Annotated in this window: 54 protein-coding genes and 1 pseudogene (1 of these 55 running past the window's edge); 21 read left to right on the forward strand and 34 right to left on the reverse strand. The window is 61.1% G+C overall.

The window, feature by feature from the left end; genetic code table 11:
• The first annotated feature begins 25 nt into the window (after window positions 1–25).
• From IPM16_00645 to IPM16_00690, 10 genes are all read left to right on the forward strand, one after another.
• On the forward strand, window positions 26–865 hold the full coding sequence (locus tag IPM16_00645; protein MBK9121616.1) for a sugar ABC transporter permease: 840 nt from the start codon (window positions 26–28) through the stop codon (window positions 863–865).
• Window positions 866–869: 4 nt separating this feature from the next.
• Window positions 870–1,811: a carbohydrate ABC transporter permease gene (locus IPM16_00650; protein ID MBK9121617.1), complete on the forward strand. Its 942-nt coding sequence runs from the start codon at window positions 870–872 to the stop codon at window positions 1,809–1,811.
• 663 nt (window positions 1,812–2,474) lie between these two features.
• The gene (locus IPM16_00655) at window positions 2,475–4,283 is read left to right on the forward strand and encodes an ABC transporter substrate-binding protein (GenBank protein MBK9121618.1); all 1,809 of its coding nucleotides are present in this window, start codon (window positions 2,475–2,477) and stop codon (window positions 4,281–4,283) included.
• A gap of 129 nt (window positions 4,284–4,412) precedes the next feature.
• Window positions 4,413–5,417, forward strand: coding sequence for an ABC transporter permease (locus tag IPM16_00660; GenBank protein ID MBK9121619.1), 1,005 nt, complete (start codon window positions 4,413–4,415; stop codon window positions 5,415–5,417).
• Window positions 5,418–5,431: 14 nt separating this feature from the next.
• Window positions 5,432–6,685: an ABC transporter permease gene (locus tag IPM16_00665; protein MBK9121620.1), complete on the forward strand. Its 1,254-nt coding sequence runs from the start codon at window positions 5,432–5,434 to the stop codon at window positions 6,683–6,685.
• An 8-nt stretch (window positions 6,686–6,693) separates the two neighbouring features.
• A complete protein-coding gene (locus tag IPM16_00670) occupies window positions 6,694–7,707 on the forward strand; it encodes an ABC transporter ATP-binding protein (protein ID MBK9121621.1) in 1,014 nt (337 codons plus the stop codon).
• Window positions 7,694–8,503, forward strand: coding sequence for an ABC transporter ATP-binding protein (locus IPM16_00675; GenBank protein MBK9121622.1), 810 nt, complete (start codon window positions 7,694–7,696; stop codon window positions 8,501–8,503). The genes IPM16_00670 and IPM16_00675 overlap by 14 nt, the downstream gene beginning before the upstream one ends.
• Before the next feature lie 361 nt (window positions 8,504–8,864).
• Window positions 8,865–9,695 (forward strand): PPC domain-containing protein, encoded by an 831-nt coding sequence (locus tag IPM16_00680; protein MBK9121623.1) that lies wholly within the window; start codon window positions 8,865–8,867, stop codon window positions 9,693–9,695.
• Window positions 9,696–9,729: 34 nt separating this feature from the next.
• Window positions 9,730–10,362, forward strand: a complete 633-nt coding sequence (locus tag IPM16_00685; protein MBK9121624.1) for a hypothetical protein — start codon at window positions 9,730–9,732, stop codon at window positions 10,360–10,362.
• A 24-nt stretch (window positions 10,363–10,386) separates the two neighbouring features.
• Entirely contained in the window at window positions 10,387–12,513 is a 2,127-nt protein-coding gene (locus IPM16_00690) for a hypothetical protein (GenBank protein ID MBK9121625.1), read from the forward strand.
• Between the two features lie 84 nt (window positions 12,514–12,597).
• On the opposite strand, the gene IPM16_00695 is transcribed toward IPM16_00690, so the two are convergent.
• The 8 genes from IPM16_00695 to IPM16_00730 form a co-directional block, all read right to left on the reverse strand.
• Window positions 12,598–13,428 (reverse strand): ABC transporter permease, encoded by an 831-nt coding sequence (locus IPM16_00695; GenBank protein ID MBK9121626.1) that lies wholly within the window; start codon window positions 13,426–13,428, stop codon window positions 12,598–12,600.
• Window positions 13,418–14,386: an ABC transporter ATP-binding protein gene (locus IPM16_00700; protein MBK9121627.1), complete on the reverse strand. Its 969-nt coding sequence runs from the start codon at window positions 14,384–14,386 to the stop codon at window positions 13,418–13,420. Before IPM16_00700 ends, IPM16_00695 begins: the two co-directional genes overlap by 11 nt.
• A gap of 58 nt (window positions 14,387–14,444) precedes the next feature.
• A complete protein-coding gene (locus IPM16_00705) occupies window positions 14,445–14,690 on the reverse strand; it encodes a hypothetical protein (GenBank protein MBK9121628.1) in 246 nt (81 codons plus the stop codon).
• 219 nt (window positions 14,691–14,909) lie between these two features.
• Window positions 14,910–15,938: an alpha/beta hydrolase gene (locus IPM16_00710; GenBank protein ID MBK9121629.1), complete on the reverse strand. Its 1,029-nt coding sequence runs from the start codon at window positions 15,936–15,938 to the stop codon at window positions 14,910–14,912.
• A 2-nt stretch (window positions 15,939–15,940) separates the two neighbouring features.
• Window positions 15,941–17,116 carry an alpha/beta hydrolase gene (locus IPM16_00715; protein ID MBK9121630.1) on the reverse strand — a complete coding sequence of 392 codons (1,176 nt, stop codon included), beginning with the start codon at window positions 17,114–17,116 and terminating at the stop codon, window positions 15,941–15,943.
• A 117-nt stretch (window positions 17,117–17,233) separates the two neighbouring features.
• Window positions 17,234–18,277: a hypothetical protein gene (locus IPM16_00720; GenBank protein MBK9121631.1), complete on the reverse strand. Its 1,044-nt coding sequence runs from the start codon at window positions 18,275–18,277 to the stop codon at window positions 17,234–17,236.
• 30 nt (window positions 18,278–18,307) lie between these two features.
• Window positions 18,308–18,709, reverse strand: a complete 402-nt coding sequence (locus IPM16_00725; protein MBK9121632.1) for an RDD family protein — start codon at window positions 18,707–18,709, stop codon at window positions 18,308–18,310.
• A gap of 138 nt (window positions 18,710–18,847) precedes the next feature.
• Window positions 18,848–19,888, reverse strand: a complete 1,041-nt coding sequence (locus IPM16_00730; GenBank protein MBK9121633.1) for an alpha/beta hydrolase — start codon at window positions 19,886–19,888, stop codon at window positions 18,848–18,850.
• Window positions 19,889–20,059: 171 nt separating this feature from the next.
• Here IPM16_00730 and IPM16_00735 point away from each other — a divergent pair, with 171 nt between their 5' ends.
• On the forward strand, window positions 20,060–22,741 hold the full coding sequence (locus tag IPM16_00735; GenBank protein ID MBK9121634.1) for a hypothetical protein: 2,682 nt from the start codon (window positions 20,060–20,062) through the stop codon (window positions 22,739–22,741).
• A gap of 312 nt (window positions 22,742–23,053) precedes the next feature.
• Window positions 23,054–25,576 (forward strand): hypothetical protein, encoded by a 2,523-nt coding sequence (locus IPM16_00740; GenBank protein MBK9121635.1) that lies wholly within the window; start codon window positions 23,054–23,056, stop codon window positions 25,574–25,576.
• Window positions 25,577–25,603: 27 nt separating this feature from the next.
• On the opposite strand, the gene IPM16_00745 is transcribed toward IPM16_00740, so the two are convergent.
• Window positions 25,604–28,282, reverse strand: a complete 2,679-nt coding sequence (locus tag IPM16_00745) for a DUF5110 domain-containing protein (GenBank protein ID MBK9121636.1) — start codon at window positions 28,280–28,282, stop codon at window positions 25,604–25,606.
• A gap of 373 nt (window positions 28,283–28,655) precedes the next feature.
• Here IPM16_00745 and IPM16_00750 point away from each other — a divergent pair, with 373 nt between their 5' ends.
• The 5 genes from IPM16_00750 (at window position 28,656) to IPM16_00770 (ending at window position 35,221) form a co-directional block, all read left to right on the forward strand.
• Window positions 28,656–29,990, forward strand: a complete 1,335-nt coding sequence (locus IPM16_00750) for an extracellular solute-binding protein (GenBank protein MBK9121637.1) — start codon at window positions 28,656–28,658, stop codon at window positions 29,988–29,990.
• Window positions 29,991–30,129: 139 nt separating this feature from the next.
• Complete coding sequence (locus tag IPM16_00755) at window positions 30,130–31,083, forward strand: sugar ABC transporter permease (GenBank protein MBK9121638.1); 954 nt, start codon at window positions 30,130–30,132, stop codon at window positions 31,081–31,083.
• A gap of 13 nt (window positions 31,084–31,096) precedes the next feature.
• The gene (locus IPM16_00760; protein ID MBK9121639.1) at window positions 31,097–32,686 is read left to right on the forward strand and encodes an ABC transporter permease subunit; all 1,590 of its coding nucleotides are present in this window, start codon (window positions 31,097–31,099) and stop codon (window positions 32,684–32,686) included.
• Window positions 32,687–32,717: 31 nt separating this feature from the next.
• Window positions 32,718–33,797: an ABC transporter ATP-binding protein gene (locus IPM16_00765; protein ID MBK9121640.1), complete on the forward strand. Its 1,080-nt coding sequence runs from the start codon at window positions 32,718–32,720 to the stop codon at window positions 33,795–33,797.
• 5 nt (window positions 33,798–33,802) lie between these two features.
• Entirely contained in the window at window positions 33,803–35,221 is a 1,419-nt protein-coding gene (locus tag IPM16_00770; GenBank protein ID MBK9121641.1) for a glycerophosphodiester phosphodiesterase, read from the forward strand.
• A 35-nt stretch (window positions 35,222–35,256) separates the two neighbouring features.
• Here the strand turns inward: IPM16_00770 and IPM16_00775 are convergent, their stop codons facing one another.
• From IPM16_00775 to IPM16_00830, 12 genes are all read right to left on the reverse strand, one after another.
• Window positions 35,257–36,273 carry a LacI family DNA-binding transcriptional regulator gene (locus tag IPM16_00775; protein ID MBK9121642.1) on the reverse strand — a complete coding sequence of 339 codons (1,017 nt, stop codon included), beginning with the start codon at window positions 36,271–36,273 and terminating at the stop codon, window positions 35,257–35,259.
• 153 nt (window positions 36,274–36,426) lie between these two features.
• Window positions 36,427–37,416 carry a sugar ABC transporter permease YjfF gene (yjfF, locus tag IPM16_00780; protein ID MBK9121643.1) on the reverse strand — a complete coding sequence of 330 codons (990 nt, stop codon included), beginning with the start codon at window positions 37,414–37,416 and terminating at the stop codon, window positions 36,427–36,429.
• Window positions 37,413–38,435: an ABC transporter permease gene (locus IPM16_00785; protein MBK9121644.1), complete on the reverse strand. Its 1,023-nt coding sequence runs from the start codon at window positions 38,433–38,435 to the stop codon at window positions 37,413–37,415. The genes yjfF and IPM16_00785 overlap by 4 nt, the downstream gene beginning before the upstream one ends.
• A 102-nt stretch (window positions 38,436–38,537) precedes the next feature.
• Window positions 38,538–40,058: a sugar ABC transporter ATP-binding protein gene (locus IPM16_00790; GenBank protein ID MBK9121645.1), complete on the reverse strand. Its 1,521-nt coding sequence runs from the start codon at window positions 40,056–40,058 to the stop codon at window positions 38,538–38,540.
• A 133-nt stretch (window positions 40,059–40,191) separates the two neighbouring features.
• On the reverse strand, window positions 40,192–41,109 hold the full coding sequence (locus IPM16_00795) for an ABC transporter substrate-binding protein (protein MBK9121646.1): 918 nt from the start codon (window positions 41,107–41,109) through the stop codon (window positions 40,192–40,194).
• A 364-nt stretch (window positions 41,110–41,473) separates the two neighbouring features.
• The gene (locus tag IPM16_00800; GenBank protein ID MBK9121647.1) at window positions 41,474–42,244 is read right to left on the reverse strand and encodes an SDR family oxidoreductase; all 771 of its coding nucleotides are present in this window, start codon (window positions 42,242–42,244) and stop codon (window positions 41,474–41,476) included.
• The gene (locus IPM16_00805) at window positions 42,241–43,116 is read right to left on the reverse strand and encodes a dihydrodipicolinate synthase family protein (protein MBK9121648.1); all 876 of its coding nucleotides are present in this window, start codon (window positions 43,114–43,116) and stop codon (window positions 42,241–42,243) included. The genes IPM16_00800 and IPM16_00805 overlap by 4 nt, the downstream gene beginning before the upstream one ends.
• Before the next feature lie 26 nt (window positions 43,117–43,142).
• Window positions 43,143–43,982, reverse strand: coding sequence for a carbohydrate ABC transporter permease (locus IPM16_00810; protein ID MBK9121649.1), 840 nt, complete (start codon window positions 43,980–43,982; stop codon window positions 43,143–43,145).
• A 2-nt stretch (window positions 43,983–43,984) separates the two neighbouring features.
• On the reverse strand, window positions 43,985–44,917 hold the full coding sequence (locus tag IPM16_00815; GenBank protein MBK9121650.1) for a sugar ABC transporter permease: 933 nt from the start codon (window positions 44,915–44,917) through the stop codon (window positions 43,985–43,987).
• A gap of 86 nt (window positions 44,918–45,003) precedes the next feature.
• Window positions 45,004–46,293, reverse strand: a complete 1,290-nt coding sequence (locus IPM16_00820) for an ABC transporter substrate-binding protein (GenBank protein ID MBK9121651.1) — start codon at window positions 46,291–46,293, stop codon at window positions 45,004–45,006.
• A 100-nt stretch (window positions 46,294–46,393) separates the two neighbouring features.
• Complete coding sequence (locus tag IPM16_00825; protein ID MBK9121652.1) at window positions 46,394–47,290, reverse strand: dihydrodipicolinate synthase family protein; 897 nt, start codon at window positions 47,288–47,290, stop codon at window positions 46,394–46,396.
• A complete protein-coding gene (locus tag IPM16_00830; GenBank protein MBK9121653.1) occupies window positions 47,287–48,102 on the reverse strand; it encodes an exo-alpha-sialidase in 816 nt (271 codons plus the stop codon). The genes IPM16_00825 and IPM16_00830 overlap by 4 nt, the downstream gene beginning before the upstream one ends.
• 191 nt (window positions 48,103–48,293) lie before the next feature.
• Between IPM16_00830 and IPM16_00835 the strand changes: the two genes are divergently transcribed.
• Window positions 48,294–48,449 carry a hypothetical protein gene (locus IPM16_00835; GenBank protein MBK9121654.1) on the forward strand — a complete coding sequence of 52 codons (156 nt, stop codon included), beginning with the start codon at window positions 48,294–48,296 and terminating at the stop codon, window positions 48,447–48,449.
• 102 nt (window positions 48,450–48,551) lie between these two features.
• On the opposite strand, the gene IPM16_00840 is transcribed toward IPM16_00835, so the two are convergent.
• Entirely contained in the window at window positions 48,552–49,037 is a 486-nt protein-coding gene (locus IPM16_00840) for a helix-turn-helix domain-containing protein (protein MBK9121655.1), read from the reverse strand.
• A 268-nt stretch (window positions 49,038–49,305) separates the two neighbouring features.
• Here IPM16_00840 and IPM16_00845 point away from each other — a divergent pair, with 268 nt between their 5' ends.
• Genes IPM16_00845 through IPM16_00855 form a run of 3 tightly spaced genes read left to right on the forward strand, consistent with a single transcriptional unit; the run spans window position 49,306 to window position 50,913 of the window.
• Window positions 49,306–50,271 (forward strand): hypothetical protein, encoded by a 966-nt coding sequence (locus tag IPM16_00845; GenBank protein ID MBK9121656.1) that lies wholly within the window; start codon window positions 49,306–49,308, stop codon window positions 50,269–50,271.
• On the forward strand, window positions 50,198–50,452 hold the full coding sequence (locus IPM16_00850; protein MBK9121657.1) for a rhodanese-like domain-containing protein: 255 nt from the start codon (window positions 50,198–50,200) through the stop codon (window positions 50,450–50,452). Before IPM16_00845 ends, IPM16_00850 begins: the two co-directional genes overlap by 74 nt.
• Window positions 50,449–50,913 (forward strand): hypothetical protein, encoded by a 465-nt coding sequence (locus IPM16_00855; GenBank protein MBK9121658.1) that lies wholly within the window; start codon window positions 50,449–50,451, stop codon window positions 50,911–50,913. The genes IPM16_00850 and IPM16_00855 overlap by 4 nt, the downstream gene beginning before the upstream one ends.
• Window positions 50,914–51,073: 160 nt before the next feature.
• Here the strand turns inward: IPM16_00855 and IPM16_00860 are convergent, their stop codons facing one another.
• The 12 genes and pseudogenes from IPM16_00860 to IPM16_00915 form a co-directional block, all read right to left on the reverse strand.
• The gene (locus IPM16_00860) at window positions 51,074–51,631 is read right to left on the reverse strand and encodes a hypothetical protein (GenBank protein MBK9121659.1); all 558 of its coding nucleotides are present in this window, start codon (window positions 51,629–51,631) and stop codon (window positions 51,074–51,076) included.
• A gap of 265 nt (window positions 51,632–51,896) precedes the next feature.
• On the reverse strand, window positions 51,897–52,274 hold the full coding sequence (locus tag IPM16_00865; protein MBK9121660.1) for a hypothetical protein: 378 nt from the start codon (window positions 52,272–52,274) through the stop codon (window positions 51,897–51,899).
• 139 nt (window positions 52,275–52,413) lie between these two features.
• Window positions 52,414–52,581: a Rieske 2Fe-2S domain-containing protein gene (locus tag IPM16_00870; protein ID MBK9121661.1), complete on the reverse strand. Its 168-nt coding sequence runs from the start codon at window positions 52,579–52,581 to the stop codon at window positions 52,414–52,416.
• Window positions 52,517–52,840 carry a hypothetical protein gene (locus IPM16_00875; GenBank protein ID MBK9121662.1) on the reverse strand — a complete coding sequence of 108 codons (324 nt, stop codon included), beginning with the start codon at window positions 52,838–52,840 and terminating at the stop codon, window positions 52,517–52,519. Before IPM16_00875 ends, IPM16_00870 begins: the two co-directional genes overlap by 65 nt.
• Window positions 52,837–54,108, reverse strand: a complete 1,272-nt coding sequence (locus tag IPM16_00880; protein ID MBK9121663.1) for a hypothetical protein — start codon at window positions 54,106–54,108, stop codon at window positions 52,837–52,839. Before IPM16_00880 ends, IPM16_00875 begins: the two co-directional genes overlap by 4 nt.
• Window positions 54,105–55,139, reverse strand: coding sequence for a cytochrome b N-terminal domain-containing protein (locus IPM16_00885; GenBank protein MBK9121664.1), 1,035 nt, complete (start codon window positions 55,137–55,139; stop codon window positions 54,105–54,107). Before IPM16_00885 ends, IPM16_00880 begins: the two co-directional genes overlap by 4 nt.
• Before the next feature lies 1 nt (window position 55,140).
• Window positions 55,141–55,587 (reverse strand): hypothetical protein, encoded by a 447-nt coding sequence (locus tag IPM16_00890; protein ID MBK9121665.1) that lies wholly within the window; start codon window positions 55,585–55,587, stop codon window positions 55,141–55,143.
• A complete protein-coding gene (gene nrfD, locus IPM16_00895; GenBank protein ID MBK9121666.1) occupies window positions 55,571–56,014 on the reverse strand; it encodes a polysulfide reductase NrfD in 444 nt (147 codons plus the stop codon). Before nrfD (IPM16_00895) ends, IPM16_00890 begins: the two co-directional genes overlap by 17 nt.
• Complete coding sequence (nrfD, locus tag IPM16_00900; GenBank protein MBK9121667.1) at window positions 55,971–56,231, reverse strand: polysulfide reductase NrfD; 261 nt, start codon at window positions 56,229–56,231, stop codon at window positions 55,971–55,973. Before nrfD (IPM16_00900) ends, nrfD (IPM16_00895) begins: the two co-directional genes overlap by 44 nt.
• Window positions 56,222–56,404, reverse strand: a complete 183-nt coding sequence (locus IPM16_00905) for a hypothetical protein (GenBank protein ID MBK9121668.1) — start codon at window positions 56,402–56,404, stop codon at window positions 56,222–56,224. Before IPM16_00905 ends, nrfD (IPM16_00900) begins: the two co-directional genes overlap by 10 nt.
• Entirely contained in the window at window positions 56,401–56,898 is a 498-nt protein-coding gene (locus tag IPM16_00910) for a hypothetical protein (GenBank protein MBK9121669.1), read from the reverse strand. Before IPM16_00910 ends, IPM16_00905 begins: the two co-directional genes overlap by 4 nt.
• A 39-nt stretch (window positions 56,899–56,937) precedes the next feature.
• Window positions 56,938–57,671 (reverse strand): annotated as a pseudogene (locus tag IPM16_00915) (molybdopterin-dependent oxidoreductase); it runs 1,441 nt beyond the window's last position.

A 57,671-nucleotide genomic window follows, 5' to 3' on the forward strand; every position in this document is an offset into this window, starting at 1 on the left:
GCTCCGGCGTGAGATCAACCTGCGCATGCGCGAAGCCCTGACCGGCTATGGCTTCGTCCTGATCTGGGTCGTAGGCTTTCTGTTCTTTACGCTGATTCCGCTCGTCGAGACCGCGCGCTACAGCGTCAACAGGGTCACGGTAACAGCTAGTGCAATCAATTTGGATTTCGTGGAGTGGGCAAACTACAGCCGCGCCCTCTTCACCGACCCCAACTTCGTCGAACTGCTGATCGGCTACACGATCGAGACTCTCGTCTCGGTACCGATCGTGCTGATCTTTGCGATGATCATCGCGATGTTCTTGAACCTGAAGTTCAAGCTCAAGGGCATTTTCCGCGTGATCTTCTTCCTGCCGATCGTCATCACGAGCGGGCCGGTCATCCGCGAGCTGACGGCACAGGGCGCCGCGTCCGCGCCGGGGATCAGCACCATTCCGGCCGTTGTCGATTTCTTGGCGACGCTTCCGCGTGCGCTGCGTAGTCCGGTCGAGTATCTGTTGACCTCGTTCGTCCTGATCCTCTGGTTCTCGGGCGTTCAGATCATGATCTACCTCGCCAGCCTGCAGAAGATCGACCGCAGCGTTTATGAGGCGGCGGCGATCGACGGGGCGTCGAGTTGGGAAACGTTCTGGAAGATCATTCTGCCGTCGCTGTCGACGGCGACCGTGGTGAACGCTGTGTACACCATCGTCACCCTTTCGCACTTCTCCGAGAACAAGGTGATTCAATACATCTACAGCCAGACGTACAGCGTTCAAGGCGGTCTGGGCTATGCCAGCGCTATGGCGTTCATCTACTTCGCAGTGATGATCGTGCTGCTGGCGGTCGTCTATCTGTTCTTGATGCAGCGCGCGAAGAGGAGCTGAGGCCATGCAACACGTCCTCCGAAATCCTGTGGTCGAGCGCGTGAGCGGGCTGCTGTTCGGCAACCGTGCGCACCGTGGCTGGATCTTCAGCCTCGCCCTCTACGTACTGCTGATTGCCATCGGGTTCGTCTACCTGCAGCCGCTGCTGTTCATGTTCATCACCAGCATCAAAAGCCCCGACGACCTGCTCAACCCGATGGTGCAGTGGGTGCCAACGGAGCTGTTCCTCGGCAACTACGAAAAAGCCATTCTGGTGCTGAACTACTCGCAAACGCTGCTGTCGTCGCTTCTGATCAGCGTGATCCCGTCGCTGCTGCAAACGGCCGTCGCGTCGGTCATCGGCTATGGGCTGGCGCGGTATCGCTTCCGCGGCAAGCGCTTGATCTTCCTGTTCCTGCTTGCCACGTTCATCATCCCACCCCAGAACACCGTGATCCCGCAAATGCTCGCGTACCGCGATCTGGGGCTGCTCGGCAACCCGCTTGCGCTCATCCTTCCGGCTGTCATGGGGCAGGGGTTCCGGAGCGCGATCTTCATCCTGATCTTCTATCAGGGATTTATCTCGCTGCCCAAAGTCCTCGAGGAGTCCGCCCGCCTTGACGGGGCGTCGGACCTACGCATCTTCCTGACCGTCGCCGTTCCGTCCGCGCTGCCGTCGTACATTGTCGCGTTCATCTTCTCTACAGTCTGGTACTGGAATGAGACGTTTCTCACCGTCATCTTTCTCGAAGGCGGTGTGACCACGCTGCCCATGCAGCTGTCGCGCTTCACGCAGGCCTACGAGAACCTTTACCCGCCCGGCACCGTCAACATCTTCGACCGGCTGAACGAAGCCGTGAAGATGAGCGGCACGTTCCTCAACATCCTGCCGCTGCTGGTGATGTACTTCGTATTACAGCGCTGGTTCGTCGAGTCGGTCGAAATGACGGGGATCACGGGCGAGTGACGCTGCGCGCCCGGCGGCATGTCAGCATGCCCGTCACACAGCCTGACGCGGCTGATAGCTCAACAGCGTGATGTCTTCCCGGCGAATGATGCCGCGCGCGGCATCGGACGGCACGCAATCCAGATCGGTTTGACGCACGGACGCGACTCCATGCTCGATGGCCGTTAGCTCACCATCGCGACATGACGTAATGCACCTTTTTGTTAAACAACCGTCAGGTTTCTGGGAACGCTCCCAGAATTTCTTGACGCGGGAAAAACTATTGGATATGCTCTGCTTCAAAGGTAGTTAAAGTGAATTACTGCTATGGATTCTCAGCGAGAAATGTCTCATCGTTCACAGCCCCTTGAAAAGCCTGCAGCCCGTTCCGAAGAGCCTCCATCCGGCCGTGCGCGTCTGAACCCTAGACCCGCGGCGCAGAGCGGTCGCCGCAGCCAATCGACTTCCCCTGAACACAGCGGATTAGAGTACGACATGCAGATGCATGATATGGGTGTCGTGCCCGGCGTTAGCCGAGCTTATACGCGTTTGCGCTAAGAAAGGGAGGCAGTCTACCGACAAGATACCTGTTCTACGGCCTTCGCGGCGTACCGTCGCACCGTATGTCTGCGTGGTTTCAGTATCTGTTCGATGGTGTGAACTACTGAATCAGGAGAAAGTGCAATGAAATTCTCGCGTTTTGCAGTCGTTGGTTTGCTGCTCGTCTTGTTGATGGCGATCTCCGTCGCTCCGGTAGTCGCTCAGGAGACGCTGCCCCGTAACGAAACGCTGTACTTCAACGGTCAGCAGTGGGGTCCTGTCACCGGCTGGAATCCGTACTCGAACAGCAACAACAACGCGATGGCGATTGCCCAGCAGGACAACGCCCGCGTCATCATGTTCGAGACGCCCTATCTGTACAACATGCTGGACGGTCAGGTCTATCCGCTCCTTGCTGACGGACCGTACTCGTGGAACGAAGACCGCACCGAACTCACCTTTAAGCTCAAGCCGGCCGCGCGCTGGAGCGACGACACGCCGCTGACCGCGCACGACGTTGCTTACACGTGGGCCACCCACGTCAAGTACAACACGCCGACCGGCGCTGGCAACATCGACTACATCGCAGACGTTGTCGCCGTTGATGACTACACGGTCACCGTCAAGGCCAAGCTGAATGACGAAGGCGCAGCGGTCAATCCGTTGATCGTTCAGGCCTATGTCAGCACCAACTATGTGATCCAGAAGGCGTGGACCGAGACGTTGGAAGCTCGTGCGAACGGCGACGCCGTCGCTCTGTTGGCGGACACGGCCGAAGATGTCGTCTACTCTGGGCCGTACCATGGCTACTTCTGGGACGACTCGAAGGTCATCTACATCCGTGACGACAACTACTGGGGGCAGGATGCCAGCATGTGGGGCAAGCTGCCGGTTCCGAAGTACCTTGCTCACAACATCTTCACCGACAACGCCGCCGGTACCTTGGCGCTGCAGTCCGGTGAAGTTGATGTCAGCCAGCAGTTCAACTCTAACGTTCAGGATCTATGGTTGGTCGAAGGCTTGCCCATCTCCACCTACCTGCCCGATGCCCCTTACGGCATTGGCGCCAGCCTCCCGACCGCGTTCTTCAACCTGAACGCGCACGGGTTGGACAATGTGGCGGTGCGCAAGGCGATCGCCATCGCAGTCGACTACCCCACCATCATCGCCAACGCAATGACCAACCAGTCGGCAACGTTTGACCAGGTCCCGCGTTCGTTGATGAACCCGACCCCCGGCGAACAGGCGATGTACGACCGTGCGGCCGTCGCTGACCTGCAGTGGGCCGGTAACGACATCGAAGGCGCCAAGGCGCTGCTCGACGAAGCGGGTATCGTGGATACCGACGGCGACGGCTGGCGTGAGCTGGACGGCCAGCCCCTGCGCTATGTCGCGACCTGCCCGAACGGCTGGTCCGACTGGCAGGCGGCCATCGAAGTAGTCGCGGCCGCCGGCGCGCAAATCGGCATCGACATTACCACCAACTATCCGGAATGGTCGGTCTACCAGACGGTTGTGACCAAGTCAGACGAGCCACTGCCTGAAGGCTATGAGATCTTCATGATGTGGAGCGATGGCGCTGGCCCGACCCAGCCGTGGAGCCGCGTCCGCAAGCTGCTAAGCTCGGAATTCAACGGCATGGCGAGCAACTGGAACGGCAACTGGGGCGGTTACGCCAATCCTGAGGCCGATGCTCTGATCCAGGCCATCCCGACGATCACCGACGAAGCTCAGCTCAAGGAAATGTACACGGAACTCGTTCGCATCTACTTGACTGATGTGCCGTCCTTCACGCTCATGTACCGGCCGCAGTCGTTCCATACGGTCAACGAAAGCGTCTGGACCAACTTCCCGTATGACGGCGATGGAACCAATCCACCGGTTCCGCCGCTCGATATGACGGATGGTTGGGCTATCGCCGGTCTGTATAATCTGGAACTGGTCAATCCGTAAAACGGTTCCGCGAAGTCTGGTGGCAGTCACTTCGACATGTCGGCTATAGTCACGGGTAGTGTTGCGTGACTTAGCAGGCGAGGTGGCTGCCACTACTTTGTTTCCCGTGCAGAGCATGAGGAGTTCGGGGTGAAGGGGTATCGAAATTACTTCGCAAAAAAGCTGGTTTGGTTCCTTGTGACACTCGTTGTCGCGTTCCTGCTGAACTTCACCCTGCCGCGCCTTATGCCGGGCGACCCGGTGGCCGCCATCGTGTCTCGAGCAGCGCAAGGCATGTCCAACGCCACAGGTGTGCAGGCGATTTACGATCAGTACACCGAGCTATTTGGCACAGACAAGCCGATCCCGCAGCAGCTTGTCATCTATCTGGGGAACGTGCTGCGGGGCGATTTCGGCTACTCGATCAGTCAGTACCCGCGCACCGTTGCGGACGTCATAGGATCGTCGATTTGGTGGACGGTCATGCTGCAGCTGCCGGCCATTCTGGTCGGCTGGATTCTGGGAAACGTGCTGGGCGCGCTGGCCGCGTACATTCGGAAGGGTTTTGACAAGGTTCTTCTTCCTGCCAGCCTTTTCCTGAGCAACTTGCCTGCCTTCGGCATGGCGGTAATCTTGCTGGTGATTTTCGGCGTCAGCTTGCGCTGGTTCCCCACATCAGGCGGCTATGACTATGCTATGGTTCCCAGCGTGAGTTGGGAATTCTTTGTGTCGGTTTTTCGTCACTACCAATTGCCGTTCTGGTCAATCGTGTTGATCACGATTGGCGGGCAGGCGATTGGCATGCGCTCGATGGCGATCTACGAGTTGAACGCCGATTACGTTAAGTACGCGCGCTTCTTGGGGATCAAAGACAGCAAGATTATCCGCTACGTGTTCCGCAACGCGATGCTGCCGCAGGTGACCGGGCTGGCGCTCTCGATCGGCACGATGGTCAGCGGCGCATTGGTGGCCGAAATCATCTTCAGCTATCCCGGCCTCGGCAATACCATCCTCACGGCCGTGCGAGGCGGTGACTATCCGCTGATTTCGTTGGCGACGCTGATCATCACCTGGATGGTGTTGTTGGCGTTTTTCGGTCTGGAGATTGTCTACGGCCTGATTGATCCGCGCATCAGAGCGGCACAGTCGGAATAGAACGAGATACGAACATGCGATACATGCTTGGGCAAATATTCGGGTCAGGGCGGTTTCGGATCGGGTTTTCGATTTTCACTTTTATCCTACTGACCGTTCTGATTTACCCGCTGTTCGTCACCGATCCGCCGCTGAAGACGGTGAGCAGGGGGACGTTCCTCTCCCCCGGGATCTACGTGAACGTGTACGACAGCATGGGCTTTTCCCCCCTCTATACACTGCTTCTGGATGGGGATGTCGAGCGGCGGATCGCGTCGAAGCTGAGTGAAGACGATCGCACGGCGATGCAGGAGTGGTTGGTAAAGGCGGGCTTATCCGAAGACGCGATCGATACGCAGGATACGGCCGCGTTGCTGGATCTGTGGAATGCCAACTTTGACCCCGGTATCCGGCTTCCCGGGATGACGAATGCCGACCGCAACTACTACATCCGGCTCAACGCAGGCCTGCAGGGCTTGCTTGCCACCGAGGGTGCGATTGTCGCCTTGCCGAACCCTGAAACCGGGACCCTCGACGAGCAGTCCGTGATCGACCAGACCAACTACGTAAACATCAACGAAGTGCCGAATACCCGCCTGCTGCCGCTGGGGACGGACAACTTTGGGCGTGACGTGCTCACGCAGTTGGTGGCGGCAACCGGCGTCTCCCTGACGATCGGCCTCGTGGCGGGCACTGTTGCGACCCTCATCGGCTTGATCCTGGGTCTGTTCTCGGGTTTCTTGGGCGGGATGATTGACGATGTGATCATGTTCATCACGAACCTGTTCACGGTCATCCCGAGTTTTGTCCTGCTGATTCTTATCTCCTTCAGTATTGGTCAGGAGAGCCGCGGCGCGCTCACGATCGCAGTGGTTATCGGTCTGACGTCGTGGGTGTGGACCACGAGAGCCGTGCGCGCGCAGGTGATTTCCCTGCGCAACCGCGATCACGTCAACCTATCGCGGTTGTCCGGCCATTCCACCGTCTACATCTTGATGGCCGACATTCTCCCCTACATTGCCTCCTACGTCGTCATGGCGTTCATCCTGCAAATCTCGTCGGGTATTCTGGCCGAGGCCGGCCTGTCGATCCTCGGACTGGGACCCCGGACCACAGAAGTGCCGACGCTCGGGTTGATGATGCAGTGGAGCATGATCTATCAAGCACCTTATCTTGGCAAATGGTGGGCGTACTTCCCCGTGATCCTCGTCATCGCGTTGATCACTTTCTCGATGACCTTGATGAACACCGGCCTTGACCGCGTGTTTAATCCCACACTGAGGGACTAGCAGATACGATGTCGAGTCCGATACTGGAAGTCAACGAGCTGACGACGCGGTACATCACGCGTTTTCGGGAGAGCATCTACGCCGTCGACCATGTGTCTCTGAAAGTTGGGGACGGAAAGTCGTTGGGAATTGCCGGCGAGTCGGGCTGTGGCAAGTCCACGCTGGCGTTGAGCCTGATCGGCTACTACTTTCCGCCGCTGCACTATACCAGTGGCGAAATCATCATCGACGGGCGCAACATCACAGGGATGGATCCCGACGAAGTGCGGAAGAAGATCTTAGGACGTGAGATCTCGTACATTCCGCAGGCCGCGATGAATGCGCTCAACCCGACGCAGCGGGTAATCCACTTCATCGAGGACGTCATCCTCGCGCACCATCCGGGGACGCCCAAGAGCGAGATCTACGATCGCGCTCGCGAACGCTTCGAGCTGTTGGGGCTTCCGGCATCGGTGCTGCAGAAATACCCCGTCGAACTGTCAGGCGGCATGAAGCAGCGCACCGTAATTGCCACGTCGGTCATCCTTTCGCCGAAGGTACTGATCGCCGATGAACCGTCATCCGCGCTGGACGTGACATCTCAGAAGATGGTCATCAAGATGATCCTCGACCTGATGGACAAGGGCATCATCAAGTCGTTGGTCTTCATTACGCACGAGCTTCCGCTGCTTTACAACGTCACCGATGACATCATGGTGATGTACGCGGGGCAAGTGGTTGAAATCGGCAGTGCCGACCAGACCGTGTTCGATCCGATCCATCCGTACACGCGGGCGCTGATGGGCTCGATTATCGTGCCGGAAAAAGGACTGCGCGACGTCAAGCTGACTGCTATCCCGGGCACGCCGCCCAACTTGAAGAACCCGCCGTCGGGCTGCCGGTTTGCGGATCGCTGCAAATACGTGAGGCCAGAATGCCGGGCGGCGTCGATCGATCTGCAAGAGATTGGTGACGGCCGGGCCTATCGCTGTATCATTCCCGAACAAGAATTGAGAAAGATGTACGAGCATGAAAAGCGATGAGATTATTCTGAGCGGCAAAGGGGTTACCAAGATCTACGGATTTGGGCCCAACAGAACAGTTGCCGTTGACCATGTCGATTTCAACTTCAAGAAGGGTGAAGTCATCTCGATCGTCGGCGAGTCGGGCAGTGGCAAGACGACGCTCGCCAAGATGCTGCTCGGGTTGACCAACATTACCGAAGGCGCGATTTACTTCGAGGGCAAGCTGCGGGACATCCGCACGCACCGCCAGAAGCGCGAGTACTGGAAGAATTGTCAAGCGATCTTTCAGGACCCGTTCGCTTCGTACAACATTTTCCGCAAGATCGACGCCGTCCTACTCGACTGCATTCGGCTGCGCGATGGCCGCAATCGCACCAAAGACGAGAAGGTCGAGATGATGCGAGAGGCGTGCCGGTTCGTCAACCTGAAGTGGGAGGAGCTGACGAACAAGTACCCGTTCGAGCTGTCCGGCGGGCAGCAGCAGCGTCTGATGATCGCCCGGATCTTCCTGCTCAGGCCGAAGATCCTACTCGCGGACGAGCCCACGTCCATGATTGACGCGTGCTCGCGTGCGACCATTCTTGATATGTTGATGGACCTGCGCAGCGAAATCGGCATGACGCCGATCTTCATCACGCATGACATCGGGTTGGCTTACTACGTGTCCGACACCGTTTACATCATGGAGCACGGTCGCTTCGTAGAAAGCGGATCGGCGGACGATGTGATCCTGCGGCCGAAGGAAGCCTATACCAAACGCCTGCTCGACGATGTGCCCAAACTCCATGAGGAGTGGGATCTATCGACGGTGTGAGGTCGACCCGCAGCGCTCCAGACTGATATCAGGCCCGTGGCGCGCTGGACATCCCGTTGGCCAAGCGTCTGCTCGACACGGTCATCCCCCTGCAAGCGCAATACGTCGACGCGCGACTTCATTAGGTCGCGCAGTCTATTCTGCTTGTCGTACCCCACACGGTGACGGCGATGCGCCGGTCTTGCGATGCGTCCACAGGATCGTGTCGATGGTACGTAGGCGGCGGTCCAAACCGTGATACGATAAGAGTGATTGTGAAAGTGTGCGCAATCGGGCGCGACAGCCATACGCCTTCATTTTCCGCTGTCACCACTTAACAACCCCATACGCGGAGCTGCCTCACACAGATTGAGGTGAAGATATGAGATACAGGCCCTTAGTACGCTTGATGCGGCATGTGCTGATCGCGGGGCTGATCTTGGCGTTTCTGACGCTTCCGCTTTCTTCCGGTGCATACGCACAAATCGGCGGCACAATTGGGTACGGCAGCTTGCTCCTCGGCAACGTCGTACGCCCCGATCAGCCGCTGACCTACAGTTTTAGCGGCGCTGCCGGCGACTCGGTTCAGATCGTCGTGCGGAATTGGACCGGGACCATCGATCCCCAACTTGAACTGGTTATGCCGGACGGCGTGACCACGGTCTCGCGGCTGAACAACCCCTTCTCTGGCGATCCGCTGGAGGCGGCGCTGGCGCTTTTCCTGCCGCAGACGGGCACGTATTCGCTGCGGGTCGGTGGCGAACACAGTACGACCGGCGAGTTTATCCTCAGGCTGCAAGGGCATGCCGCGACCGACGCGACTGCGCTGCTCTACGGCCAGCCCATCGATGTAGTCATTCCTGTCAACCCGCAGCAGCAAGTCTACGCGTTCGAGACACAGGCCTGTCCTACAATTCTGACGCTGACGAACCTCGCCGACGGGTTCCCGTTTACGTTCCCGTTCTTCGCTGTGGTGCGCGACGATCAAGGAACGCAGATCGCCCACTTCTACGGCGGCGATGCCGTCGAGGACCGATTGATCGTACCCGGTGCTAACGGGTCGCTACGAAATCACGATTGCTTCCGCCGATCCCGACGTTTCGGGCAGCGTGCGGTTGTCGGTGAGCTGTGCCGATCAAGCCCCGGCCTGTGTCGGCGATGGCGGCGGCGGCGGGCAGGCGATGCAAGCCTGTCAGCCGTGCTTCTCCAATGATTTCGGCGGAGAGCCGTGCGACGACTTTGTCGTCATGGTCGAACGGTCGGGTGGGACGGCGGTCTTCACGTGGACGCCGGTCGAAGGCGCGGAGTGGTACATCTTCAGCGTCGTCGATGCGTCCGGTGGCCTGGTGATGGACTCGCCCCGGCTGATCGAAGGCGCGACGACGCATACATACATCTTCAATCCGGCAGACCTACCGCGCGGCCCGTTTACAGCCTTCGTCTCCGCGGGGACAGAAGAAGACGACCCGGACTATGTGTGCGTAGCGGAAGTGCCGGTGAGCTTCGATGGCGACGTGACCGATACGTGTGACGGAATCACGGTGGGGGCCGATATCGTCCCCGGCGCGGCGCGTGTTGTCGTCGTGCATTGGACTGCCGCACCCAGCGCGCAAACGTACCTGCTTCACGTCTACGGCGTTGCGGAGGATGGCGGTTTGGTTGGGATTCGCGTGCTGACGGTACCGGGCGACGCCACCACCTATCATCTCGCTGATGTCTTCCCGGCCGAGTACCACCAGTACACCGTGCGTGTCGGCGCTTATTCCGAGGCGAGCGGCGGCGGTGCTTTCGGCGATATGCCGCAAGGATACCTGTGCGATGGCGATGTGTCCTTCGCCTTCGAGCCGCTCGGACCCGTCGAATGGGGGCCTGCGGAGTAGCACCGCAGCGAGAGGAAGTGCGAGATGAAACGAGGATACGATACTCAAGCCAGACTGCGCCTGTTTCAAGTCATTGTCGTCATCGTGATCTTCTCGATCCTGACGAGTGCGAGCATTCCGATCTCGGCCCAAAGCGGTGGCGCGTTGAGCTACGGATCACGGGTCTACGGCACGGTCTCAAGCGCTGCGCCGCGTGTGACTTACCGGTTTTCAGGGCAGCAGGGCGACGCTGTCGCCATAGCGGCAGTTTCGTGGACGGGAACGCTCGACATCCGGCTTGACGTGGTCGCGCCGGACGGCACCGTCGTCAACATCAGCACGCAAGACACGGCACTGTCCGAGCCGCTTGACGCGGCGCTCTCTGTCGTTCTGCCCGAGTCGGGCGTGTACGTGCTGCGCTTGAGCGGTGACGGTGGAACCGAGGGCGATTTCCTGCTGACCATCGCCGGGCGCGCAGCCGTCACGGCGGCACCGCTCGCATACGGTCAAGCAGTCGATGTCACCGTGGCGCCCGGCGCTTCGCCCCAATACTTCGCGTTTGAGGCTGAACACTGCCCGACGACGCTGATCGTCACCGATCAGCAGGGGCAGCGTGCGACCTTTCCCGCTGCGGTGAAGGTGCAAGACCAGCGCGGCCAGCCTGTCGCGTTCGTGCGCGTCGGTCAGACGCTCGAAGACCGCGTGACCGTCGAGGCAGACAGCGGCCGCTATGAGGTCGAGGTCGGCCCGGCCGACGACCCGGTAAGTGGTGCCCTGCGCTTGATTGTGACGTGCTCAGGCGATGCGCCGGGCTGCCCGACCGGGTCAGTTGCTACGGCCGGCGGTACCTGTGAACCCTGCCCGAGCCTCGACGAGTGGATGGACGGCAGTGGCTGTCCGGATCTCGGCTTGCAGGTCGAGTCTGACGATGCCGAAGGCGTGAGCATCACGGCGACGTGGACCCCGATGGACGGCGCCGACGGCTATGTTGTGTATGTGACCGGCACACCGTGGGGCGGTGGTGAAGTCTATCTCACCCACACCGAATGGGTGCCGGGCAATCCGCCGCAGCTCACGTGGGTTCTGCCGGAAGCAGGCTATGCAGGATTCACATTTAAGCTGCAGGCGCTTATGGACGGCGTCGTGATCTGTACCGACGAAGCGACGGTCGGGCTTCCTGCTCAACAGTTCGTGTGCCCGGAGATCGGCCTCGAAGCGACGATGGTCGACCCGGTAGAACGCATCATGCGCGCAAGCTGGACCGCTGTGGACTGGGTCGACGGTTATCAGCTTACCGTTTACGCAACGGATGCGGGCGGCGTCGAGACGGAGCAGTACACGTCTGCGACGATCCCGAATGACGTGACTACGATTGAGTTCCGGCTGCCCGACGGTTATGCGAGCTTCCGGTTCGTGCTGCGGCTGGTCGGTTCGCCGCTGCCGTGCGAGTACGAGCTGGTCGCGGTTCAGCAGAGCGGGCCTCCGTGCGCCGTCCGAACAGACCGTACGGATGTAGCGGTACGGGTGGGTCCGGGGCTGCTGCGCGGCCACTTTATGTTCTTGCCGCCGGGTGTCGAATACGTCGTGATCGGACAGGCGGCGGACGAGACAGGGATGTTGTGGTGGCAGTTGGACAAGACGCAGTTCGCCGGACACGAAGCTGTGATCAGCCTGTGGGTCGCTCAGGACGACGTCGAGGAACTTGGCGTGTGTACGCAGATCCCGCAAGCGGAAATTCCGCCGGTCATCCCTGAGCCGGAGGAGCCGCCCGAAGGCGCATGGGGACCATGCGGCTCATGTGACACCTGCGGTCATCCGGCAAACGAGTGCGTCACGTCGCCCGAGGGCCTGTGCTTGTGGGACCCGGCGACCTGCCGGCCGAACGAACCTGCGCCGGGCGACGACGACGATGTGCCCGTGTGCTATAGCGTCTCGGTGGCGATCGACATGGGGAACTGTTTTGGCGGCGGTTCGGTCAGCCTTGATACGCCACCGAACTGCGGGCAAGGTGGCTATATGCCGGGAACTTCAATCCAGGCGCACGCGACCGCGAACGATCAAAAGTGCGAGGTCAAGTCGTGGAGCGGCTGTCATGCGGGCGGCGCCACAGGGCCGACCGTCACGTTCACGCCGACTCACAGCTGCACGTTGGTGGCGCATATGGGGTACTGAGTCACTTGCGCCACACTATAGATCAGCGGGGAGTGCGTCAGGCGCGATCCCCGCTGATCGACGTGTCGGCTGTCATTGTGCCGCTTAGAACTCCTCGCGGCGGAAGCGCCAGATCGCTAGGGCAACAAGGCCGACGGTGAGTACAGCCGTCGCGATCACAGGCGCGAACGTCGTCAGAGGCTGACCACTCATCGCCTGAATGACGCTGGGTTGATCCGCACCCGCCGGGAAGATCAGACCCCACGGTGAGAACGACACCAGCACCGGGAAGTTGCCGATCAGGAACTGCGCGCTGAACAAGATCACGATCGGAATGGCGATCACCGCGCCGCGGTCGCGGAAGAACGTCCCCAGCGCCAAGGTCAGGGCGGTGTAGAACAACAGATGCAGCGCAAGCAGTGCAACGCCGAACACGAACGGACCAACCGGCAGCGAGTGTCCTCGCAGCGCGAACAGCGCGTAAGTTACGGCCCACTGGATCACCGTGGTGATTACGACCAGCGCGAACGCATTGGCCGTGAACTTGGCGACAATGAACGCCGTGCGCGACACCGGCTTCGACAGGATCCACGCCGCTGTCCCGCTCTTCTTCTCATCGATGATCGAGCCTTGCATCACGATGATGGCGCCGATCACGGTGAACAGGCCGGCCATGATGACAAGGTTGAACAGAGCGCTCTGAACCGCAAAGTCTGCCGAGATCTCCGACTGTTCCGCAACCTCTCCATCCGGGCCAAGCGTCGGCGTCGCCAGCATCATGGCGCCGATGCCGTTGATCACAGCCAGCCAAATGAGGACATTGATCCACCAGCGGCGAGTTCGCCACCACTCGCGGTGTTCGCGGCGCAGCACGTTGGCGAAGCCGGTGCGCCAGCCGCTTTCTTCGACGGGTTGGAATGCGACGTTAGCGGACATGCTGTTCTTCTCCGATCATGCTCATGAACACTTCCTCGAGGTCGTACTTCTTGCGGCCAAACTCGGTGACGGTCAGCGCTGGATCGTCCAGCACGAGCCGCAGCAGGTTGGATTCGGCGGCGGCTTCGTCATTCACGGCGACCTGCCACGTGGTATGGCCATTGTGGTTGGGCACGACATTGAGTGATGCCACCCACGGCTGGCTTGAGACGCGCGCGCTGTGTACGCCGTCCACATGACCCTTCAGCCCAAGCGTATAGACCACACCCTCGTTGCCGGCGAGCAGTGTCTCGACCGGCGCCTGCGCGATCAGTTGACCCTGCTTCAGGATGGCGACCGTGTCGCTGACACGTTGAACGTCGCTCAGGATGTGGGTCGAGTAGAAAATGGTGGTGTGTTTGCGCAGACGCTCCATGACCTCCAGCACATCATGGCGGCCCATCGGGTCGAGCGAGGCGGCCGGCTCGTCGAGGATCAGCAGGTCGGGGTAGTTGATCTGCGCCTGCGCGATACCGAGCCGCTGGCGCTCGCCGCCCGAGAAGCCGCGGATCGGTCGATCTGCCTTGGTGGACAGGCCGACTAATTCGAGCGTCTCTTCGATGCGGTCTTCGATCGCGGATTGCGGACCGGCGTAGAAGAAGCGGGCGGTGAACCGCAGGGTCTGGCGCGCGGTCATGCCTTCGTAGTAACGCGGGTCTTGCGCCAGATAACCGACGCGTTTGCGGATTTCCGTGCTTTCGGTGACGATGTCTTGACCGAACACGCGCCCGCTGCCGCCGGTCGGCTGTGCCAGCCCCAATAGAAGCTTGATGGTGGTCGTCTTGCCTGCGCCGTTGGGCCCGAGGAAGCCAAAGATGGAGTTCTTGGCGACCTTCAGGTTCAACGACTGCACGGCGTTGACGCCCTTGAACGTCTTGGTCAGATTCTGAGTTTCGATAACGAGCGTACTGTCGTTCATGATTGATTTGGCCTCCCTAGGCGGTTGTCTCCGGCGAAATTGGTGTGGTTGGTCGTCCTCATGGTCCCCCGTTGCTGTTATCCGCTCCGCTGTCGCGAGCGTCGGCGGTCGGATTGACCGATACCAGCGGTACCCCCATATCGCGCAGGCGGTTCAAGACCCCGTGGAGGGCGGCTTGATCGGGAAGTTTGCCGGCGAGGACGGTGTTTCCACCCGCCTCGTGATGGACGACAAGCCCGTTCAGCCAATCCGACCACGTCTCGTCCAGATGCCCGCGGATGCGAATCTCGTAGTGCTGGGCCATACGCTTAACCTTTCGACTTGCTGAACGTGGATCTCGGAGTCTGCGTGCGTTTGGTTGATCTGTTTATTGGCCGCTGCGGCTGCCTGTCGAGGCTTCGCTGCGGGTATTGCATACTGCTCAATGTAAACGGTTTGCGGGTTGATGCGGGGTATCCAAAGGGCGTATTTCGGGGGTTGATTGTTGGAGGGGTAGTCGATCGGCCACCCCTCCAAGCCCAAGTTACTGCACCAGCGGCTCCCCCGACCGCACGGCCCCGACCACTGCATCGATCGCCTCGCTGACCTGCGCCGCATACCGTTTGTCGGTCAGCAAGGTATTGTGGCCGGCGCCTTCGATCTCCTCATACACGGTGTTGCTTGACAGCGCCGCGAGTTCCACTTGCAGCGCGCGCTCCGTGTCGCGGGAGGGACCTTCCGGGTAGGTCAGGGCCACCAGCACAGCTAAGGGTAGGTCGTTGAGCGCACCGGAATCGCGGCCTTGCGCGAGGGTCGCCTCGAAGGCGTCCAGATCGGCGCGCTGGCTGTCCCAGTACTGATTGGTGCCCATCTCCGCTTTGAGCGCCGCGTTGTCCGACTCAGGCAGGCTGAAGCTGCTCCCGCCGGCCACCAAGCGCATCAGGCCGACGCGGGCGGCGACACTGCTGATCGACGCCATCGCCTGCATGGTTTGGATCGATTCCCCCTGACGCTCAAACGTATCGGGATGCGTGGCGTCGATCAGGACCAAGCCGGCTACCTCGTCCGGGTACTGGCGCTGGTAGACGCGGCTGAAAAGACCGCCCAGCGAGTGGCCGGCCAGCACATAGGGCGGCTCAATTCCAGCGGCGGCCAACAGCCCATGCAATTCGGCGGCACGGTGCAGCGCATCGCGGGGTTCTGGTCTGGCATCGCTGTAGCCATAACCGGCGCGGTCAAACGCGCAGACGCGGGTTGTTTGCGCGACTTCGGCCTGCACCCACGCCGAAAGCCCCACGGCGCCAGCGTCAAGCACGACCGTCGGGCTGCCTTCGCCTGTGCAGTACAAGTGCATCGGGTAGCCGCCCACATCATAGAGCTGGCCGCGTGGCGCGAAGGCACGCCGGTCCGCCTCTGTAGCCGCTACCTGATAGACTGCGCCCAGCACCATGAGCGCCAGCAGGACGATGCCGAACCATTTGGCCAAACGGCCGACAAGCGCGAGGCAGCCCCGCCTGTGCTGTTCACGCTGCCCGGTAGAGGCGCGTCCTTGGATCGATGATACGGTTGTCATGTTCAACCTCCTCTGCGGATTACGGGCTGATGCTCGGCTTGAATCGCTTGCTGAACCGAGGCCAGCGGTTGACCGGTCTGCGCGGCGAGAATGACCTGACGGATGGACTGGCTGACCTGTGCGGCGTACTCGCTTCTGGCCACCAACGACTCGTGTGTTGCGCCCTCGACAATGCGACGGGCACTGTTCGAGGAAAGGTCCATCAACTCGTCTTGCAAGCGGGTAAGTTCATCGCCGAACAGAGGCTGTTCGCTGACACCCAACACCATGACCGGCAGGTCGCCGAGCGGCTTTGCGGTGTTGATTTGTGGCCGGCTGTGGTCGTTCCACGCGGCGGCCTGCTGCGACTCCGTCACCCAGCAGCTGCGGAGCGCAGTGTGCGCGACGATGGGCGCAGCGATGTCCGGCGGCATACCGGACGTGATCAACTTGGCCGCGCCTTTGACCACACGGCCGTAACCGAACCGGCAGAGCTCGCCCTGAAACCGCATCATGCGCGCCAGAATCCGATCGGCGTTCGGGATGGGCATGTGCTTCCACTGATCCGGGTGTGAGGCATCGACCAGTACAAGCCCGACGACCTCGTTCGGGTACAGATCGGCAAAGACCCGAACGACCAGCCCGCCGAAGGACCAGCCTGCCAACACATAAGGCCCGGTGATCCCCGCGCTGGACAAGGCGGCGCGAAGCTCGCGCGCACAGGTCTGAGCGTCGCGGCGGCTGGGGCTGGTATCGCTCCAGCCGAACCCGGCCCGGTCATACGCAACAACGCGCGTATCTTGGGCCAGTTCGGTCTGCGCCCAGTGCCAGTTCAGCGCGAAGGCTGCCATGCCGCCTTCGAGAATGACAGTCGGCTTGCCGGTGTCTTCACCCATGACCAACAGATGAAGATTGAAGCCTCCGGCATCGGCGAGGACGCCGGGGCGTGCATGCGCGCGGCGATCGCGGCGCACGGCGTAGGCCTGATACAGACCGCCGATCACCGCCGCACCGGCGATGAGGGCGCCGATGATCAGCATGACGACCCGCACCCACGCGAACGCAATCGCGGCGAGGACGACGACGACGAGCAGAGCGATACCGATAACCGGGAGCAGCTTAGCGATCTTGGCGATGCGTTTCGCCTCTGTATTGCGCGGTGACTCAGTGGCCGGGTTCAGAGTTGTTGAGGGCTGCATGTCGAGGTCCTCCATCGTTGTGAGTTAGATAGGGTGACGCAGTGGATCGAGAGATCGCGGGCATAGGGTCGGTCATCATGCAGGACGGGACCGACCCTCGTTGGACAAGCTAGAACGTCAGGACACTGGAACCTCGACATAGCGCGCGTCCGATGTCGAACGGCGCGGGGTAATCAGGCTCACGATCAACAGGACGAAGGCGGCCAGACACACGATCGCACCAACTTGGAGGACACTGCCGCCAACGCGCTGAATTGCCGGTACGATCACCTCGGCGACGGCCTGCTCGAACGCCTCGCTGTAAACGGTATTCCAGCGTGCCGTCGTCAGGCTGCGGCTGACCGGACCGGTCAACAGAGGCGACCCCAAGACGAAACCGGCTGCAACGAATAGCGACCCGGGGGCGAACAGCGACGAACTGAGCCACCTGAGCTGTCCGCGCGGATCGGAACCGCCCAGTGCGCTGGCAGCGACCGCAGCAGCAAGCGCCATTGCGGCGACGAGCAGCACCGCGAGGTCGAGCAAGCCGCGTACATTCCCGCTCAGTCTCCATCCGAAGCGCCACCCGATGGCATCCATACCGGGCCATGAGTTGAACGCGATTTCGTCGGGCAGTTCGTCGACGAGCACAGGCAGGGCGAATTCGATCTGCGACGCGGTCTCGGTGGTGGTCGAGCCCGGGGCGATGCAGCGCGACACAAGCCCACCATCCGCGATCGAATTCTGTCCGGCGTCACAAGGCGGGAGCGCAGCGGCGAGAGCAGCAGCAAACCGTGCGCCGGCGTCGCCCGTGAACGCGGCCTTGACTGATATGAGGTCGAACGTGATCGTCATCTGATTGTCGAACCGGTCGAGCTGATCGAAGGCTTGGTTGACCGCCTGCACGGCCTGATCGCGCAGCAAGGTGGGCGTAACGACCTCACGCAGAGCAGCGGACAATGCGTTATCGGGGATCTGCTGCGCCGCAATGACCTCGACGTCGATGAGCCAGATGGGGACCTCATCGGTCAGCATAGGCTCGTACAGGCGCGCATCGCTGACCAATGCGGTGTAGAAGGCGCGATCGAGAAGCCACGGCCGGACGGCGGCGAGGGACATTGCGGCCAGCGCCAGCGGCATGAAGACGGCGATCACGATGAACAGGGCGAGACTCTTGCGCATGGCGTTTCTCCTTTGCGATCTGTCACAGAATTAGGTGGTTTTGACGACGTAGGTTTGGGCCATCTTGTCGTGCAAGCCCTGCCGATCGTGGTCGATGAACGCCCACAGCCCGCCGACGACGCTGACATAGTTGACGATCATCCCGATGTGGCGAAGGACGGCGTCGGCATCACCAATCGGTGTGCCGTCCGTCTTAATCACGCGAATCTTCATGAACACCTTGCCGGGCGTCTGCCCGTTGTTGCGTGTCAGGAAGAACCACGTATAGATGAAGCCGATCAGGAGGCCTGCCCCGAAGCCGACGCCGTGGGCAGTCGCCACGCCGGCGCCCGAGATAATGGACAGGATTGCGCCGTCGATGAGCCATGCAAACACGCGTTGCTCAAGGTCGGCCAGCTCGTAGGTCGTACGTTCAGCGAATTCAGTGGACATGACTGTTTCTACTCCTGCGGGGTATGTACTGCCGATATGTCGACTTTAGGTTTGGTTGCGGTTGACGCGTGGTATCCAAAAGGCGTATTCGGGGGGTTGATAGTAAGCGGGGCGGTCGTTGGACCGCCCCGCTATTCGTCACTGCTGAAGGGGATCGCCCGTCTCTACGGCCCTGATGACGTCCAAAATGGCGTCCGTCACTTGTTGGGCGTAGAGCTCATTGCCGAGGATCGATCCGTGGTCTGCACCATCGACAATCCGGGTCACGCTGTTAGACGAGTAATTCGCCGTCTCGTCGCGGACCTGAGCCATGTGTCCTCCGGTCATCGGACCTGCCCCCGCCCAAAGCACGATCAGAGGCAGATCACGCAAGTTCTTCGCAGTCGGCTCGGCCTCGATGAATGCTGGCATGGCGGTTATCGTCTCGGCATACGTGGCGTCGAGGGTTTGGTTGAGTGCCTGCCGGGTTGACAGCTCCTGAGCGATCTCTGACGGGTATCCGCTTGCAAGAAACGTGCCCGAAGTAGCGACGCGCATCACGCCTGTCCGAGTCATCACCCAGAGCACGCCCTGAACCACATCGTTGAAGGACTTCCAACTTGGATAGTCGCTGTCGGCAGGAATCACGGTGCTGTCGACGAGGACAATGCCGATAACGTCCTGCGGGTATTGAGTCGCAAAGTTGCGTGCCCAGACCGCGCCGAACGAGTGGCCCGCGACCACATACGGTCCAGCGACGCCGGCGGTTTGGAGTAGAGCGTGGAGCTCTTCTACCACGATCAGCGGGTCACGCGGCCCAATCGCCGCCTCGCTCCAACCTAAGCCAGCGCGGTCGTAGGCGCACACTCGTGTGTGTTGGGCAAGCTGGCGCTGCACCCAATACCACCACAGAGACTCGGCCGTTGCGCCTGCTTCCAGAATTACGGTCGGACTTCCTTCGCCCGCACAGTTGAGGTGAATCTGGCGGCCGTTCACTGTGTAGAGTTGACCGCGCGGAGCGTACTTGCCTTTGTCTGCTTCCGTAGCGATCGTCTGATAGCCCACGCCCAAGATGATGAGCGCCACTACGATGATGCCGAGCCACTTGAACACACGTAGTATTGCGGCGAGGCAGCCCCGTTTGCGCGGAGTAACTATTGCTGGTACTGAGCTTTCATGTCGCTGTGTCATGGCAGTCATTTCGGTTCTCCTCGGACCTCGGGACAGTTGGTGTTCAACTCACGTTAGTCGCATAGCGGGTTGATACAGGGTATCCGAAAGGCGTATTTGGGTGGTTGATTGTTTGTGTTTTTGTGGATTTGCGGGTGCGGCGCTAAACTTCGACATCGCAACTGCAGCTTGGACATTCCCATGGACACGTCAGCGCCGGAACTGTTGAAGACGAAGCTGACTCCTCCCCCTGCCCGCGCTGATCGCATTCCTCGCCCATTACTCGATCAGAAGTTCAGCGCCAGCTTAGAACTGCCTCTCATTCTCGTGTGTGCGCCTGCCGGATATGGCAAGACCACCCTCGTGAGCGAGTGGATGGCTTCAGACTACGGGAGGGCCATTCCGTTTGCGTGGCTCTCGCTCGACGATGACGATAACGACCCCGGCCGTTTTCTGACTTACGTCGTCTCGGCGGTTGCGTCTACGGACCCGCAAGCCGCTGACGATCTACTGTCGCTGCTGCGTTCCGCCCAGCCGCCACCGCCCAAAGCCGTCATGACTGCCCTGATCGCCTTCGTGGAGACGCTTCCGCAGCAGTTCGCGCTGGTGTTGGACGACTATCACACCATCGTGAACCGTGATGTTCACGACCTGATGGTATTCCTCTTGGAGCATCAGCCGCCTCACATGCACGTTATCCTCACGAGCCGTGACGACCCGCCGTTTCCGCTCGGACGCCTTCGCGCTCAGGGCCGGGTGGCAGAGATACGCGCCGACGATCTTCGTTTTTCGCAGGACGACACCCGACGATTGATACAACGGTCGTTGGGCATCCAGTTGACGACCAACCAGATCAATGAGCTTGATTCACGGACGGAGGGCTGGGCGGCTGGGTTGCAGTTGGCCGCTCTGGCGATGAAGGGCCGTGAAAACGTCGACGCGTTTCTTGCGGCGTTCACTGGCAGCCACCGCTTTGTGCTGGATTACCTGACTGAAGAGGTGCTCAACCGGCAGTCTCCGGAGATGCGGCGTTTCCTGCTCGAAACGTCTGTGCTCGATCGCATGTGCGGCCCGTTATGCGATGCATTGACCGGTCGGCGCGACGGAACGCTGCAACTCGAACTGATCGAGCGCGCCAACCTGTTTCTGATACCGCTTGACGTCGAACGTACGTGGTTCCGCTATCACCATTTGTTCAGCGAGATGATGCGTCGGCAGTTGGCACGCACACAGCCGGCTCTGGTGCCGGATCTGCATCAACGCGCAAGCCGCTGGTTCGCCACCAAGAACTCAGTCGATGAAGCGATCCACCACGCCGTTATCGCGCAGGATTTCGATTTCGCGGCCAGCACAACCGAACGGTACAGCAGTCAATTCAACGTTGGGAGTTGGGGCAACTTCGCCATCAAGTGGGCCGATCAGATCCCTGAGGATGTGCTCGCCCGCTATCCGTTGCTGACCATTCGGGTGGGCCTCTATCACGGGCAGCTTGGGGATGGAAGCACCGCGGAGAAGTACCTGTTGTTGGCGCAGCCTGCGCTTCAATCCATAGAGTCGACGGACAACGATACGCTGGAATTAAGGGGGCATGCGGACTTTCTGGAAGTGATGATCGCTAATCGGCGTGACAATCTCGACCACGCGATCCGGGTTGCCGAAACGGCAATCCACTATCTCACGGATGATCAGCTTGAACTCAAAATACACATTCTTCTGATGTTGGGACTGACCTATGACCGCAAGCAACTTTTTGGGCGGGCGCGCGAAGTCTATCAGGAAGCCTTACGCATGGCACATGTGTTGAACGATTTCGCAACGGTCGTGACAGTCGTCATGCAGATTGCGACATCGTTTCTCTTCGAGGGTCACCTGCATGAACTGGAGGCGCAGGCCCAAGGACTCATTGATACGGCGAAGGCAGAAAACTGGGAGCACCTGCCGATACTCGGTAACGGATACAGCCTGCTGGCGATTGCCCATTTGGAGATGAACAAGCTGGAACAAGCGTCGGTGTCGGCACGACGGGGTCTCGAAATATGCGAGCCATTCATCCCCGACGGGGTTCTGATCTGTCACACGATTCTTGCACGTCTTCACCATCTGGCTGGCGACACGGAAGCGCTGGAGGCGTCGCTGCACGCAGTACAAAGTAATTTGGAGAGATATCCTCAGATGGCGGCACGGATGTCCATGCCGATGCTCACCCATGCGTGGGTTGTCGATGAGATCTTCAGGCTGTATAGAGCGAATTCCCCTCAAAATGACAACCTCCCCAAGACCGCCCTGTACACGCAGATACTCGCGCTGGAGTCGCTCCGCGTGCTGATAACGCGAAGCAGAGATTTCTCTCTATCCCATGCCTATGCGCAGTTGCACGAGCTGCACGAACTCATCCCGCCATCTGCATCCCTCATGTGCTACCTTGAGATGTTGATCTTGGAGGCGATGCTGCTTGAGAGGGACGGACGTACCGATGACGCTCTGGCCACCGTTCAGACAGCGCTCGAGCTCGGAGAGCCTCAGGGTTTTCGGCGCATTTTCCTCGACGCAGGGGAGGATTTCATTCAACTATTGAGACTGGCGCAGCGGCGCGGTATTGCCGCTGAATTCATCACGAAGCTGCTCGAACCCCGGAACGAAAGCACGCCCGTTCCGCCGCGCCCGGCGGTGCATACGCTAGACGATTATGAACAATTGAGCGCGCGCGAGCTGGAGGTTCTTGAGCTAATTGCGCAAGGCGCGTCCAACCGCGAAATCGCCGACTCGCTGGTTGTCAGTATCGGCACGGTCAAGAAGCACCTGAACAACATCTTCCTGAAGCTCGATGCCCACAGCCGGACGCAGGCGGTGTCGCTCGCGCGCCGGCTCCGTTTGCTCACCTAATTCCTCTGCGCGGCCTCAGAACTGCGCGTTGAGTCACGGTTGGCTGGAGAGCCGAAAAATGGCGTGATTGCGGGCCGCAGGCCGGGGTTATTGTGATTTTGCGGGTGTGGCGCTAAACTTCGACATCGCAATTGCAGTTTGGACAATCGAATGGGTACGTCAGCGTCGGAACCGTTGAAGACGAAGCTGACTCCTCCCCCTGCTCGCGCTGATCGCGTTCCTCGTCCCCTCCTCGCCCAGACGATCAGCGCAAGCCTGGAATACCCGCTCACCCTCGTCTGTGCGCCTGCCGGATATGGCAAGACGTCTCTCTTGAGCGAGTGGTTGGTTTCAGACCGCGGGAGAGCCATTCCTTTTGCGTGGCTCTCGCTCGATCAAGACGACAATGATCCCGGCCGTTTTCTCGCCTATGTCGTCTCGGCGATTGCATCCGTGATTGCGCAAGCCGCCGCCGACCTCCTGCCGCAGCTTCGCGGGTCTCAGCCACCGCCGCCCAAAGTGCTCATGACCGCCCTGATCGCCCTCGTCGAGGCGTTCCCCGGGCCGTTCGCGTTGGTGCTGGACGACTATCACAACATCGTGAACGGCGCGATTCATGACGTCATGGTGTTCTTGCTGGAGCATCTGCCGCATCACATGCACCTCGTCCTTACGAGCCGCGACGATCCGCCGTTTCCGTTGGGCCGGCTGCGCGCGCAGGGCCGCATGGCAGAGATTCGCGCCGACGATCTTCGCTTTACGCACGATGAAGCGCGCCAGTTGATGAAGCGCACGGTGGGCATCGACCTAACGGCCCGCCAGCTCGACGAATTGGACGCACGCACCGAAGGTTGGGCGGCCGGTCTGCAATTGGCGTCGTTGGCAATGAAAGGGCGCAGCGATGTCGAGGGTTTCATTTCGGCGTTTTCCGGCAGTCATCGCTTCGTCCTCGACTATCTCACCGAAGAAGTCCTGAACCGGCAGCCGGCGAACGTGCGGGCGTTTCTACTTGAAACGTCGGTGCTTGACCGCATGTGCGGCCCGTTGTGCGATGCACTCACGGGCAGGGCCGACGGCGACGCGATGCTGAAACAGATCGAGCGCGCGAACCTGTTTCTCATCCCGCTTGACGAGGAGGGGACATGGTACCGCTACCATCACTTGTTCAGCGAGATGATGCGCCGGCAGTTGACACGGTCACAGCCGCATCTCATGCCGATTCTGCATCAACGTGCAAGCAACTGGTTCGAAGATCACGGCTGGGATGTCGAGGCGGTCGAGCAGGCGTTGGCCACGGAGAACAGCGAGATTGGGGCGCAGAAAGTCGAGCAGTATGCCGAGCGGCTGTGGATGCGCGGCGAACTGGCGACCGTGCTGCGTTGGATGCGGTCGCTGCCGGAAACCGCCTTTCATTTCAGGCCGAAGCTGAGCCTAACGTACGCTGTCATGCTTTCGATGCTTGACGATTATGCGGAAGCCGACCGTCGTCTGTCCGACGCCGAACACGCACTGGCCACCTCATCGCATATCGCCGACGAAGCTGAATACGAGGCCCTGCTCGGGCGCGCGGCGGTCACGCGGGCGTCTTTGTTGCTGCTCCAAGGCAAGTCTGGGGACGAGGTCATCGCCGCTGGACGTGCCGCGCTCGAGTATCTGCGATATTCGGAGGTTCGATGGCGCGCATGGGCGCACGATATCGTCGGGATTGCGCACTGGATCGCTAGTGGGCAAATGGAACTGGCCGAGTATCACTTGAAAGAGGGAGCGAGGCACGGCGAAGCCGCCAAGGACGCCCTGACGACTTTGATCGGTCTGTCTCAACTTGCCCGGATGTATATGGCATGGGGCAAACTGCGTGAGGCCGAGCGTGCCGTCGAAGCTCTTATCGCCCACCCGACACTGCCGACAGCGCGAGCGCAAGGGCTGTTCGACCGCAGTGAAATCCGTTACGAACGCAGCGATTTGGCTGGAGCGCAGGCCGATCTGGACAAGGCCTTCGACGTCTTCGAAGACTACGTGCTCAAGCGATTCATGATCGATGGACGTGTCAAACGTTCGCGGCTTGCTTCCGCGCTCGGTCGCATGGATACAGCCCGTGAACTCATGGCAAAGGCCGTAGACATCGCGCGCTCTGCAGGTCTCGTGCAGACGTTTGTGCACGAAGCGGCGTGGCAGGCGTGGCTGTGGATCGTCACCGGCGATCTGGAGTCGGCCGGGGTCTGGGCGCACGACATCGAGCCGACGACCGGCGATCAGCTTGATCCGTCGCTGGAGGTTGAGCACATCACCTTTTCGCGTTTTCTCATTGCGTGTGGCGAGTTGGAGCGTGCCGAGGACTTGCTGGAACGGCTGCATGATGCGGCCCACCGTGCTGGGCGATCGGGGCGGGAGATCAGTATCTGTGTTCTGCAGGCGTTGGCGTATAGACACCATGACACCGACAAGGCGGTGGAGGCCCTAAGTGCAGCGCTTGCGCTAGGCGAACCCGAAGGCTATGTCCGCACATTCATTGACGAAGGGGCCGAAATGGCGGCCCTGCTGCGCGAGGCGCGTGACCGCGGGATCGCCGTCCACTATGTCGATCGACTTCTCGCCGCATTCGCACCCGAGCCTGCCGCCCAATACGATTCACCGCGCCAGAGCGTCCATCACGACGACATCGAAACCTTGAGCGCGCGCGAGTTGGAGGTTCTTCAACTTATCGCAGATGGCGCATCCAACCGCGAAATTGCCGACTCGCTGTTTGTGAGCCTCGGCACGGTCAAGAAGCACTTGAACAACATCTTCCTGAAGCTCGATGCCCACAGCCGGACGCAGGCCATCGCACTGGCACGCAAACACAATCTCCTGCAGTAGCCAATTCCCGCGGCTAACGCCGAGTGATCAGGGCGCGTCCTCGCGATAGGCCTCCACTGTGGCCGCCCACTGGTGATAGCCCACTTGCAGGCTCCACTGCGTTCGGCGCACATGCTCACCGATCGAGCCGTGCCGCCACGTCTGGATTCTTGGCGCGAACGCCTTGAAGCGCGGTGCCGTGCCATGCTCGTGACTCGTGTTCACGCCGCCGAACCACAAGTAAGCGTCTCCGTAGCGGTAGGTGATGCCCTGATCGTCGCGATTGTTCCACAGGACCAGCAGGGTCGGATGATGCGTGTCCGGCACGTAGTGAATTCCGGCGTCGTACAGGACTTCGCACAGCGCACGCACCTGCGAGTCGCGCATGGTGATGGTGTATGGCGCGATCTTGGCGGGGTCCGGGTTTGGGGAGTCGAGCAAGTCGGCGAGCCGGTTGCGGACGCCGGTATGCAGGCGGAACGCGCGCAGCAAGTCGAAAACGGTCTCGCGGGTGCGGTCGCGGCGCGATAGGAAGGTGCGCCCGCCGGCGGACAACCGCACAACCAACGTCTGTGCCGGCGTAACCGGGGCAGTCGATACGGTGAGCATCTCCCGATCGGGGTCGTACACCGAGTCCGACGGCACATGCACGCCATCGGCCAGCGCAGCGGCATCCGCGGCTGTGACGCCGTGGACGTGCAGCGTGATACGACGTTCCGCCGGCAGCACGGTTAGGTCGCCCCGTGCGGCATCGATTGTGACAGTCAGCCCGTCGCCCGTCACTGTCTGCCTGATCTTGGTCTCGGCGAACGCGCCGTCACGGTATGCCAGCGATGCGCCGTCGTCTTCGTAGAGGGTGAATTCGCCATCTGCGCCGGCAAACACGTGGATGTGCAGGTCGCGCGGGTTGCCGATTCCGCCCGAGCCCCCCTTCGGCCCCATCGGGACGATCGCCCCGGCGCGTGCGAAAACGGGGATGTCGCGCAGCGCCCCATAGACGACGTGCCACCGATTGCCCGGAACGTGCTCGCCGGTGTCGAAGCGGTACCAGTCGCCGGGCGGGAGCCACACGACCTGACGCGCCCGATTGGTGTCCGGGTCAATCGGGTCGACGAATGGCGCGGCGATCAATTCGCTGCCGAACAGGTACTGCTGCGGGCAGGCATACGCCTCGTTGGCCTCGGGATACTCGTAGTACATCGGCAGCAGCAGCGGGAGCGACTCGGATTGCGCGCGTCGCGCCATCGTATAGATGTAGGGAATCAGCGCGTGGCGAAGCTGCAACGATTCGCGAAGGGTCTCGCGGATGTCTGCGCTCTCGAACGCCCACGGCCGTTGGTCATAGAATTCACCCTTGGTGGTATGAATGCGCAGGACCGGGCTGAACACGCCGAACTGCACCCAGCGTGCGAACAGCTCGGTATCGCCGTTGCCGCTGATGTGCCCGCCGATGTCGTGGCTCCACCACCCGTAGGCGACGTTCGAGGCCGTCGCCGTGAGGTAGGGTTGGAAGCGCAGGGACTCCCACGTCATGTAGCTGTCGCCCGAAAAGCCAATCGGGTAGCGTTGATGGCCCTCGTTGCCCCAGCGCGAGAAGATGAACGGACGCCGGGTGGTGTCGCGCGCCATGTCGAGGTAGTGCAGGTGATTGATCAGCCACAGGGGGTCAAGCCCGGGGATCTTGCAGGTCAGACCCTGCTGCCAGTCCAGCCACCAGAAGTCCACGCCCATCGCCTCGTACGGATGGTGCAGCAGCTCGAAATAGGCCCGCACGAATGTCGGGTCGGTGATGTCGAACGGGACGGGCTTGCCGGAGTCGGGGTCGATGCCCATCCGCGCTGCCATCGCGCGGTACTGCGCTTCGTGATTGTGGATACCGTCGGCGGGGTGCAGGTTGAGCGCCGTTCGCAGCCCCTTGCTATGCAGGAAGTCGATCATCGCCTGTGGGTCGGAGAACAAGTCGCGGTTCCATGTATAGCCGGTCCAGCCCGAACTCTCGTTCCCCGTCTTCGTGATGTGCCAGTCCATGTCGATGATGCATACCGACAGCGGGAGGTCGTGCTGTTCAAAGTTGCGAATGAGGTCGGTGAGCTCGGCCTGTGTGTAGGCATGGAAGCGGCTCCACCAGTTACCGAGGATCCAGCGCGGGATCAACGGCATTGCGCCGCTGATGGCGCAGTAATCGCGCAGGGCGGCCTTGTAGTCGTGGCCGTAGGCGAAGAAGTACCAGTCCGTGCCCGAGCTGGCCCGCGGTTCGAGCCAGTTGTCGGCGTTTAACACCAGCGTCGCGCTGTCATCGAGCAGGTGCCACCCCGACCGCGATACGATTCCGTCCGTCAACGGTGCGCTGCCGTGGACCATATCTAGCGTACGTGTCGTACCTTTGAGGTTGTCGATGTCGACCGAGCCGGGCTTCCACTGAACTCCGGTTGCCTTGACGGTCAGGGCCAGGTTGTCGGACGAGAACGGCTTGTCACCCGAGTAATGCAAAACGAGTGACGCTGTTTCGATACGCAATGCGTCGTCGGATTCATGGGCTGAAAACGGCACCTCCGGCTGATGGCGGAACCATACGGTTTGGCTGGCGCGGTCTTCGAACCGGCCGTTCGGATCATACTCCAACCGGATGACCCGTTCGGTCAGCACAGTAAAGCGCGCGCTGCCGAAGGTTACCGTCATCGCCGGATTGGCAACCGGCCTTGCGTGAAATGCGAACTGCTCCGACATGGTGGCATGCCCCTGTTGTTTGAGTGGGCCGGCGGGATAAGCCGGCTTGGATATGACGTTGCTGCATGCATCCCGTTGGCAGCGCCAGCAGGCTCGGACATGAGTATAGCGCGGGTCGGTGCTTCGGGACGGGCATGCGTTTGGCGGTCACGACCGCCGCCGCTAATTCGATGCGCGATTGAGGTCGGTACGGCTCGGAATCATCGGCCCAATCTTCTCGTAATCTACGTTTCTTAGCCGTGTTTGCCGCTGTTCTTAAAGCGAAATCTACACCAACTGAATATAATGTCGGTACGTTGTCGTGAGCGGTTACATGCGCATGCGGCGCTAACCGTTTCCGAGGACGTAAGGAGCTTCAAGGGAGGAGTTAGAAATGGTCAAGGTCTTACGTTTGTTGTTGGTGGCCAGTCTGATGCTTTCTGGCATCGCGGTAGCTGCCCAAGAGGATGTCACCATTACCGTACGTTGTGCGGCCAACATCGCCGGCGGCGAAGGTTGGCGGTGCGACAACTTCGCTGCCGTAGAGGAGCAGGTCGAGCAAGAACTCGGGATCAACATCACCCTTAACCTGATTCAGGACAACAAGGCATGGGCGGACTACAAGACGGAGTTCGTGTTGGCCGCTGAGGCTGGCGAAGCGCCCGACATCGTGCTGTCGGGACACGAGGACATCGGCGCATGGGCCGCTGCAGGCCTGATCATGCCGCTGGATGAGCTGATCGCGCAGCATGAGGAATTTGCAGATGTCGTGCCCAATCTGTGGGCGTCGCAGACATACGATGGTGTGATCTACGGCATCCCGCAGGACGCCGAGGCGCGCCCGATCTTCTACAGTAAACTGCTGCTGGCCGATTTGGGCTGGAGTGACGAAGAAATCGAATCCTTGCCCGAACGCGTACGGACGGGCGAATTCACGTTTGAAGATATGCTGGCGACCGCCGAAGAAGCGGTGGCTGAAGGCGTTGTGGAACCCGGCAAGGGCTACTTCCACCGCTGGGGCAACGGCTTCGATTGGCTGCCCTACTACCTCGGTAACGGCGGCGAGATCATGACCGAAGACGGCCAACTGGTCTTCGATCAGGATGCTGCGCTTGCCGCGTATGAGCTGATCGGCAGCTTCGTCAAGCGCGGTGTCACCCCGGAGACGATGATCGGGACCGAGTCGTCGGCGATCTATGCAGAGTTCGCGCCGGCCGACAACGTGATGTTTTATCAGGGCGGTACGTGGCAGTGGGCCGACTGGGCGCGCAACTACGTCGCGGACCTTGGCGGCAACGACTATCTGCTCGAAAACGTCGGTCTCATGTTGTTCCCGGCGATGAATGACGGCGTGCCGCTTTCGCTGACCCACCCGCTGTCGTACATGATCAGCAGCGGCAGCGAGCATCCGGATGTCGCGATTGCGCTTCTGGCGGCGGTCACCACGCCGGACGCCAATAACCGTCACGCCATCGACAGCTTCCACCTCGGCATTCTGACCACGCAGGTCGAGTCCGAGGCGTATGCGGCCGACCCGGTCCTCAGCGGCGCGCACTACATGCTGGACTACACCCGTTTCGCGCCGAACACGCCGTTCTACAGCGCGTGGTCGAACGCTTACTGGGCCGGCATTCAAGCTGCGCACACCGGCACGCCGGCAGAGGAAGCGGTTGAACTGGCGGTTACCCAGCTACAGAACGAACTGGGCGATCAAATCGTCATCCGCTAGGCCATTCGCATAAGCCAACGCCGATGGGCGCGCACGCCGCGCCCATCGGTGTCAACCGATGCGCGAGCACCCCGGCCGAATAGGGCGGTGGATCGCGCACAACGGACTGCCGGTTCGAATAGGTCGACTTCGCATGAATATGAACACCTCCGCCCGCACCCGACCTGCGTCGGCGCGGCCGAACCTTACGGCGTACGCATTCCTCGCGCCGGTCGCGATTCTCGTGATGCTGTTCTTCATCATCCCGGCCCTGTTGGTGATTTACATCAGCATGACCGATCTGGCGACAGCAAACTTCACGTCCGATGTCGCTCAAATGACGTTTATCGGCCTGAAGAATTACGAGACCCTGTTCAAGGATCCGTTTGCTCACAAGATCTTCTTCAACACGGTGTTCTATGTGCTCGTGACGCTGTCTTTATTCAACGTTGGCGGCGCACTGGTCGTTTCGCTGCTGACCGCGCACATCAACCGCCGGGCCGGGTTCTTTTTCCGCGCACTGTGGCTGCTGCCGCGCCTGATGACGTCCACAGTCTACATCCTGATGTGGGAGCGAATGGTCGCCGATCCTCCGTTCGGCATTCTCAACCAGCTGTTCGACGTGGCGGGCTACGATTCCGTGGCGTTCAACACCAACCACGTGTGGACATTCGTGATTCTTGTGAACGGGATCATCGGCATCTCGTTTGGCATGATCATCTTCACATCGGCCATCGAGTCGATCTCCAAGGACATCATGAATGCTTCGCTGGTGGATGGATCGACCTCCATGCAGCGCATCCGCTATGTCATCCTGCCGTTGATGCGTTGGCCGCTGTTGTTCGTCCTGAGCTATCAAACATTGTCGCTGTTGACGTCTTATGAAGAGATTCTGTTGTTTACCAACGGCGGCCCGGGCGTGTATCAAACCGAAGTGTGGGCGCTGACGGCGTTCCACCGCGCGCTGTCGAATTACTTCGGCAATGCGCAGTGGGGCTATGGCTCGGCGTTCGCCGTCGTGCTGGTCATCGTCGGCATCATCCTTGCGGTCCTCTACCTGCGTATCTTCCGGTTCCGCGAGCTGGTCTCGGAACCGAAGATCGAGAACCTGTAACGGGAGGCACGATATGGATCACGCACAGCGTGCACCCCAAGCGCTCCAGTCCTCGCTGACGTCCGCATCGCTGGAAACGTTGTCAGGCACCGTGATCAGGGCAGTGCGCAGCGCCTTGATTGCGGCGGCGGTGCTGATCGTCGTGGCGTTGTTCTTCGGGCGCCTGTTCGGCCCACTGTGGGAGTCGCTTAACGTCGACGAGTCGTTTAGCGAGACACTTGCCGGCTTGGCGTCGCTGCTGCTGCCGCTCGCGGTGTACCTGTCGCTCGGGATGAGCGCGCGGCCGCACCGCAAACAAAATGCGATGCAAGCCATGGCCATTACCATCGTGCTGGCGACTATCGCGGCGGTGATCTTCTACACGGTCGGTACGCTTCAGGGTGGGGAGGCGGCGACGGAGCAGTCCTCGCTGCAGTTTGCCGCCACGCAGACCGACGACGGTATTGTGGTCGATGCGGTCGAACCGGGCGGCGCGGCCGAACAGGCCGGCTTGCTGCCGGGCGACATCATCACGGCGTTGCGGCGCGATCCGATCACGCTGGCACGACTCAACACCGCCGTCGTGGAGTCCGACCCCGATACGCCGTTTCGCCTGAGGATTCTGCGCGGCGGCGAGGAAGTGCAGCTTACCGTACGTACTGCGGCCGTAGCGATCGACGCCAGCGGCATCGACTTTGGGGCCATCGCGAGCGCGTGGGTCGGCGGTGTCGCCGTCGCGCTGATCGGCCTGTTCGGCCCGCCGGGCTGGACACCGTACATTCTGCTTACCGTATCGTTGTCTCCGCTGATCCTCGGGTTTGCCTGGCTGACGGTCGCGACGTTCTCCTACCGAACGCAGGGGCTGCTGCCTGTCGACGCACAGGGTAACGTCGGCGGGTTGACGCTGGAGAACTGGAGCTTTCTGGGCATTGGCGGCCAAGCGCCCGCGACCCCGATTTGGAGCTACGCGGCCAACTCGCTGTTCATCGCCGTGTTGATGACCGGAGTCACACTTGTGCTGTGCTCGATGGCAGGCTACGCACTGTCGCGCATGGAATTCTCGGGCCGGCGCTTCTTTCTCTCGCTGACCCTGATCCTGCACAGCTTCCCGGCGGTGACGCTGCTCATCCCGGTGTATCTGGTGCTGCTCAACCTCGGGCGTATCCCGATCATCGGCCCGCACATCGGTTTCAACTCGATCGGCGGGATCGCGCTGGTGATGGTGGCGTTCGGGCTGCCGTTCGGGGTATGGCTGATGAAAGGGTTCTTCGACAACATCTCATGGGACATGGAACGCTCGGCGCTGATCGACGGCGCGAGCCGCTGGCGCACGTTCTGGGAGATCATCCTGCCCCAAATTCGCCCCGGACTGCTCGCGCTGGGCATCTTCTCGTTCATCGGCGGATGGAACGCGTACCTGATCCCGGCTATCTTCAGCGTTGGCACGAAGGCCGCGAACCTGCCGGTATACATCCGCACGCTGACCGGCGACACCAATCCGATCAACTGGAATCAGGTTGTGGCCGTCGGAGTTTTCCAGTTGATCCCGATCCTTGTGATCTTCGTTTTCGCGCAGGAATACCTGCTCAACATCTATTCGGGTGGCAGCAAGGGCAGTTCCTAGCCCACTGCTGCGCAAGAAGGCGAGACGTAACATGCAGGTCGATATTCAGAACCTGACCAAGAAGTTCGGCGACGTCACCGCGGTGGCGGACGTTACGCTGGACATCCGCGACGGCGAGTTCGTGGCGTTTCTCGGGCCTTCGGGCTGCGGCAAGACGACCACGCTGCTGATGTTGGCGGGCATCTACAAGCCGACCGACGGCACGATCACCTTCGGGGAACGGGTCGTCAACCTCATCCCCCCGCGCGAACGAAACATCGGCATGGTGTTCCAGAGTTACGCGCTGTACCCGCACATGACGGTATTTGGCAACATCTCCTATCCGCTCAAGCTGAAGAACGTGTCACGCGCCGAGCAGCAGGAGCGCGTCAGGCGCGTTGCCGAAGTGATGGGAATCGGCGAACTGCTCGACCGCAAGCCGGCGCAGCTTTCCGGCGGTCAGCAGCAGCGCGTTGCGCTGGGGCGTGCGCTGGTCAAAGAGCCGGACATTCTGCTCTTCGACGAGCCGCTGTCCAACCTCGATGCGCGCTTGCGGCTGACGATGCGCGCCGAGATCAAGGCGCTGCAGAAACGGCTCGGCATCACGTCGGTCTACGTCACACACGATCAGGTCGAGGCACTGACGATGGCCGATCGCATCGCCGTGATCAACAAGGGACGGCTTGAGGCGTATGCCACGCCGGAGGACCTGTACGACCACCCTCGTACGACGTTCATTGCCAATTTCGTCGGCAACCCGCCGATCAACATGGTCGATGTCGAGTTGGCGCAGGAGAACGAGCAAATCGTGGCGCGTTGCGAAGCTTTCACGGTGCCACTGGACGGCGAGCGCGCTCGCAAGGCTGTGACGCATGGGCGCAAACTCACGATGGGAATCCGCGCCGAGGACATCACGCTCGGGGACAATTCGGCATTGAGCGGCGAGGTCTTTGTGGTCGAGCCGTTGGGCCGCGAAGACATGCTGGACGTGCGGATCGGGTCGGAAAGTTTCCTCGCGCTGGCCCCGCCGCAGCAGCGCGTGCGCGCCGGCGACCGGATCGGCTTGCATCTCGACCCTAAGCGGCTTCAGTTTTTCGATCCTGCAACGGGCAAGTCTGTGCTCTGGGAGTAGCCGCTATGTCATCGCTGACCGATCAGGTCACGCATTTGCGTTTCGTGTCTGCAGATACGCCCGACCGCACATTGGCGCTCGCGCATGCGCCGATCATCCGTTTCGACATGCGCGAACCGTTCTTGCCGCTGGCGGTCGGCTACACCGTATTTCGCGCTAACGGGACGTCGCCGTCCTTCCCGCGCGATATCGTCTTGGACGGTCGCGGCGCAGTGTGCATCGAATACGCGATCTGGTGGGACTGGGACATCCAACACCTCTACGAGTTGGAGCATGTCTGGGTGTACCTCGATGTCGACGGACAGCTTGTCGATGCCGACGCGAGCTGGCACGGGGGCCACAACCGCATGATCGACGAGAACGGCGTTCTCCCCGTCGAAGATGGCCGGTTGGTCATCTGTTCCGAACCGGGCAAGCACGCCTTTGCGCCATCACCGGCGAAGCTGATTGAACGCAAGCCGCACACCGACCGGAGTTGTTCGTCGCGCAGCGGGGCAGGTGGCGTGTGGGTGACTCCGCTGTTCGAGGGCGTGATTCACGACCGCAACCCGAACACCAATCAGCTCGTCCGGTCGTATCTTGAACGGCAGGCGTTTGAGCCGACGCATCAGTTCGACAACCGTTTCGCAGTCGACAGTGCCGTGTTTGTGCCGTGGGTAACACTCAACGCATGGATTCCGCCGCGCGTGACGGCGTGGCTCGATGAACTCGAGCGCACGATCCCTCCGCATGAACGGCGTGTGCTGCGCATCGCTCACCGGGGTGCAAGCGCACATGCGCAGGAGAATTCGGCCGACGCCATTCGCATCGCCGCAGAGCTTGGGTCGGATATGGTCGAGGTCGACGTGCGTGTGACGGCCGACGGCGTGCCGGTGATTTCGCACGACGACAGCCTCGAACGGGTGTACGGCGTGCCGGGGCGAATCCCTGAACTGACGCTCGAACAGCTTCAGGCCAAGGCTCCGGTGATGACCTTCGATCAACTGCTCGAGCAGTCTCGGGCGGTGGGTGTGGGGTTGTATCTCGACATCAAGGCGCTGACGCCGGTTGCCGCCGCGCACATGTTCGCGGCTGTGGATCGCACCGGCATGAAATTGGCGGTCGTGTTCGCGTCCTTCAATGTCGACATGGTGACGGAGATCAAGGCCAGACGGCCCGATGTCGTGACGTCGATTCTGTTCGGCTCAACCCACGTGGATCCGGTCGCCCTCGCACAGGCCACCGGGGCCGATATCGTGCATCCGTGCTGGGAACGCGTCTCCGACGACCCGAGCGTGCTGCTTACACCGGAGTGGCTCGAACGGGTGCGTGCGGCGAAACTGGGCGTCGTGACATGGCACGAGGAGCGCCCGCCGGTGATCGCGTCGCTCAAGCGGTTGGGCGTGACAGGAATCTGCTCGGACAACCCTGAACTGCTGGTGTAGGCGCTGCCATTGCGCATGCCGCGTGCGCGCGGGGACTACTTCGCCGGCGCCGTGCTGCTGCGGACAATCAATTCGGGGTAGAGCACGCGCTGATGGATCGGCATCTCGGGATTGCGGATTAGCGAAATCAGGAACTCGATTGACTGCTCGCCCAACGCCGTGAAGTCCTGATGGATGGTCGTCAGTGCGGGCAGGTAGTATGCCGATTCGGGGATGTCGTCAAAGCCGACGACCGACACGTCGTCCGGGACTTTGAGACCGCGTTCGTTCAGTGCGGCGATCGCACCCAACGCCATCTGATCGTTGCCGACGACTAACGCAGTGAAATCGGCGCCGTCGTTCAACAACGATTGAACTCCGTGATAGCCGCTTTCCGCCGTCCAGTGCCCCTCGACCGTCATGTGGTACGGGAGCTTGTGGCGGCTCATAGTGGATTCCCAGCTTTGATGCCGCATGATTGCGTCATACCAATTCAACGGCCCGCTGATCTCGGCAATCTTGCGATGTCCGAGCTCGATCAGGTGGTTGATGGCGAGCTGCGTGCCGTACACCTGCTCGATCCCAACCGATGCCACCCCCGGCTGTGGCTTGGTGTCGATCTGGATGAACGGGATGCGCCCGACCATTTCTTTGATCTCGGCCAAGAAGTCCGAGACGATCGGGGCGATCATAATCAAGCCGTCGATGAGGTGTTCGTGCAGGTCATCGAGCGCCGCGCGAACATCTTCGCGGCTTAACTGCTGGACAGCGGTGGGCGAAACGCGATATCCCCGGCTTCGCGCGTACTGTGTGATGTTCGACAACATCTGGGCTGGGCCATAGAAGGCCGAGCCGAAGCTGATGATCGCGATGGTGTCTGAGCGATTGGTGACCAGGCTGCGGGCCGCACGGTTCGGACGGTACTTCAGCTCTTCGATGGAGCGCAGAACCCGCTTCCGCGTGGATTCGGCGACGCTGGGGTGATTGTTCACAACGCGTGATACCGTCTGATACGAAACGCCAGAGTGAATGGCGACATCGTGGAGCGTCTTTGCCTTCTGCGAGTTTCTCATCTCAATGTCCGATATGTCCCGGTCGCGCTCACACCGTCTGAGCGACCCACGCTTAATATGGGTCACGGTGCTGATGCACACCACTCAATAGACGGGAGCCAATTGGCGAGCCCTCGAGCGCGTAGAGCTGGACACGTTGCAAGCGAAATCGTGCTAGGGTGACGCTGCCGCGGATCGTCGTCCCAATCCGAAGATCGCATGGCGACTGCTTAACAGCTTCTGTAATCCTACAAAGGCAAACAGCAAAACGCCAACCACAATCTTGATCCACCACGGCGTCAGCGAGCCATCGAGGGTGAGATACGTCTGTATCGTTCCCAACGGCATCACTGCGATGAAGGTGCCGATGACATATCCGACCCCGCCGGTTAGCAGTGTACCGCCGATGACCACGGCCGCAATGACGTCCAACTCGAGCCCGACGGCGATGGTAGAGTCTCCAGAGTGTTTCGAAAGCGACAACACGATGCCGGCGAGTGTCGTCAGGAAGCTGCTCAGGGCATACACACCGACAGTTGTGCGAGCAACCGGTACGCCCAACAGATGTGCCGCGTCCGGGTTGCCGCCGAGGGCATACACATTGCGCCCGAAGCGGGTGAAGTGGGCCAGCAGAATACCACCGACTAACACCACCAAGAACGCGCCCGCAGCAAATGTGAACCGACCACGGTCGGGAAAGATGTACACGAGGTCGGAGACCTGCTCGTAAAACGGATGGTCGATGCGAATCGAATCGGTCGACAGCACGTAGGCCATGCCGCGGGCGAGGAACAGGCCAGATAACGTTGCGATGAACGCGGGTATTTTGAAGTAGTGGATGAAGACACCCATGATGGCGCCAAATGACGTGCCGATCAGCAGCATGACGGCGAACGCCGCCAGTGGGTGCCATCCGTTGCGGTCGATCATCAAGGCGCAGAATACCCCGGTGAACGCAATCAAAGACCCGACCGACAGGTCGATGCCGCCGGAGATAATGACGAACGTCATGCCTACGGCAGCGATACCCCAGTACGCGTTGTCTCGAAGCAGGTTCCCGATCACGCGCATCGAACCGAAACTCGAAAAGCGTGAATATGCGATCAGGTACAGCGCCGCAAATACGAGAAACGTCATCAAGAGCGGAAGAAATCGCGATCTCATGCGGCCCTCCTGAATGGTTGTGTAATGAACCGGCGGAACTCAGGCGACTGCAGCAGCAGGACGGCAAGAACGACGACGGCCTTTACGACCAGATTGGTCGTTGGGTGCAGGGTGCTGACGTACAGTCCGGCCAACAGACTCTGGATGATCAGTACACCCATCACGCTGAGTACGAGGTTGAAGCGGCCTCCGGAGAGTGCCGTGCCACCGATCACGACGGCGAGAATGGCGTCCAATCCGGAGAATAGGCCGGCTGTGTGCGGATCTGCGGACTTGACCTCGCCGGCGACAATCATCCCGGCGACCGCCGCGCACATGCCCGATACCATGTAGACAAACAGCTTGATCGCTCGGGCTTGGATCCCCGCGTAGTAGCTGGCGCGGTCATTGATGCCGACCGACTCGATTAGCAAGCCCAGCGCGGTACGCCGCACGACAAGGATCGCGATGATGAGTACGCCGATTGCGATGAAGATCGGGAAGGGGACGCCCCCGACCACGCCGCGCCCGACAAATGCCAGCGACTCGTTGGTGAACGTCGGCGATTGTCCGCCAGTGATCATCTGTGCGACGCCACGGCCAGCGACCATCAAGATCAGCGTCGCGATGATGGGCTGGAGGTCCAGAAACGCGATGAGGATTCCGTTCCAGAGGCCGCAGATCGCCCCAATGGCAATCGTGATCAGGATGACGACGCCCGGTTGGTAGTAGATCTCGGTCGCGCCCGCCTCGTAATTCTTGATCAGCACGACGGCCACCGCCGCGCAGATGGCCATCACCGCGCCGACCGACAGGTCGATACCCTTCGTCGCGATGACCAACGTCATGCCGATCGCCAGCAGGGCATACGGGGCCGAGTTGTCCAGAATGTTGATCAAACTGCCGACCAACCGGTCGTTCACCATGCGAATATCAAAAAAGGTGGGTGAAATGAGGCGATCGACAAATAGAATGACGAACAGGGCAAGCGCAGTCCACAGCAAGCGCGAATCGCCCCTCAAGCCCACTAGTTTTTTCAGAATGCCCGGCCTCGGCGTGTCGAGGGCCGCCTCTCTCTCTTCAGAAGACATTCGTTCCTCTTCCGCTACTGTTGACGTCTTGAAACCGTTCCTGCCGGGCCATCAGCTTGTGGCGATCGCGCGCATGATCGTATTCTCGTCGATCTCGTCGCCTTCCAGCTCGCGCAGCTTCTTGCGATCGCGTAGGACAGCGACCCGGTCGCTGTAGTCGACGACCTCGGCCAACTCGGACGAAATGATGAGCAGCGCCTTGCCGTCTTTGGCGAGCCGCTTAATGATCTGAATGATTTCGGCGTGCGCCCCGACATCGATACCTCGTGTCGGCTCGTCGAGGATCAGCAGGTCGGGATTTGAGACGAGCCAGCGCGCCAGAATCACCTTCTGCTGATTGCCGCCGGACAGCTCCTTCACCGGCTTATCGGCGTTGGGGGTGACGATATTGAGCGCCTTGATCATCTCGTCGGCGAGCGCGTCCTGTTTCTGGCGCGAAAGATAGTTGAACCACCCCATCTTCGCCTGCAGGGCAAGAATGATGTTCTCGCGCACGCTCAGGTCGCCGATAATTCCTTCGACCTTCCGGTCTTCCGGGCACAAACCGAATCCGTGTTGAATCGCCGCGCGGGGCGAAGAAAGCTTGACACGCTCGCCTTTGACGAACGCTTCGCCCTTGTCGTTTTGTTCGATCCCGAAAATCAGATGGGCAATTTCGGTGCGCCCCGAGCCCAGCAACCCGGCGAGGCCGACAATTTCGCCGCGCCGAATCTCGAGGTCAAAAGGTTCGATCATGCCCTGCCGGCCATAGCCTTGAACCTTTATGAACGTGTCGTGTTGCTGATGGTTGGTCTCGCCTTCTGCGGCCTCGTCTCCGAGTACGTCTTGAAGCTCTTTGCCGAGCATCTCGGTGATAAGCTGCACTTTCGAGAGTTCGGATACGCGATGTTCGCCGACCTTATGGCCGTTGCGAAGCACGGTAATGCGGTCCGCGATCTCGTAGACCTGATCGAGAAAGTGGGTAATCAGGATGATGCCGATGCCGCGCGCCTTGAGTGACCGGATCACCGAGAACAACATTTCCACTTCCGGACGGTCGAGGCTCGATGTCGGCTCGTCAAGGATGAGGACCTTGGCGGACAGGCTGACGCCGCGCACGATGGCGACAATTTGCTGGATGGCCACTGAAAACGACGACAAGTTGCGCGTCACGTCAATTTCGATACCGAAGTCCTTCAGCAGTTGCTTCGCCTGCCGGTTCGCCGCGCCCATGTTGATCATGCCGAAGCGCATGGGCTGGCGGCCAAGGAAGATGTTTTCGGCAACCGACAGGGTCGGAATTAGGTTGATCTCTTGATAGACGGTGCTGATGCCGAGCTCTTGAGCGTGGCGCGGGCTGTGCGGGTCGATCTCAAAACCATCGAGGTGAATGGTTCCAGAGTCCTTGCGGTACACGCCGGTGATGAGCTTGATCAGCGTGGATTTGCCCGCTCCGTTCTCCCCGACAAGGACGTGGACGTCCCCACCGTAAAGTGTAAAATCGACATCCGATAGCGCGACAGTCGAGGGAAAAGTCTTTGTAAGTCCTTTGGCTTCCAATAACGGCTTTGCATTTTGATCAACAGCGCTCATCATCGAGATCCCCGCCAAACTCTTCGACTGTGACGTATGGCCGTCAGCAGTCACTATTTCTACTATTTTGGATCGGGAGGGGGCAAATCTGGCCCAAAGAGCCGAACTCGCCCCCTCCCGGAAGGTCTACCGCTTACTGATGGTCAGCGTCGTAGGCTGCACGCGAGGTGTACAGACCGCCACCGACCGGAATCCACTTGGGCAGTTCTTCGCCGGCAAGGTGCGCAACCACGGCATCGAACGCCGGGCCGCCCATGAACGGGCTGAGCTCGACCGTCGCATTGGTTTCGCCAGCGTCCAGCGAGTCGAAGATGTCAGGAATGGCATCGACCGACACGATCAGGATGTCCTGCGCGGGGACCAGACCGGCTTCCTTGATGGCTTCGATCGCGCCGATCGCCATGTCGTCGTTGTGCGCGAACACAGCGCAGATGTTGGCGGGGTCTTCAGAGCTCAGGATGCTCTCCATGACCGCCTTGCCTTCGGTGCGGACGAAGTTGCCGGTCTCCGAATGGATGATGTTCATATTGGCGAACAGATCGATCACCTGCATGAAGCCGGTGTGACGATCCTCAGCGGCGGCCGAACCGACGGTCCCGTACAGTTCGACAATGTTGCAGTTGCCCGATGTCGCCTGAGCCAGCCACACGGCGGCCAAACGGCCCTCATGCACGAAGTCAGAGGAGACGCGGGTTACGAACAGCGATGGATCGGAATCGACGTTGCGGTCAACAATGATCACGGGTACGCCAGAATCGGCGGCTTCCTGCAGCACATCGTCCCAGCCGCTTTCGATCACGGGGGCCAATACGATGGCGTCGACATCACCCTGCGCCAACCACGCCCGGATCGCCGCGATCTGGTTTTCCTGGCTTTGCTGCGCATCAGAGAAGAGCAGATTGATGCCACGCGCTTCGGCTTCGGCCTTGACGGCTTCAGTGAAGGCGGTGCGCCACGCGCTTTCCGAACCAATCTGCGAGAACCCGATGGTGAGACCTTCGCCGCTGCCCTGCGCCGTTACAAGCGGGACACAGAGTGCGAGCAGGAGCATAACAACGATAGTCAACTTGGCAAATCGCATTTCGAAATCTCCTTCCGTAGCAACGGATTTGGCACTAAACGTCACACGTGCAATGTGAACGTTCGCATACTTTATCCCATTCTCATTTCCGAGTCAAGAAACGCGGGGCACAATTCCGAACCAACTGTCCCTTATTGAAAGTCGATTGCAGTAAAGGGAACGCTTGCACACAGGTCTGTCTTGCAGAACTCTTTTCTCCCTGAGCGTAACGAACGGGTCAGCAGGCAAAGTAACCCCAATAGTCGGATTTCGTGTGATCCTTCACAGGTGACAATAGCACGCTGACGACGCAGTGAATCGAAGCACGATGAGGCAAGAAGAGGAACGAGCGGACCTACGTGCGAAGGTAGGCCGCGCCGAACAGGTCGATGATGCCGCCGGTCAGGTATTCGGCCCCGGGCGATGCCAGAAATACAGCGGTTCGCGCTACTTCGTCCGGCTGACACACGCGGCCAAGCGGGCTTTGCCGTTCGATGGCGGCCCATGCCGGGGACTCTTTGTCATTGGCGGCCATGTCGGTGTCCACGACTCCCGGGGCGATCACGTATACGTAGACACCGTGCGGGGCGAGCGCGACCGACAGCGACTGACTCATCGCGTTGAGCGCGGCCTTGCTCGCGGCATAGCCGGGGGCTTCTGGCTTGCCACGAAACGCCGTCCGCGACGAGATCGTGATGATGCGCCCGCTCCCTTGCGCGGTCATGTGCTGCGCCGCGCAGTAGGTCGCGTTCGCCGCGCCAAGCAAGTTGGTCGACAGGATTCGCGACCAAGCGGCCTGCCACCCGGCATAGTCAATCTGGGGCAGCGGATGCTCCTCGAAGATCCCTGCGTTGTTCACCAGCACGTCAATGGTGCCGAACTCGGCCGCGACCTGTTCGACCATGGCATGCACGGCGTCCGCGTCGGCGATGTCCGCTTGCACGGTCCTATGACCCTCGCCCGCGAGCAGGCCGAGCGTGTGGTCGGCCGCGGCGTGGTTCGACCCGTAATGCACGGCGACCCGCGCCCCACGCTCGGCAAACGCCACCGCGCATGCGCGGCCGATCCCGCGCGATGCGCCGGTTATCAGGACGGTCTTTCCGGTCAGGCCGTGTTGATCGTTCATGGTGTCAGCTCGTTCACAAGATCGATGAGTTCGTCGGCAATCTGTGCGTGGGTCGCATCGAACGGCAGTATCGGCGGCCTGACGCGATCCGTCGGGTACACGCCCTGCCGCCACAGCAGACGTTTGAAGAAGCGGATCGAGATGTCGAGGTGCTGGTTCGAGAACGCCAACACTGGCAGCAGGCGATTGAACAGCTCCTTCGCGCTCTGCCGGTCGCCGGATGCGTAACGGCGATAGATGTCGGTGTAGATGCCGTGCATAGCGGTCGGCATCACAGCATGCACGCCGCGGTCGAAGGCCTCGATCATCTGCATGACGGCCCACCCGCCGGAGACATGCAGCTCGCCCCCGGTCGCTGCGAGGACCTCCGAGTACTTGACCCCCGCCGGAACGACTTCGATCTTGATGGCCGCGAACGCTTCGATCGTCTCGAACAGCCGCACGATGAGTGGAACCGGCAGGCCATAGCCGTTGAAGTCCCAATCTTGCAGCATGAGAAACCCGGGCCGCATATCGGCAAGCGCGCGGACGTGGCGTTCGTAGTCAGCGTCGTCGACATACGGGAGGCTGGCCAGCACGCCGGAACAGCCCGCGTCGATAAGCGCGCGCGCCGCGCTTTCGCGAGATGTCGCGTCCGGGGCCGAAGCGCCCCCGATAACCGGCACGCGTCCGTTTACAGCGTCGATCGTTGCACGCACCATCGCAAGCCGCTCGTCAGCGGTCAGCTTGCCAACTTCGGCGGCCATCGCAGGCACCAGAAAGCCCGCCACACCGGCCTCCAGCGCGATCTCGACGTTGCGCCGGAGCGCCTCAAGGTCGACGGTATCGTCTGCGGCAAACGGCGTATTGAGCACCGTGACGATCCCGCGCATGGACGCGACCGAGCTTCGCATTGCGGCTATCCCTTCAGGCCGGTGCGCGAAATGCCTTCGATGAAGTAGCGCTGCAGGACGACGAACACCACGATCGGCGGCAGGGCCGCGACGACCGCGCCAGCCATCGACTGGCCGATGCTCATTTGCCCCTGCACCAGACCGGGCCGCAAGCTGAGGAACTGCGCGATGCCGACCGGCAGCGTCCGCACGCTGTCGCTGCGGGTGACGATCAATGGCCACAGGAAGCTGTTCCATGTCGATAGGAACGTAATGATGGCGACAGCAGTCAGCGCCGGGCGGGCCAGCGGAAGCACGATGGAAATCAGAATGCGGAGTGTCGATGCGCCATCGACGCGCGCCGCTTCTTCGAGCTCGGCCGGAATGCTCAGGAAGAACTGGCGCATCAGGAACACGCCGGTCACGTTCGCGCCCACGGGTAGGATCAGCGCCCAGTAGGTATCGGTCAGGCCAAGCCTCGAAAACAGGATGAACAGTGGAATGATCGTGATTTGAATCGGGACGAACAGCATCGACAACACGATCAGGAAGAGGATCCCACGTCCGCGGAAACGCAGGCGCGCAAAGGCATAACCCGCCAGCGAGTCGAGCACCAGCACGAGGATCGTCGCCGCGGTGGCGGTAAACAGGCTGTTAAACAGCCACTGTGTCATGGGATGCGCTTCGAAGATCGCGCCGAAGTGTTCGAACGTCCCGTTTTGCGGCAGCCAGCGAATCTCGGTCGTGATGATCTCGCTCTCAGGCTTCAGCGATGTGGCGACCATCCACACGACCGGACCCAGCGCCAGCACGACGATGACGACGAGAATGATGTACCACACAACACGCGACATGGTCTTGTTCATCGCTATTCGACCCCCTCGATGCCGCGCCGATGCGCCCGGATTTGGAAGAACGCGACCAGTACCAGCAGTCCGAAAAGAATCAGCGCGATAGCCGACCCGTAGCCGAATTTCTGGAACTGGAACGATGTCGTATAGATGTACTGTACGAGCGTTAGCGTCGACGTGCCCGGACCGCCACCAGTCATCACATAGGTTTGGTCGAAGACCTGAAACGAGTTGATCACTGTGAGCATGAGCACGAGGAAGGTGGTCGGCGCAAGCATCGGCAGCGTGACGAACCGGAATACGCCCCACGACCGCGCCCCGTCGATACGCGCCGCCTCATACAACTCGGCCGGGATGTCCTGAAGGCCGGCGAGGAAGAGCACCATGTTGTATCCGACCGTCCACCACACGGTCGTCAGGATGACGCCGTACATGGCCGTGCCTTCGCTCACGAGCCACGGCACGTCCTGGATGCCGAACACGTTGAGGTAGGCGTTCATCAGGCCAAAGTCTTTGTCGAGGATCCACGTCCACAGCACGCCGACGACGGTCGACATGATGACGAACGGCATAAACACCGCGACACGGCCGATCGTCCGGCCCCGGCGCGACTGATTCAAGAACAGCGCGAGGGCCAGACTCAGGATGATCAGCGAAGGCACGGTGACGACCACGAAGAACACCGTATTGCTGAACGCGGCGCTAAACAGCGGATCGCGTGTCATCGCCGAGAAGTTGGCAAATCCGATGAACTGCGGCGGGCGGACGGCCTGCCAGTTCGTAAACGAGATTCCCAGCCCGGCCAGAGACGGTCCAAGCCGGAACAGCACGAAGAAAACGATATAAGGCAGGATGAATAGGTAAGGCGTAAAAGAGGCGCGTGTGAGCGCCCTGTTTGCCAATGCGACGGCCGGATCCCCCCGGTGCGCTGCGCTAGGCGTGATTCGCATGGCGGCTTCCCTCAACTCTTGGCGTGAACGTGTGATCCGGTGCGGCGATGCCCGCGCCGCACCGGATCACGTGGCGGGTTACAGCGTTACGGTACCGAGAGGATCGCCGTGATGAGGTTGCAGGCGTTCCCGACCTCGGTTGCGACATCGGCGTTCTCGAGGATGATGCGCTGGCCCATGACCATCATCGGGGTCGGGGCGTTGGACGCAAAGATCTCGGAGAACTTGGGGATGTTCGGCAGCAGGACTTGGTTCGGCAGCATGTCCACGAACGACTGGCGGCCCTTGAGTTCGGCGAACTCTTCAGACTCGATGATGTCGTTGCGGATCGGCAGCTGACCGGAGGCCAGCCAATCGAACGAGTTGGCACCCAGCCACTCGATGAACGCGATCGCTTCGTCGCGCTTCTCGGGGTCGGCGTAGGTCGGGAACGTAAAGTCGTGACCGCTGCCCCACACCGCGGGCTGATCGAAGATGGTCGGGCAGGCGGCGGTAGCCCAGTTCAGGCCGTCGGCTTCTGCCGTGATCATCGCCGGGATCTGCCACGGGCCGTCGACCAGCATGGCCGTGCGGCCGGTGATGAAGTCGCGGGCGTAGTCGGTCTGGCCCTGCGGTGCCGCATAGTGCACGTACACCAGATCTTGCAGCCACTGCCATGCCTGAGCAGCCTTATCGAGGTCCATCGCGCAGGACATGCCGTCCTCGCTGAAGAGCTGGCCGCCGAGCTGGCTGTACAGCGCGTACCACTGATAGAACGCGTGGTGATTGGTGTGCATGTTGATGGCGTAGCGCACGATGTTGGCGGGGTCGAAGCCCTCGTCACCCGGGTGCAGGCCGTTGGCATCGACCGTCAGCAGACGCGCCGCTTCGAGGAACTCTTCGGCGTTGGTCGGCGCGGCTTCGATGCCCGCTTCTTCGAACATATCGACGTTGTAGTACAGACCGTGGACACCGAGGTCAAACGGGAGCGCGTACATCGTGCCCTCGTAGAACTGCAGGTCCCACGCCTTCTGCACATACGCGTCTTCCTGATACACTGCGGACGCCGCGACGATCTCCTCGACCGGCTCGATCAGGCCGAGGTTGATGAACATGGCGGTTTCCTGCGGGTGCATCGCCATGATGTCAGGCGAGGTGCCGGCGCTGGCCGCGGCGATGAACGCGTCGAACAGCGGCGACCACTGCTGCACGGTCAGGTTGACCTGTACGCCGGGATTCTCCGCGTTGTATTGGTCGACCAACTGCTGCATGATCGCGCCGTCCGGGCCTGTCCAACCGCCCCAGAATTCCAACGTCACCACGTCGTCTTGCGCCGCGGCGACACCGAACAGGGCGAGTAGAACAATCAGAAGGAGCGATACGGTGAGTTTACGCATGATGGTTCCTCCAGAACTTAGCTAATGTCATCTTGGTACCGCGCGTTTGCGTCGAGACTTTAATCGTTTCACCTCCTCGAGTATTCCGTCAAAACAATAGCTAGATGGGGAGCGAGAGTATGTCGTTGAACTGCTCCCAACACGCGTCGATCCGCTCGGCCGTGGCCTTCCGGAGCGGTGCGCGTACATCTCCAATCGGGACGCCGCGTTTGGCGCACATCGCTTTATAGAGCGACAAGTCGGCGCCGTCCGCGAGAATTGCCCGCACTTGATCCAGTCGTGCTTGCAGTGTGCGGGCCCTGTCATAGTCGCCGGCCTTGGCGGCATTCACGATACCGACCACCAATTCGGGCGCGACGTTGGCATTGCCGGAGACACAGGCGTCGACGCCGATTGCCTGTGCAGCGAGGATCAACCCGTCGGGGCCGCTCGCGGTGTTGAACGCACCGCCGTGCAGTTCGCGGCTTCTGAAGAGCGTGGCCAAGCCGCCGCCGCTGTCCTTGAGGCCGATGATGTTCTCGAACGATTCGGCAAGCTGAACGACCAACTTGGTCGACAGCGCGTTCGGTGTCACGCCGGGGTTGTTATAGAGGTAGATCGGAAAGTCCGGCGCCGCTTTGGCCACCGCCGCGAAGTGGTCGAAGAGCGCTTCTTCGGTCAGCGTGTAGAAGTACGGCGGTACGACGGCGGCGGCGTCTGCGCCGACATCGCGCGCGTGACGGGTGACGTCGATGGTCTCGGTGGTCGTGATCATGCCGGTGTGGATAATCACGGGCACCCGCCCGGCGGTGTGCCTCACGACCCATTCGGCGCCCCGCTTGCGTTCTTCCGCTGTGAATAGTGGGCCTTCGCCGGTCGTCCCAAGCGGGAACAACCCTGAAACGCCGCGCTCGATGACAAACTCGATGAGCCGCGCGAATCCGTCCTGATCGATCGTGTCACCTGCGATAGGGGTGAGCAGTGGGACGATGACACCCTGAACCTTGAGACGTTTCATAACAGGGCTCCTTGCATCAACCAATCCAGATCGAACCGCGCGTAGTGAATAGCTTGCCGGCGGTAGGTGTACAGCAGATGGACGAGGCCGTCATCCGTTTGTGCCAATGAGGGGTATGACAGCTCGGCGAATTCGTCGTCCACGACTTGCAGCCAATGCCACTCCTCGTTAGAGCCGTTCGTGGTGGCGACACTCAACGGTGTACGGTGCGTGGCACTGTTGTTGAACGCCAGGATGTATTGGCCGCTTGCAAGTTGAAGCAGGTCGATTCCGGAGTTGGGGTTCGGGAAGCGGGTCGGCGTGAGCGGGGACCACGTCTCGCCGTTGTCAGCCGACTCCGAGCGCCAGATCACGCCCTGCCCCCCTGTCCGCAAATAGCACAGGAGCTTACCGTCGGGGCGCTTGACGACGTTGGGGTGTATGTTGCCCTGGGGCGATTCCATCGGCACGGTAAGCCGCCATGTCGCACCGTTGTCGTCGCTCAGCATCATGCACGAGCGCCATGTCTTTTCGTCGTAGGCGGGCAGAATGATCCGACCGTCGATGACGTGCGCACGGCTTCGCAGCATCAGGCCCGGGGTATCGAACAGCAGGCGCGGTGGACTCCACGTTGCTCCGCCGTCCTGAGAGGTGACGAGATAGGGGACGGCGTTTTCCCAGTGGTCGTGCAGGATGACGTTGTAAAACAGCCAGAGCTCGCCGTTCTCGCGCGGCAGCAGCACCGGCTGACCCATCGAATGTCCCGCGACTTCGAGGAGGATCGCCGGGCGCGTCCATTGGTCGGCGCCGCGCGGCAGGCGCGAAGAAAGCACACGTTCGGCGCGGTCTCGTACTCGCCACCCATCCAGATCGCCATCAGGCCGGCTTCGCCGAGGTCGGTGAGTGTTGAGCAGTGGGCAAACGGACGATCGCTCATCCGCGCAAACACGGGCATCTTCACCAGCATCACGCCCTCCCAATCGAGTTGTGTCGAACTCTTGACATGCGATCTGGAACGTAACCCATGCGCCGCGAAATCTCCTGCGCGGTCTGGACAACGCCGCGCGACACGGTGTCGAGACGCGACCCGACGATGCGCGGATCGATCCCGGAGATGCTGCACGCGCCGATAACCGTGCGCGAGGCGTTGAAGATCGGTGCCCCGATACAAAACGTCTGAAGCTCGTGCTCTTGATTGTCGATCGAATAGCCCCGTGCCCGGGTGGCCGCGAGATCGTCGCTGAGCGCGGCGAAGGTGGTGATCGTGTGCGGTGTGAACGGCTTAAGGGCCGTGCCGCTGTCGGCGTAGATGGCGCTGGTCTCGGCTTCCGGCAGAAAAGCAAGGATCGCTTTGCCGACGGAGGTGCAGTGGAGCGGCGCATGGTCGCCGACCGCCGTGCGCCAAGAGCCGGGTTGAAGATTCGATTGCGTAGATGTACAGGACGTGCGATCCGTCGCGCACGGTGAGGTATGTCGACTCGCTGCACGAATCGGCAAGCTGGCGCAGCAGCGGCGCCGCCCGATCGCGCAGTTCGACATTGACGACCGCGCTTTGCGTCAGACCGATGATCGTCCTGCCGATTCCGTACGAGTCGTCGTCCAGCTTCTCGATGAACCCGTAGTTCACGAGCGTCTTGATGAGGTGATGGGTGGTGCTCTTCGGGATGCCCAGGCGTTGGCTGATGACCGTCAGCGTAAGGCGCGGTTCGGCCGGGCTGAAGAGAAGAAGAATATCGAGTGCTTTGGCTGCGAAGCAATCACGTCGCACCTCAAAACGAGTGCTTGTGTTTCATATTATGAAATGATATATCACGATATGGAAATCATACCGCGCTGTCAGACTGGTGTCAAGCACCCCCGGAGCAGTCGACGTGAGGACCGGCCGCATCGCACATAGTCCCGTATATCCGCATACCTACAAATGTGGCGAAACGTGACTCTCGTCACGTCATTTGAGAAATTTGTCACATGCGTTTATCGCGCTCCACAAGGACAATTCGTGTGGTTGTAACCGCATTTGTAGTGGAGCTTGGACCATGAAGAAACATCTCTTCCTGCTTGTTGCTTTACTCGTCTTCATCATGCCGTTTACAGCAGTCGCACAGGAGCAGGCCGTCGTCGACCGGCTTCAGGCGTACAACCTGATGCTGCCGCAAGGCTACGGCGTGACCTCGGTCGAAAATGCAGTCACCTTCCTCAGCGAGAATCCCGACACGCTGCTGCTGGACGTGCGTGAAATCGCCGAATATGAAGCCGGTCACCTCGAGAACTCGTTCAACGTGCCGATCCGCACGCTGTCGCAGAACCTCGCCTTACTGCCCGATCTCGATGCTCCGATCCTCGTCATCTGCAAGGGCGGCGCCCGCGCGACCCTTGCCGCAACCTCGCTCGGTATTCTCGGCTACTCCAACGTCAAGATTCTGGCCGGCGGATACGATGCGTGGGCCGGCGCCGAATTGACGACGACTCTCGAGCCTTATGTTCCAGAGGCGGCTACGGCGCCTGAAATCGACGGAGTCATCTTCGAAGCGGTCGACACGTATTTGACGACGCTTCCAGAAGGTTTCGGGTTCGTGTCGCCGCAGAACGCCGTGGTCGAGCTGACCTCGGACACCGCGCCTGTACTCCTTGACACGCGCAGCCTGGACGAGTGGAATGCTGGTTACATCGAGGGCGCGCAGCACATCTGGATCAATGAATTCATGATGAGCCGCGACGAGTGGCCCGCCGACCTCGACACCCCCATCATCATCTACTGCGCCAGTGGCTATCGCGGTTCGATCGCGACGGTCATCATGCGCCTGATGGGGTATACCAAGCGGATGGCAGGCGGCGGGGTTCCCGCTTGTCGGTGTACCTGCGGCCGAACCAGACGTCGAAGCGCTGCTGACCGACTACGTCGCAGGATTGCCCGGATCGTTCAACGCGGTGCGTGTCGCCGATCTGGCGACCGAGCTCGCAGCCGAGAACGACCTCGTACTGGTCGATGTGCGCTCCGCTGACGATTACACCGAAGGCACGATCACCGGTGCGATCAACATTCGGATTGAGGAGCTCGCGCAGCATCTCGACTTGCTGCCCGATCAAAGCGCGAACATCGTCGTCTTCTGCGCCAGCGGGCATCGGTCGGCGATCGCTATGGTCGGCCAGATCTGCTCGGCTACACCAACGTCCGCAGCATGATTGGTGGTTTTGGCCAGTGGGCATCGGCTGGCAACGCGGTATCCACCGAAGCGACCGTCGTCGAACCCGGTGCTGCGCCTGCAGTCGACGAAGCCGTGTTCACGCTGGTGGATGGCTTCCTGTCTTCGCTCCCGGCGGGCTACTACACCGTCAAGCCGATCGACCTTCAGGTCGAACTCTCGGGCGATGCGGCACCGATCACCATCGACGTCCGCACGCAAAGCGAACGCGCCGGCGGCTTCATCGCCGACAGTCTGTTCATCCCGCTCAACGAGCTGATGACCCGCGTCGCCGAATGGCCGCAGGACAAGGCCGTGGCAATCGTGGTCTATGACAACCCGACCCATCGCAGCACGATCGCGTTGGTCGCCATGCGCCTGCTCGGCTACGAGAACGTGCGCGCCCTGGCCGGTGGCATCGGCGGTTGGACCAGCAACCAGCTTCCGCTCGTCACGGAGTAGGCCACATGCGGGAGCGCCGCGCTCCTGCCGTATACGCGAAATCGAGAGGCCGCCAGCATCGCTGGCGGCCTCACTGGACTTTGGCACTTTGAAGAGAGTCGTTGTCGGTAGACAGCGGCTATTTTGTGGGAAGCGGGCCCGAAAAGGTGGAACAATCGGGTCAAGATCGGGCGGCGGCAAAGACCGCGTTGCGTAAAGCGCGTGCGAGGTGCTGTTTTTCACGCGAGTTAGGCGGTGTCGAGGAGATCACGGGGTGAAAAACGTGCGTTTGCCAGAAGGCGGCGCGGTAGGTTCGCCAGAGCGTGGTCAGCGACCAGCGTTGGGACCCGCGCCACCAGCGGGTGGGAACGGTGCTGGCACGGGTCAAGCCCAAGGTCCGGTAGCCTGCCAACAGCAGCACGGCATAAGCCCAGGCCGACCACTGGACGGAAGCGACGGCCGCATATGGATTGAAGCACTGCTTGTTACCCAGCCCGAAACTGGACTTGAGCTCGCGGTGGCACACCTCAATCTCCCAGCGTTGCCACGCCCAGAACAGCAGCGTGGCGAGCGGAAACGGGAGGTGCCAAGACCCATCGGCGGCGCACTGGGCATTGACCAGAAACGGCAGCGGGTCGCGCTGGGTGCGGGCATTGGCCTTGCCGCGCACCACAATCAGGAACAGCGGACAGTCGGGGGCACCGCGACGCAGCACGACACCTTGCACTTTGACCTGCAAGTGGCGCTGCCTACGCACATCCAAGGTGAGTTTCTGCCACCCTCGCCGTTGCCGCCCAGCGCCTGCGGCGTTGCCGCCCGCGGCCCATACTGAGGTTGCCGTCCGCGTCCGCGCTCACGCGGGGTCGGCAGGTGGTGCAGCACCCGGTTTCTGGCGCTGCGGGCCAGGAGCGTCACGCCTGCGGGCAGCCGCTGCCACAACGCCGCGTTGTCATACGTGCCATCTCCCACACACAGCACCTGCTGCCGTGCCCGCCCACAGTGCGTCAGCGCCTGCCGTTGCGTAACCACCCGCTCCCTTCCAGTTTCCGGCTGCTGCGCGGCGTCTGCGTCCATCCACCGCCACCACACGGCTCCTCTGCCGACACCGCTCTCAGCGTCTGCTCAAACATCACCTCACTGGCTGCCTCGTAGCGGAACCGCCTTTGACTGAACACCCGATACCAACTGCTCCAGTCCGTCTCGGTCTGTCCTAGACTCATCAGCAGCTGCGTGATGGTGTGGCGCGCCAGCACAAACAACTCGGCCAACATCAGGGCGACCACCCGCTGATATGTCCGCTCTTGCTTGAAGATGCCGCGATGTGCTTGTAACACCTCAAACAGATGCTTGAGCAGTTCGCTGTTTTGTGCGATAGTCGACATGGAAAGACCTCTGGTGAGCCTGTTTTTCCCAACTCAAGCTTGACCAAAGGTCTTTCTCTTTGCAACTACTGCCAAACTCCAGAGGCCGCCAGCATCGCTGGCGGCCTCAGTCGTCTTTCACACCTGCATCGGGCGATTCCTACCCGTCCAGCAGGATGGTCACTAGTCCGTCCTCGCCAATCTCGATGCCCAGCGGCTTCAACGTGCTAACCGCTGGTCCGCGCGTTACGGTACCGTCGGCATCAAAGCGCGATCCGTGGCAGGGGCAGGTCAAACCGTCGGCGGTATCCTCGACCGTACAGCCCAGATGCGGGCGTCAGACTGACCGCGCGCAGCCCGTTCTCGTCGCGAACAATCAGCGCAGGTACAGTGACAACGATCGTTCGCGATCCTTGCGGGAAGTTTACGTCCGGGCCTACCGCGATGCGGGAAGGTGTACTCCCATTCTCCGTATGGCTCAGATAACGTAGCAGCCCGCCCGCGCCTAGCACGGCGCTGGCGTACAGGGCAAGGCGTGTGCCGGTCTTGAGGAAATCACGCCGGGATCCTTCAGTGTCTTCGCTCATCGGAAAGCCTCTACGCGCTGAGTATTAGTGATCGACGGCATGGCATTCGTGACAGTAGCGCGACTCCTGCTCGGCCTCGTTCTGCTCGCAGGCCGTGCCCAACACCGCGCGAAACGGGAACGTTTGGCCGGTGGCTTTGCCGACCATCTCGTAGGTGCCATCGGCCAGCAGCGCGCATTCCACAGCGGCTCGCCCTGTTCGGTCATCAAGATCGTGTCGCCTACATTGAGCGTCATCACCGGATTGAGGAACGCAAGGCGCAGCGCATCGTCGTCTTCGCTGACGATCGTATGGGTGAGGGGCAGTGCGTTGGCCGTGCCGTGGCACGTTGCGCATCGGACGTACTGAATGTCCGACTGGAACGTGTGAATGTCGCCGTCTCCCATTGCCTCGCGCGTCGTGTGGCAATCGATGCAGTCAAGCGTCCACTCGCAGCGAACGAACTCCGCGATCGGCTGATAATAGTCCTCGAGGCGAGTCTGCGGGTCGTCACCGCGTTCGACGAAGGTCATTGTCCGCAGGTCGTAGTTGCCGCGGTTGTGACACGTGTTGCACTGCGTGTACGGGATCGCCGTCGTGAGCCGGTGCACGGTTTCGCCTTCGATGATATCCGGCGTATGGCACGCCGCGCACCCGGTCAGACGCATGTAGTCCGCGCCGACAGGAGGCTCTGCGCTGAGGTGACACGTCAGACAGTTCTCACCGAACCGTTGCAGAAACGGATTGACCTCGGCGGTGGGGTCGAACGCATGAAGTTGGGTGATCCCTGTCTTGGTCGTCCCGTCATGGTCAACGACGGCGGAGATACCCATCTCGGCAACGAGCGACGTCTGCGCCCCCAAGGTATAGCGCATCTGCGTGATGGCCCCGGCATACGTGGCCTGAACGCTGGTCATCACCCGTTGGATGTGATCGCGCTGATCGTCCGCATCGCCGCTGTGACAATCTGAGCCCCCGCACGACTGCTCCACGACGTGCAAGGCCGACGGATTGCGACCGCCGCGCATCGTGCTGTGGGCGAGGTCAGCGTCCAGCGCGAGACGTTCACCGCCGTGACACCTCACACAGCCAAATGTGTCGACCGGGTGCGACGCGCTGATTTCGTCGACATCGGCGTGGCACGACAGGCAGTATTCGGTCTCTCCGGTGAGGGTCGGGGTCAGCGCGACGGCCTGAACACCGGTTACCGAAGATAGCCACACCAACACCAGTCCGGTGAGAATCAGCGCGGCGCCAAGCGCGGTGAGGCGGGGAAACCCACGTGTCATTGTGGCACCAGCGTCAGGAGTGCAATAGCGACAACGAGGAGCGCTAGGATCAAACGTGCCGAGCGATTCGAGCGCGGAAACCATCGACCCAACTCGGACTCGTCGGGCTTGGGCAAGATATACGGGAAGACTGCCAACAGTGTCAATACGGCAAACGGCACCAGCACGCCCAGCAGAAACGGGTCGCCCCAGGCGAGCAAGCGCTGAATCCAAAGCAGGAACCACGGCGCGTCGGTATGGCTTGCGCTTGCGCTGATGTCGGTGATGGGCGGGGCGATCGGCGCGGGCACGAGGGCCGAGAACACTAGCAGCCCGCCGCCGACGATCAGCATCGCCACCACCTCGCGCTCGACCAGTTGGAAGCGGGAGATGCGCTGGCTCTCAGTTCGTGCTGCCGGCGGCGGCACCGCGATCCCGCCGTCACGGCGCACTCTGAAGATGTGCCAACCGATAAAGAAGATCGCGGGCACAGCCAGCCCGAACAGGTGCCACGCATAGAACCGCGTCAGCGTAGACGCCCCAGGTTCCGACCCGCCGGCGACGATGCCATACAGCGCATCGCCCGCGACCGGCACGGTCTTGAGCAGATTGGTTCCGACCACCAGCGCCCATTGGATGCCCTCGTCCCAACGCAGCACATAGCCCGTGAAGTTGAGCAGGATCACGACCCCCATGAGCAGCACGCCCAACACGAAGTTGAACCGCCGCGGCGCGCCGTATGCGCCGGTGAACACCACCCGCACGAGGTGCAGCCCCATGACGATCATCAACACTTGAGCCGACCAGAAGTGCAGGTTGCGCACCAACGCACCGAGCGGCGCATGATACGTAATGGTCTGGATCGACAGCGCCGCGCCTTCCGGCGTGGGGACGTAGTAGAACATCTCCAGTATGCCGGTAACGATCAGGATCAGGACAAGAAAAATCGAGATGCCGCCGGCGCCGAGCGTGTAGCGCAGGCGCGACTGCCGCGCCGGGATGGTCGGCGGGTGGAGGTGGTGAAAGAAATTCGGACGGGGTGCACGTGTCATATCATGATTCCGGTACGATTACGGCGCACACCCCATCCATGGGCTGCGTGTCCGCGGTGGTCGCCGGCCTCGCCCTGCGGGGCCGCGTGAGACGCCTTCGCCGGAGTCGAGCTTGCCCTATGGGACGCTTGACGCGAACGGTTTCCTCGTATACGGGGAAGTAGCGCGCGATCAGACTGTAGACCAGCACGATCCCGGCGACGACCCCGGCCAGGATCACGACTTCCATCCAGTGCGGCACGTAGACCTCGCCGTCGACCGGGCTCACGACGAACCACGTCACGTTGAACCGGTTAAGGATCACGCCGCCCATCACCAGCAGCGCGCCGAACAGCGACGCCGCGCGCGGCTTGACCGCACCTGTTTGAGCGAGAAGAGGATGATCGGAATGACTGCCCCGACGATCAGTTCCAGCCAGAACAGCACATTGTTCAGGCTCGCCTTCCAAAGGGCAGGTGGAATTCGTTGGCGATGATCAGCTCACCGAACTTCAGCACAAGGTAGAAGCCGAGGATCCACGGCACGAACCAACCCAGGGTGGACAGCGTGCGCTTGCTGAGGCTCCGCCCGAACAGCCAATAGCTGGCCGTTGCGCCGGCGATAACCATACTGATGCCCGCCGCCAGCGAGCTGACGAGGAAGAAGACCGGCAGCAGCATCGAGTACCACAGCGGGTCGACGCGGGGCGACATGATGACGAACAGCGTGCCCAGTGACGATTGGTGCATGGTCGATAACGTGACGCCGACGATCACGATCGGCACGGTGAAGCGCTTGATCAGCGGAAGCAAGCCGCGCAGGCGCGTGTTCTGCAGCAGCACAGGGCTGAACTCATAGATCAGGATGGTCGAATATGCCGCGATACACCAGCTCACTTCGAGCAGCGCCGAGGCTGAAATTAGGCCGCAGGAACACGTTGTAGAACTTGTCCCACCGGCCGAGATCGAACAGCAGGATCAGCAGCACCGAGCTGTAGCCGAGCAGGCCGGCAAGCACGGTAGGCCGTACCGCTGCGTGCAGGCGTTCGAGCTGCAGGACGTAGACCAACGCGGCGAGGGTGAACGCCCCGCCAGACAACGCGACTACGGCCAAGGTCGAAGCTGATCCAGATGCCCCACGGGAACGGATCGCTCAGGTTCGTCGTGGGACCGGAGCCCGACAATCATACGGTAAACGCCGAGCACGATGCCCAGCAGGGCGATGCCCGCAAGGACGTGGAGGACCAGTGGGAGTTTACGAAGTTCGCTGAGCACCTTCTGGATCATGATGCCTGCTCCTCGTCTGCGTGCTCCGTGGGCGCGTGCGACTCGTCGTCATCGTGCCCGTCGGCCTTGGCCTCTTCCTTGAGGCGTTTGATCGTCAAGTAGGCGCCCGACAGGCCGACCAGCATCATGCCGGCGACCAGCGGCGTCCCCTCGGTCACAAGCCGGTTAGCGAACGCCGTTGACGTCGGCATGGCCGCTGGGAAGCCGAGCTCCTCGAACGGCACGGGCGAGATGTACAGCGTGGCGGTACCCCCGTTTTCCGTCTCGCCGTAGATGTGCGGGACGTACTTGCCGGGGTTGTCGCGAATCTTCTGCTGGGCCTTGGCAAGCATGTCGTCGTAGCGCCCGAACTCGATGGCGCCGGTCGGGCAGGTCTGCGCGCAGGCGGGCTGCTGCCCCTCCGCCAGCCGCTCGGCGCACATGTCGCACTTCACGACCAGCGGCAGAACTTCCTTCCACTCGTACTTCGGGACGTTGAACGGGCACGCATACATGCAGTACCGGCATTGGGATTGGCGTTGTGTGCCATGAGCCTAGACCTTTCTCACCGTTACGAACGTTTGACTGAGCGCCTGCCCGCCGCTGACCGGATCGGTATACGTGACGTGCAGCGCCGAATCGCTCGCGCCGACCCCGTAGGCGGTCGTCAGCGCCTTCGATAGGTGGCCGTAGCCCGGCGTGAGGTACACGCAGTCGTCGCGGATACCGGGGGTCGCCAGTATGCGGATGTTAACTTGACCAACTGCGCTGGTGACCTCGACCCAATCGCCATCGCGCAGGCCGCGACCTTCTGCGACGCGCGAACTCAGCCACAGGCGCGGCTCGTCCGCGTACTTGTCCAGCAGCAGATTGTTCTGTGTGGCGAACTGCGTCGCCTGCGCGACCTTGCCGGTCAGCAGATAGAACTGACCGGTCGGCGGCTCGGGCGGGGGTTCCCAGGTCGGTACGCCGGCGAACCCGACCCGCGCCAACGTCTGGGAGTGCAGCTCGATCTTGCCGCTGGGCGTGTTCCACGCGAACTGCGGTTCACTGGCCTCGGCGTGCGGAAGTTCCGCATAACCACGCTGGCGCACGTCCTCGAGTGATATGCCAAGCGGGGCCAGCTGCTGGCGGAGGTAATCCTCTTCATCGTCGTACTGGAAGTAGTCACCGAGGCCCAGCCGTTCGCCAAGCTGTTTGTAGATCCACAGCGCCGAGAGCGTGTCGCCTTGCGGCTCGATGACCGGTTGGCGGATGAACACCCGATCGCCCATCGGCAGCAGGGGTC

It is taken from the genome of Candidatus Flexicrinis affinis (assembly GCA_016716525.1).
GTDB classification, from domain to species: domain Bacteria; phylum Chloroflexota; class Anaerolineae; order Aggregatilineales; family Phototrophicaceae; genus Flexicrinis; species Flexicrinis affinis.

What these genes read in the sequence shown, in the direction of transcription:
- IPM16_00645 (MBK9121616.1), top strand. Translation starts at nt 26, where the DNA reads ATGCGCGAAGCCCTGACCGGCTATGGCTTCGTCCTGATCTGGGTCGTA.
- IPM16_00650 (MBK9121617.1), top strand. Translation starts at nt 870, where the DNA reads ATGCAACACGTCCTCCGAAATCCTGTGGTCGAGCGCGTGAGCGGGCTG.
- IPM16_00655 (MBK9121618.1), top strand. Translation starts at nt 2,475, where the DNA reads ATGAAATTCTCGCGTTTTGCAGTCGTTGGTTTGCTGCTCGTCTTGTTG.
- IPM16_00665 (MBK9121620.1), top strand. Translation starts at nt 5,432, where the DNA reads ATGCGATACATGCTTGGGCAAATATTCGGGTCAGGGCGGTTTCGGATC.
- IPM16_00670 (MBK9121621.1), top strand. Translation starts at nt 6,694, where the DNA reads ATGTCGAGTCCGATACTGGAAGTCAACGAGCTGACGACGCGGTACATC.
- IPM16_00675 (MBK9121622.1), top strand. Translation starts at nt 7,694, where the DNA reads ATGAAAAGCGATGAGATTATTCTGAGCGGCAAAGGGGTTACCAAGATC.
- IPM16_00680 (MBK9121623.1), top strand. Translation starts at nt 8,865, where the DNA reads ATGAGATACAGGCCCTTAGTACGCTTGATGCGGCATGTGCTGATCGCG.
- IPM16_00685 (MBK9121624.1), top strand. Translation starts at nt 9,730, where the DNA reads ATGGTCGAACGGTCGGGTGGGACGGCGGTCTTCACGTGGACGCCGGTC.
- IPM16_00690 (MBK9121625.1), top strand. Translation starts at nt 10,387, where the DNA reads ATGAAACGAGGATACGATACTCAAGCCAGACTGCGCCTGTTTCAAGTC.
- IPM16_00695 (MBK9121626.1), bottom strand. Translation starts at nt 13,428, where the DNA reads ATGTCCGCTAACGTCGCATTCCAACCCGTCGAAGAAAGCGGCTGGCGC.
- IPM16_00700 (MBK9121627.1), bottom strand. Translation starts at nt 14,386, where the DNA reads ATGAACGACAGTACGCTCGTTATCGAAACTCAGAATCTGACCAAGACG.
- IPM16_00705 (MBK9121628.1), bottom strand. Translation starts at nt 14,690, where the DNA reads ATGGCCCAGCACTACGAGATTCGCATCCGCGGGCATCTGGACGAGACG.
- IPM16_00710 (MBK9121629.1), bottom strand. Translation starts at nt 15,938, where the DNA reads ATGACAACCGTATCATCGATCCAAGGACGCGCCTCTACCGGGCAGCGT.
- IPM16_00715 (MBK9121630.1), bottom strand. Translation starts at nt 17,116, where the DNA reads ATGCAGCCCTCAACAACTCTGAACCCGGCCACTGAGTCACCGCGCAAT.
- IPM16_00720 (MBK9121631.1), bottom strand. Translation starts at nt 18,277, where the DNA reads ATGCGCAAGAGTCTCGCCCTGTTCATCGTGATCGCCGTCTTCATGCCG.
- IPM16_00725 (MBK9121632.1), bottom strand. Translation starts at nt 18,709, where the DNA reads ATGTCCACTGAATTCGCTGAACGTACGACCTACGAGCTGGCCGACCTT.
- IPM16_00730 (MBK9121633.1), bottom strand. Translation starts at nt 19,888, where the DNA reads ATGACTGCCATGACACAGCGACATGAAAGCTCAGTACCAGCAATAGTT.
- IPM16_00735 (MBK9121634.1), top strand. Translation starts at nt 20,060, where the DNA reads ATGGACACGTCAGCGCCGGAACTGTTGAAGACGAAGCTGACTCCTCCC.
- IPM16_00745 (MBK9121636.1), bottom strand. Translation starts at nt 28,282, where the DNA reads ATGTCGGAGCAGTTCGCATTTCACGCAAGGCCGGTTGCCAATCCGGCG.
- IPM16_00750 (MBK9121637.1), top strand. Translation starts at nt 28,656, where the DNA reads ATGGTCAAGGTCTTACGTTTGTTGTTGGTGGCCAGTCTGATGCTTTCT.
- IPM16_00755 (MBK9121638.1), top strand. Translation starts at nt 30,130, where the DNA reads ATGAACACCTCCGCCCGCACCCGACCTGCGTCGGCGCGGCCGAACCTT.
- IPM16_00760 (MBK9121639.1), top strand. Translation starts at nt 31,097, where the DNA reads ATGGATCACGCACAGCGTGCACCCCAAGCGCTCCAGTCCTCGCTGACG.
- IPM16_00765 (MBK9121640.1), top strand. Translation starts at nt 32,718, where the DNA reads ATGCAGGTCGATATTCAGAACCTGACCAAGAAGTTCGGCGACGTCACC.
- IPM16_00770 (MBK9121641.1), top strand. Translation starts at nt 33,803, where the DNA reads ATGTCATCGCTGACCGATCAGGTCACGCATTTGCGTTTCGTGTCTGCA.
- IPM16_00775 (MBK9121642.1), bottom strand. Translation starts at nt 36,273, where the DNA reads ATGAGAAACTCGCAGAAGGCAAAGACGCTCCACGATGTCGCCATTCAC.
- yjfF (MBK9121643.1), bottom strand. Translation starts at nt 37,416, where the DNA reads ATGAGATCGCGATTTCTTCCGCTCTTGATGACGTTTCTCGTATTTGCG.
- IPM16_00790 (MBK9121645.1), bottom strand. Translation starts at nt 40,058, where the DNA reads ATGAGCGCTGTTGATCAAAATGCAAAGCCGTTATTGGAAGCCAAAGGA.
- IPM16_00795 (MBK9121646.1), bottom strand. Translation starts at nt 41,109, where the DNA reads ATGCTCCTGCTCGCACTCTGTGTCCCGCTTGTAACGGCGCAGGGCAGC.
- IPM16_00800 (MBK9121647.1), bottom strand. Translation starts at nt 42,244, where the DNA reads ATGAACGATCAACACGGCCTGACCGGAAAGACCGTCCTGATAACCGGC.
- IPM16_00805 (MBK9121648.1), bottom strand. Translation starts at nt 43,116, where the DNA reads ATGCGCGGGATCGTCACGGTGCTCAATACGCCGTTTGCCGCAGACGAT.
- IPM16_00810 (MBK9121649.1), bottom strand. Translation starts at nt 43,982, where the DNA reads ATGAACAAGACCATGTCGCGTGTTGTGTGGTACATCATTCTCGTCGTC.
- IPM16_00815 (MBK9121650.1), bottom strand. Translation starts at nt 44,917, where the DNA reads ATGCGAATCACGCCTAGCGCAGCGCACCGGGGGGATCCGGCCGTCGCA.
- IPM16_00820 (MBK9121651.1), bottom strand. Translation starts at nt 46,293, where the DNA reads ATGCGTAAACTCACCGTATCGCTCCTTCTGATTGTTCTACTCGCCCTG.
- IPM16_00825 (MBK9121652.1), bottom strand. Translation starts at nt 47,290, where the DNA reads ATGAAACGTCTCAAGGTTCAGGGTGTCATCGTCCCACTGCTCACCCCT.
- IPM16_00835 (MBK9121654.1), top strand. Translation starts at nt 48,294, where the DNA reads ATGCGCCGCGAAATCTCCTGCGCGGTCTGGACAACGCCGCGCGACACG.
- IPM16_00845 (MBK9121656.1), top strand. Translation starts at nt 49,306, where the DNA reads ATGAAGAAACATCTCTTCCTGCTTGTTGCTTTACTCGTCTTCATCATG.
- IPM16_00855 (MBK9121658.1), top strand. Translation starts at nt 50,449, where the DNA reads ATGATTGGTGGTTTTGGCCAGTGGGCATCGGCTGGCAACGCGGTATCC.
- IPM16_00865 (MBK9121660.1), bottom strand. Translation starts at nt 52,274, where the DNA reads ATGTCGACTATCGCACAAAACAGCGAACTGCTCAAGCATCTGTTTGAG.
- IPM16_00875 (MBK9121662.1), bottom strand. Translation starts at nt 52,840, where the DNA reads ATGAGCGAAGACACTGAAGGATCCCGGCGTGATTTCCTCAAGACCGGC.
- IPM16_00880 (MBK9121663.1), bottom strand. Translation starts at nt 54,108, where the DNA reads ATGACACGTGGGTTTCCCCGCCTCACCGCGCTTGGCGCCGCGCTGATT.
- IPM16_00885 (MBK9121664.1), bottom strand. Translation starts at nt 55,139, where the DNA reads ATGACACGTGCACCCCGTCCGAATTTCTTTCACCACCTCCACCCGCCG.
- IPM16_00905 (MBK9121668.1), bottom strand. Translation starts at nt 56,404, where the DNA reads ATGATCCAGAAGGTGCTCAGCGAACTTCGTAAACTCCCACTGGTCCTC.
- IPM16_00910 (MBK9121669.1), bottom strand. Translation starts at nt 56,898, where the DNA reads ATGTATGCGTGCCCGTTCAACGTCCCGAAGTACGAGTGGAAGGAAGTT.